Raw genomic sequence first — 49,288 nt, 5'->3', positions numbered from 1 at the left:
GTTCGGGAACAGCGACAGTCCGTGAAGGCCTCCTTGAGGGACTCTGGGTCCCTCAAGGAGGCCTTCACGGACTTGCGGAGTGTCAGGACTCGCCGAGGTAGGCGGAGTGCAGCGTGCCGGGGGAGTCCAGCAGTTCCTGCGCGGAACCCGCATAGGTGACGCGCCCCGAAGAGACCACCAGGGCATCGCTCGCCACCCCGAGGGCGAGGTGCGTGAACTGCTCCACCAGCAGGATCGCGGCCCCGTCCTCGGCGAACCGGGTGACCATCGGCAGCAGGCGGGTGAACACCACCGGAGCCAGGCCCAGCGACATCTCGTCGATGAGCAGGAACGACGGCCGCGCGGCGAAGGCGCGGGCCAGCACCACCATCTGCTGCTCGCCCCCGCTGAGCAGCGCCGCCGGCGAGTCACGGCGCTTCTCCAGTTCCGGGAACAGCTCGAACAGTTCGTCGGCCCGCGCCCGGGTACGCGCGGTCAGCATCAGGTTCTCCAGCACCGTCAGCCCGCCGAACACCGCGCGTCCCTGTTCGATATGCGCCAAACCCCGTCGAGCGCGGGAGACCCTTGACTGTTTGGTGATCTCGTCCGGTCCGATGTGGACGGTGCCCGAGGCGGCGGGCACCACGCCGGAGACGGCCTCCAGCAAGCTGGTCTTCCCGGCGCCGTTGGGGCCGACGAGTGCGGTGATCCGGCCCGGTTCCAGGGTCAGGTCGACGTCCCGGATCACCGGCCCGGCACCGCGGGTGACCGTCAGCCCCGCTATCCGCAACGCGTTCACAGCATCTCCGTTTCACCCATGTACGCCTTGAGCACGGCCGGATCCGCGAGCACTTCCGCCTGCGGACCGGAGGCCAGCACACGGCCGAAGTCGAGGACGGTGATCGTGTCGCAGACCGAACGCACCAGGTCGAGGTCGTGCTCGATGAGCAGCACCGACACCCCGAACCGTGCCGGAACCTGCCGCAGCCGTTCCCCGAACGCGACGTGCTCTTCGTGCGGCAGTCCGGCGGCCGGCTCGTCGAGCAGCAGAACCCGCGGCCGGGCCAGCAGATGCCCGACGACCTCGACCAGCCTGCGCGCGCCGACGTCCACTTGCGACAGTGGGGTGCGGGCGGCGGGGCAGCCGAAGAAGTCCAGCGCCTCACCGATCTCGTCGGCGGTGAGCCGCCGCCGGGCGAGGAACTCCAGGTACGCCCCGACCGTCAGGCCCGGCGGGACACGGTCCTGCTGGAACGTCCGGCGCAGCCCGGCGCGGGCCCGGGTCGAGGGTGACCCGGTCAACGGCTCGCCACCCAACTCAGCCGAACCCTCGGCGTTCGGCAGGAACCCGCTGATCGCGTCGACCAGCGTCGACTTGCCCGCGCCGTTGGGGCCGATGACGCCGAGCACCCCGTGTTCCGGGACCTCGATGTCCACCGAGGACAGTGCGGCCACGTGCCCGAAGTTCACGCTCAGCCCGCGCACGGTGAGCACCGGCGGACCGGGCGTCTGGGACTCGACGTCCGCGGTCCCGGCGGCGAGGTCGAGTTTCGCGGGCTCCTTCTTGGACCGCCGGTACCACACCTGCCGCACCGTGGTGCCCAGGTTGCCGCCACTGGCCAGCGCCTGGACGCCGAGCACGCCGAACACCACGAACCCCCAGTCCTGCGGGATCCCCCAGCGCTTGAGCAGTTCCGGGACCCCGACCCACAGCACCGCGCCGAACACGGCCATGTCGATCAGATGCGCGCCCGACATGATCGCCAGCACGTACAGCGCCAGCGACTGGATCGCGGTGAAACTGGCCGGGAACGCCAGCCCGACCTGCCCGGTGAGCAGGCCGCCGCTGATCCCGCCGAGGGTGGCGCTCACCGCGAACGCGGTCAGCTTCGACGTCCGCACGCTCGTGCCCGCGGCCGCCGTCCCACGCTCGGAGAACGCCACCGCCTGCCACGCGCTGCCCCAGCGTCCGCGGCGCAGGAAATACACCGCGAGACAGCACAGCACCAGCACCACGACAGCGAGCTGGAAGTAGGACCGGTCGTCGGAGAAGGCGTCCGGACGTTCGACCGAGATCCCACCGGAGACACCGGGGAACTGGAGCTGGACCAACGCGAGGTCGGCCGCGGCGGCGAGCCCCAGCGTGACGACGGCGAGGTTGATCCCGCGCAGCCGCAACGCCGGGAGCCCGACGAGCACCCCGACCACCCCGGCGGCGAGACCGCCGAGGACCAGCCAGGTGAGGAACCCGCCGGGCGCCTGCGCCTCGTTCAGCGCCGACACCACCCAGGCGCCGACCGCGCCGAAGGTCAGCTGGCACAGCGAGATCATCCCCGCGCTGCCGGTGACCACGCCCAGTCCGAGCAGCGAGATCCCGGCGACGACGGCGCTCATGCCCAAGTAGACGAAATACCCGTCGAGCCCGACGCTCAGGCCGTAGCCGACCGCGATCGCCACGACGGCGACCGCGAACGGGATCCCGGTGCGTATCCCGCGTTCAGCGAGCCGCATCCCACACCTCCTTGCGCTGCGACCACAGCAGCAGCGCGACGATCACGACGAACGGCAGGAAGTACCGCACCACCGAAAGGCCGTCGACCTGAGCGGCCGCGCCCTGGATCAGGCCGAGGCCCAGGCCGCCCGCGACCGCGAGGTCCAGCCGGCGGAACCCGCCGAGCAGGGCCGCCGCGGCCGCGGGGACGACCAGCATCGCCAGCGACGTCGCGTCGTTGGACTGCGACGGTGCGACGATCGAGATGACCAGCGTGCTGACCACCCCGGTGACCGCCCAGACGGCCACGCTGAGCCGCTTCGCCGGGATGCCCAGCAGTTCGGCCGTCGTCGGGCGTTCGGACAGCGCCCTGAGCTGGACTCCCGCCGGGGTCCGGCTCAGCACCAGCCTGCTGGCCACCGCCACCAGTACCGCCAGCGCGACGGTGACCACGGTGACCTGGCTGATCACCACGCCGCCGACCGTGACGGCCGGGCCGTCGAGGATCGGGTGGAACGGCTGCGGTTTGTTGCCGAACAGGATGAACGACAACGAGATCAGCAGGAGCAGCACCGCGACGGTGACCGCCGAGCGGGTTCCGGTGTCCGCCTCGGCGAGCCAGGTGGACACGATCCAGCCGAGCAGCGCGCTGAGCAGCCCGCCGAGCAGGATCCCGGCGACGGTGGCCAGCCACATCGGCAGGCCCAGCTGGACGGCCAGGAACACCGCCACGTAGCAGCCGAACATCCCGGTGGCCGATTGGGCGAAGTTCACCACCCGCACCAACCGCGACATCAGCGTCAGGCAGACCGCCAACACCGCGTACAGTCCGCCGGCGGCCAGGCCTGCCAGCGCTCCCTGCAGCATCGAATCCTCCTGTTACTTCTTGGGAATCCGCAGCCAGTCGTCGGCGACCAGCTCCCACTTGTTGGTGCCGGAGCCGAGCTTGATCGGCCAGCCCGCGGTGTTGTCGTGATGGGTCTGCCCCGGTCCGAAGACGTACGGCGTGCCCACCATCGGATCGGTGATCGGCTTCATCTCGCGCAGCGCCTTGGTGACCGACTCCCGGGTGATGTCACCCTTGATCCCCTTGGCGACTTCGAGGAAGTACTTCGCCGCCAGGTAGCCGCCCTGGCTGAACGAGGTCAGCGGGATGTTGTTCTTGGTCATCAGTTCGCGCCAGTCCTTGTTCTGCGGGCTGGTCGAGTCGGTGAACGGGTAGAACTCGGCGGGCACGTACACCCCGGCGCCGGCGTTGGTGATGGCCTTGGCGTAGTTCTCGCTGTAGACGCTGGTCAGCAGCAACCAGGTGACGTCGTTCCAGCCCTGCGCCGCGGCGGCCTTGAGCTGCCCGATGGAATCCGGCTCGACCGGGTTCACCGTGATCGCCTTGCACCCGGCGTTGCGGGCCTTGACGATGTAGGAGGTGTAGTCGGAACCGCCGTAGGGCACTGTCGCGTCGAGGTACTTGAGTTTCTTGCCGGTGATGGCCGACCACTCGTCGATGGCCGCCTGATACGACGGCAGCGTGTTGCCCGCGATCTCCAGCAGCGCGCAGATGTCGTTGAGCTTCAGCGTTTCCGAGCCGTAGAGCAGGGTCAGCGTCATGTCGTGGTACGGACCGACGTTGGCCGGGGCGATGTTGGGGCTGGAGAAGCACGCCGGGTCCACACCGATGCCCTGGATGGACAGGATCTTCTGCTGCTCGTAGTACTTGTTGTTGATCTCGCACTCGATGAGGCTGGACGAGCCGACCAGCGCCACCGCCTCGTCGCGGCCGACGACCTCGCGAGCGGCCGCCGCCGCGGCTGCCGGGTCACCCTTGTCGTCGAGGGCCTTGTACTGGATCTGTCTTCCGTTCACGCCACCACTCGCGTTGGCCGCGTCGAAGACGGCCTTGGCCGCCTGCGAGGCCTCGGGGAAGGTGGCGGCGCCGCTCAGCGCGTTGACCGAACCGACCACGATCGGCCCGCCGGAGCCGCTGTCGGCCCCGGCACAGCCCGCCGTGGCCAGCAGGACGGCGGCGGAGAGCGCGACCAGGCGCCGCGCGGGTTTCACCGGTTCTCCATGGCTTCGGCGACGGGCACGGAGTCGACGATCTGCTCGAACGAGACGACCTTGCCGCCCTCGAACTTCCACACGTGCGCGACGCGGGCGGTGAACGAGCGCCGGGTCTCGCGGTGCTTGGCCTGGTAGGTCCCGAGCCCGATCACCGCGTCACCGGCGTCGAGGAGATCTCCGAGAGTGAAGGTGTAGCCGTCCCAGTCCTTCGCGATCGCGCCGAAGACGTTGTCCCGCACCTCTTCCGGGCCGGTGTAGGTGCCGGCGTAAGGGAAACCGGCCGCCTCCGTCCAGGTGGTCTCGGGACCGAGCGGGGCCAGCATGCCCGCCAGATCGCCCCGGTCGCTCGCGGCGTAGTGCGCGGCGATGATGTCTAAATTGGACACTGAGACTCCTTGATGTCTTTGGTGAACCGCGGCTTTCAGACCGGTTGCGCGTCGGGATAGGCGACCGAGCCGAGCGGGTAGATGTGCCCGCCCGCACGGGAATGTTCCGACCGGCCGTCGCCGGTCAGGCCGAGGAAGACCCCGGTGGTCTTCAGCGCGTAGCCGAGGTCGTGCAGCCACACACTGGCCACGGCGATGCGGAATTCGCGGAAGCAGAAGAGGTAGAGCCCGTCCTGGAACTTCCACACCGTCGACAGGTCCATGTCGCCGTGGCCGCGCTGCACGCCTTCGAGGCACTGCCAGGCGTAGCGCTGCGAGGACACGTACACGTGCTCGTAAAGGTGTTCCGGGCTGTAGCGGTAGACGTTGCGCTTGCCGATCAGATCGCGCGACGGTCCCGGTTCCTCACCGGTCGGTGTGCCCGCGTCGGTCGTGCCGGCCCAGAACGTCTGGGAGACACGGGGAACGCCCTCGACGTCTTCGGCGCCGATCACCGAGCGGACGGCGAGCGCGCGATGCGTCGTCGTCGAGAAGACGACGGTGAGCGCTTCACCTTCCACACTGGTGTGTGGGAGATTGACGAAGAAAACGTCTTCCCGGACGGCGACCGCGTCGTAAGGATCCTTGATGCCGTTGCAGGTGACGGTTTCCGCGTCTTCGAACCGCAGCGCGAGCGTCGTCCCGTCGTCGAGGGTGACGGTGAGCTCGCGTCCCGACAGGTCCGCGTTCGGCAGGCGGTAGGTGGCTATTCCGGCGGCGAACTCGTCATAGGTACGCCATTGTTCCTCGGGTGCGTCGGACATGCGGTCATCGTTCAGGCGACCGCCCGGGAAGGGCCAGCTGTCACGCGCTGGGCGGCAACAACCGATCGCTCACGGTCAAGCCGCGGCGCAGTTCGCTCGGCGAGCAACCGAATTCCGTCTTGAACACGCGGCTGAAATGCGGCGCGTCGACGAATCCCCACTTCGCCGCGATGGCGGCGACCGGCCGTGAAGCGTGCACGGGGTCCAGTAATTCACGGCGGCAGTGTTCGAGGCGGCGGGTGCGGATCCAGCCCGAGACGGTCGTTCCCTGTTCGTGGAAGAGGCCGTGCAGATGCCGGGTGGAGATGTAGTGCTCGGCGGCGATCTGGGCCGGGCCCAGGTCGGTGGAGGAGAGGTTCGTGTCGATGAAGGCGAGGACCCGGCGCATCAGCTCGTGGTGCGGCCCGGCCGTCGCGCGGGCGAGGTCGAGTTCGCTGGCGAACAGTGTGGCGAGCAGATCGACCGCCGTATGCGCGAGCCGGACGCCCGCCGGCCCGCCGAGCTGGTCGAGGTTGCTGCCGAGTTGCGCGAGGAAGGGCACCACCACGTTGCCCATGCCCCGCTTGCCCGACATCGGGACCGCGGTCAGCTGGCCGACCAGGTCACGGGGGAGATCGATGAGCCGCTGCGGGAACATCACCACGAGCGTGCGGAAATCCTCTTCGAACGCCAGGGAATACGGGCGGTGCGTGTCGTACAACGCCACGTCACCGGGGCGCAGCGTCGCCTCGCGGTTGTCCTGGATCAGCAGCCCGGTCCCGGACAGGATCAGGCTCAGCTTGTAGTAGTGCCTGTCCGCCCTGGCGATGAGCTCGGGCGTCCGCTCGACGATGTGCGCGGACGCGGTCACCTCGGTCAAGCGGACGTCGTCGGCGCCGCACGAGCGGATGCGGCCGCGGAAGTGGTCGCGGTGTTCGCTCGTCACGTGCAGCGGCACGAAGGATTGCGACACCACCGTGCGGAAATCCGTGAAATCTCGCGCGACCGTGGTGGTGGTCGGGTCGGCGGTGGCGGTGGTCACGAGGTCACCTCGCAGCATCGGGGGTGAATTTCATATACGATAAGCGATACGATGCTGCCGGGCAATGATCGCGGCCAGGTCGTGTCCTGTCAGTCGGCGAGGCGGAAGAGGAGGGTCCGAGGGTCCACGTCGACGGGTACCACCGTGCCCGTTTCATAGCGGCCGACGTCCTCGGTGAGCACCCGCGCGCTGAACGGAGTCACTCCCGGACCGGTGACGACGAGATCGACGTCGTCGGTGGGTGTGCTCACCTCGTCGACCCAGATCCGCGTGCTGGAAACGACTTCCGCCTTCGCCCGGACGCCCGTCCGGTCGAGCGCGCGGTGTGTTTCCCTGGCCCTGGCGTTCTGCCGGAGGTGCGAGCCGACGACCCCCAGCCCGCCGATCGTGAACACCGCGCCCATGGTGATGACGACCAGTCGGTCGTCGTCACCGGGCTCGAAAGAGGTGCTGATCCAGAGCAGGGCCGGGCCGATCAGGACCAGAACGGTCATGAAGAAGCCCATCAGGCATCCGATCACGGTGAACACGGGCAGCTCCGGAGCTTCCTTGCCGTGGCGCTCCGGAGTGGTCATCGAGGCGAGGTTACCGACCGGTTTCCGTAGCCGGTCCGGTAAAAATGCCCGCTTGCCCGCGGTTGTGGCGGGCCAGCGCCACGAAAGACCGCTTGGGCTCGAACCGGTACTGCGACGCCTCGTCGTGGTGCCGTTCGCGCAGGGTCTTCACCAGGCTGTACGACGCCATGTCGTAGTCGTACTCCGGCCGGGACGGATGGTGGGGCAGGCCCGGTGCGATGAACGTGTACACATGCGCGCCCTGGATCCCCGCCGGGCCGAACACGCGCAGCAGGCGCGCGAGGTGGTCGGCCTGTTCGCGCTCATTCCGCACATGGCCGGGCTTGACCCGCAGGGGCTCCACGCCGTAGTCGACACACCGCCGTCCACCAGGCCGCGTCGGGCCGGGTGGTCGTGAGTGGCGATTCGTGTTCTAGCTGAACCTGTCTTATGTACCTACTGTGGATCTCATGGGATTCAGTCATCAGGTTAGTGCAGGTCAGGGCGGGCGTCAGCCGGTGTTGGACTCGTATGCGCGCCTGTCGCGGAATCAGGCGGGGAAGCTGGAGAAGTGCGAGACCCAGCACGCCGACAACCGGGATGTGATCGACCGGTTGGGCGGCGTGCTGGGTGAGGAGATCTCGGACCCGAAGCTGTCCGCGTGGAACCCGAAGGTGCATCGTCCGGGCTGGGACCGGATCATGAAACGGGTCGCGGCGCGGGCGTCGGATGGGGTGGTGTTGTGGAACACCGACCGTGGTTGGCGGCAGTCGCAGGATCTTGAAGACCTGTTCAAGCTGATCGAAAGCACGGGCTATACCTCGTACACGGTGGCGTCCTCACACGGCCGCTACGACCTCACCGACTACAACGACCGGTATCAGTTGCGGCAGGAGGTCGCGCACAATCAGCGCAACTCCGATGAGGCGTCTCAGCGGATCTCGCGGCGGTTCGAGGTGCTGCGCAAGCGCGGTGTGCCGCATCACCAGGGGCGCCGGTTCGGGTTCGGTGGGCTGGATCGGACGATGCCGCGTGAGGAGTGGTTGGACGCGGAGGGGAAGGACACCCGCAAGCCGGTTCCGGCAGAGTTGGTGGAGCGGGAACGCCGGGCGTTGCGTGACGCCACGGACGCGGTGTTGGCGGGGGTGTTCCAATCCACGATCGCGGACGAGTGGAACGCGGCGGGGTTGCGCACGATCACGGGTAAGACGTGGCTGCCGCGCCAGGTCGGGGAGGTACTGCTCAGGCCGATCAACGCCGGTCTGGTCGAGCATGACGGCGTGGTGGTGGGCACGATGCCGGGTGAGCCGATCGTGAAGCCGGAGAAGTTCGCCAAGCTGCGCGCGTTGTGTGCGGGGCGGACGCAAGGGCAGAACCCGAGCGGGGTGTATGTGGGGTCGGGGATCTTGAGGTGCCCGTTGTGCGGGCGGGGTGTGAGCGGGCGTCCGCATTCGGGAACCTATCCGAATGGTGAGCGGCGACGTCAGTACGGCTGCTCGAAGAGTTCGGGCGGGTGCGGCAAGGTCGGCGCCGATATGCGGCGGGTGGATCGTGAGTTGCGCGGGCTGGTGATCTCGCGTCTGTCGGACGCCAAGCACGCGGCGGCGATCCGCGCCGCGCGAGCGCGTGTCTCGGAACGCCTGGCGGAGATCCACACCGAACTCGGCGAGTGCGAGCGCCTGCTGAAGTCGATCGCGGCGAAACTCGGCGCGGGGAAGATGACCGAGGACGCCTACGACGCGGCCAATGAACCGCTGATGGCCACACACGCACGGTTGGAAGCCGAGCGGGACGACTTGACCGGCGGGAACCCGGACGGTCCTACCGAAGCGATGAGCAGTGAGGACGCGGCGGCGCAGTGGGACGCGGCCGAGTTCGACGAACGCCGCGCGATGCTCACCGACGCACTCAGCGGCGACACCCTCTATTTGGATCCTGCCGCCAAGAACGGGAAACGCCAGTTCGACCCCAAGCGGGTGCGGATCGACCCGCGCAAGCCCCAGCGCCGTACGCGTGGCAAGCACGCGGCCTGATAGAGCAACGACCCGAGGCCACACCCCGGAAACGGGGGCAGGTGTGTCCTCGGGTCGTCGGTGTGTCAGGCCGCGCGGCGGCTTTCGTCGTTCCTCTCAGCGTTGGCGGCGCGGCGGCGTTTGTCGATGCGGTTCAAGATCACCGCGAGTGAGGTGATCCGTTCTTCGGTGAGCGGCGGGAGGTCGGCGACTTTCGTGGCCCACCGGTCGACCGCTTCGGCGTCGAGTCGGGCTTGTTCTTCGGCGTAGGTTTCCTTCCTGCGGGTGTCGGCCGGGACGGCTTTGAGGTGGCGGTGCGGGCGTGGTTGCCGGGTGGGCATGGTGGCGGTGTCCTCTCGGCGCGTGGTGCGGGTATCGGTGGTGTGGGTTCGGCTGGTGTCTCCTTTCCTGCGACGGGCGACGGTGCGGGAGGTACGGGTATCGACGTGGCGGCGTCGAGGTCGAACACGGCGCGTTGCCCGGCGGCGCGGCCGAGTTCCAGCGCGGCGGGGAGTGTGGCGACGACGGCGGACACGTCGAGGTACACCCGCCGTGTTCCGGGGTCGCACCATCCGCCGAACACCCGCCCCGGCAGCGCGAGGACGTGCCGGGTGCGGGTGAGGTAGGCGGCGAGATCATCGGCGGTGACGCGGCCGTCGCAGATGTGTTCGCACTCCGGGTGCACGGCGACGGCGTAGCCGGTGCGGGCGGCGTCACCGGTCGCGGGATCGACGGTGAACCCGCCGTCCGGGACGGTCAGCGCGTCGGCCATCGCGGCCAGCCGCGCCACCGACAACCCGCCCGTGCTTTCGTGGTTGTGGGTGCGCTGATTCATGCCGCCTCCCGGCGCGGGGAGTGGCGGCGTTTGGGCGTCGCGAGTTGGGTCAGGGTGCGGCGTTGGTGGCTGCCTGCGGGCAGCCATACCGGGTCCGTCACGACCGCTGTATCGCCGGTTGCGGTGGTGGCCACGGTGACGGGTGGACCGGTCGGCCAGCGGCGCGCCCACGCGTCGTGAAGGTTGCGTTCGCGGCCGGGTCCGGGGAGTCCGAACAGGACGGGTTGCCGGATTCCGGAGCGGGCGAGTTCGGCGTATTTGGTGATCTTGTCGGTGAGGGTGTCGAGGGTTTCGGTTCCGGTGTCGTGTTCGTAGAAGAACCCGATGGTTCCGTGCGGGTCGCTGTATTCGCCGTAGCCGTCCGGGCGGACGATGCCGCCGCACGCGTCGGCGGTGACGGCTTCGGGCGTCCACGTGCGTAGCTGGCAGCCGGGGCGCGTGCGCGCGTGTCCGGTGAGGACAGTGAAGAACTCGTTCACACCGAGCAGGTGCGCGGTGTGCGGCGAGTGCGCCAGCCGGAGAACCTTCTCCGTGACCGCCGACGGTTTCGGTAGTGGCGTGTCGGTCGCGGCGGCGTGCACTGCCGCGCCGACGTGGCCGAGGGTGTAGCGCCACGACTGGGAGCCGGGCCAGACCTCACGCCGGAACCGTGCGAGCACGCCACGGTGATACAGCGCGGCCAGCCGGTGACGGGCGTGGTGCGTTGACCCGAACAGCAGCCGCGTGATCTGGAGCGCGGTCAGCACCCGGTGCTGATCGAGGTAGCCGAGCAGGGACAGGTCCCGGTCGGTGAGCCCACGTGAACGGGCGAGGGCGTCACCGGTGCTGACCGGTTCTATTTCCACTTTGAGGGGGTGGGTGTTGCTGTTCCTAGGAAGTCGGGATGCGGGCATGGTTCCTCCACTGTGGCCATACGCAGGGGTTTCAGGGCGTCTCAGGCGGCAACTCGGTGGGCCACTCATAAGTTGCCCCTTGAGTTGCCCACCGAGTTGTCCATAGAGCTGCCCACTGAGTTGCCATCGCCGAACGCGTTGCCCTCACTGGTGTTCCAGTGCTGCCGCAAGGCTTGCGCCGCGCCACTGGCGGCGGGCGCGGTGTCGAGCCTGCGGGCCGAAGCACTGCCGTCCCGCTCCCGGTGTGAGAGCCCGGTCCGTGCCCGCGCCGCCCGCCGCACCATCGCGCCACGGCCGGGCGGGGCGGGCGGCATCGGGAGCGTGTCCAAGGTGCACGCCGGGGTATCCCGTCCGCCTGCCACGGCGCGGGCCACGATCTGGAACGCGGGGCGCCGCCGCAGGCCGTGTTCGTCGATATCCGGGGCGACGTGCCGCACCAGGCGGCGGGCGTCATCCGGCGACACGGTGAAGTACACCTTGGTGCGGGCGTTGGCGTCGATCCCTTCCCGCACATCCGGCAGTAACTGTGCCTGGTGCTGGTGTGCCAGCACCAGCGACACCCGGTACCCGCGTGCCTCAGCCAAGGCGTCTTCCACGCCGATCGGGAGGTGGAGGAAGTTGTGACACTCGTCCACCACGACCGTCGCGTCCGGCCGCTGTTCGGACGGCCGGACGGCACGGCGGGTGATCTCCTGCCACAGTCCGGCGATCAGCAGCGACCCCACCAACCGCGATGCGTCCTCACCGATGTTCCCTTTCGGCAGACGGGCTATCAGGATGCCGCCGTCGAGCACATCGGACAGGGTGAAACTTGACCGTGCAGCGCCGAGCAGGGTGCGGGCGAACCGTCGCGTCAGCACCCCGCGAAGACGTGACACGACGGGCGCGCACAACTGGGCACGTTGTGCCGGGGTGGCCTCATCGAACGCGGCCCAGAACCCTTCCAGCCCGTCCGGTTCGCCGACCTCCGCCAGCACCGCGCGCCGGAACGGCGCGTGATGCAGCAGCGGCGGAATGTCGGCCAGCGTCGAACCCTCACGCCGGATCAGCGTCAAGCACGCGGCGCGCATCAGGTCATCCATGCGCGGTCCCCACGACGCGGCGTAGAGACGCCGGAACACCGACACCACCCCATCCGCGACCAGTTCCCGTTGACCGGGGTCGGTGGCGTCGAGGACGTTGAACGCGGCGGGAGCGTCGCGTTCATCCGGGTCGAGGATCACCAGCCGATCCCCGCAGTCGGCGGGCAACCGGTCGATCACGTTCGCGGCAAGGTCGCCTTGCGGATCGAGCAGCACCACCCCGCGCCCGGCTTCGGCTTCACCGAGGACGTGATGGGCGAGCCAGGTGGACTTGCCCACCCCGGTCACGCCTTGCACGTGAAGGTGATGCCGAGCATCCGCCACGCTCACGCCGACCAGTTCAGACACCCCCGTCGTGGCCGCACCGAGCAGCTTCGGTAAGTGGCGGCGCGGGTCGTCCCATCGCGACACGATCAGCCCGCGCCGCGCGTTCCCACTGTCGTTCTCACGGTCAGTGTCAGGCCGCATTGCGACCACCGCCGAACCCATCGAACCCGCCCCGTCCGGGACGGCGGTAGCGGTCACCGTCGAGCCGGGGCAAGGCCCGGTCGGCCTTCCGCAACGGCGCCTCCGGGTGGGGCAAGCCATGGCTCCCGGGCTGGTGCGGCAGGTGCCACACCGACGCCAGCTCACGCACGCTCGCGACGAAACCGCGCCCGTGCGCATACCGCGCGACCTTGCTCGCCGGACGCCACACCCGCAGTCGCGCGGTGTCGTGTTCGTCGGTCGCCAACGCGGCCAGCACGGCGGCCAGCTCACCCGACGCACGCCGCGCCGTGCGCGGCGTGCCAGTGCCCGCGACGACCAACCTGACCGTCGCACGAAGGTGCGGCCCTGCTTTTTGTTTTGCCTCCCGCGCCCGCCGACGCGCAACGGTCACCGGGTCGTCCTCGCGCCGCGCGGACGACCGCGTGTCGCGTCGAGAATCGTGCGACGAAGCCGACGACAACATGAGTTCCACAGCGCCGACCAAGCCGCGCGCGACCGCGAGCAGAGCGGCGCCGATCAGGCTGGTCAGAGCCCGCCGGCGACCCGTCCCGCGGCCACGCCGGCGACTTCCGCGGGAAGGGGAAATCACGACTTGAACCGACGCGAAACGACCCGCCACCGCGTGGTCGGAAATCCCCTCCAGCACAGCGCGCAACGGTTCGTCCTCGACCGCCACCACACCGCGCTCCGGGCGATGCAGGTGATCGACCAGTGGCGCCCATGGTCCCTCACTCGGCACCAGTTCCGTCGCACCGACCGCGCCCGCAGGCGACCGGGGCGCCACGGTCGGGACTAGCCTGCAACCGGGCCACGCGTGCTCCACCGCACGTGCCACCGACCGCGCCGGGCCACCACCCGGAACCCACATCCCCGCGCGAACCCGGCCATCCGGGTCATAGGCCCACAACACCATCGCGACCCGCGCTCGTGCCGACACCCCGGTCAGTGTCGAAGCCATCAGCCGCCACAACGGCACCGCGCCATCGGCGGGCAGACGATGCGGCGGGGTGATCTCGAAAAACCGCGCTCCCGCCATCTCCCGCTCACGGCGCAACCGCACCACCTGGGCCAGCACCGCACCCGCCGCCAACGCCAGCACGGCGGCCACCACGAGCAGCGGCCACCACACCGTGATCCAGGCCCACAGGGTGTAGGACACCCACGCCATGAACGCGTTGAACTCGCCGGAGGGATCACACACCAACCGCTCCAGCGGCGACCCCGTACACGGGTCCGCTGACGCGATTGCGTCCCACTGCTGAACTGTCTTGAACATGCTGCATCAACTCCTCTTAGGGCACCGTGTTGCAGCCATGCAGAATGGCGGCGCAGCACGATGCAACCCCGCTCGTATCGACGCCGAACCAGCGCACGACAGTGCGCGGGTACAGCAAGCCGACAACAGCGGGATAGCTGTTTCGCTTCGCACAAAAGGGAATTTGCCGACCACGGCGCAATGACCGGAACGCACGCGTACAAGACGCGTGCCCATCGGTCAACACCACACCGTTCGGCGGGACATGTTCAGCAGCGCGGGGATCATCCGGCCACAGGCACTAGTTCGAGGGTACGAGCAATACAAGGGGTCCGACAGACATCATCGGTACATGAACCCTGGCCCAAGAACCTGACATCCAACCATGCGAATGTCGCGTGCACTGGACACGATCGGAACGCTGCGCGCCACTGGGATCTCTACTCCGGAGCTATTCCAGCCGATCAACCAAAAGTGACGCCCGGTCGCGCTAGCCCGGTCACCCTGATACGCTCCCTCCAGTCCTCTCGCGGGCAACTCGCCGACGCAACCTAGGACCCTCCAGTATTCCCATGATCAAATCTGATGCGCAATAGAGCATTCGAGTGATCATGACGATGATTCTTGTCACTGTGCGTTACGGTCGCGGTTGGGCGTGCATCCCGCTCACGGTCGGGGAGTCGGGTCATCTGCGCAGTGGCATGGCGGCGAGAATCCCATAGCATGTGCTTATGACCGGCTTGAACCTGCGGCTACCGTCGCCCCTTATTGAGGTCCACGACGGCCGTTTGGATGCCAAAGGCGTTCGCCTTTACCTCAAGCGCGATGACCTTATTCACGCGGAGTTTCCAGGCAATAAATGGCGCAAGTTGAAATACAATCTGGAAGCAGCAATAGCGGATGGCCACTCTAAACTATTAACCTTTGGCGGTGCCTACTCGAATCATGTTCGTGCCGTGGCGGCGGCGGGCAAACACTTCGGATTTAGTACAGTTGGCGTCATCAGAGGCGAGGAGCATAAGCCGCTCAATCCTTCGCTAGAGTACGCCGCCGATTGCGGAATGACGCTGACGTACATGAACCGTGAGACATACAGGCTCAAAGATGCACCGGAGGTAATTGGGAGTTTGAGTGCCGAGTTTGGACGGTTCTATCTTATACCAGAGGGTGGGAGTAACACTCTCGCTCTACCTGGCTGCGCGGAGTTGGTTGAAGAAATCACGGTCGATTTTGACGTAATTTGCTGTGCCTGCGGCACGGGCGGCACCCTGGCGGGCATCTCTACTGCGCTGCGCAGAGATCAGCAAGCTAAAGGATTTGCAGTACTTAAGGGTGCGGGATTCCTGGCAAGCAACATTCGCGAGCTTCAAGGGCAAGCGTTCGGATACAGTAACGACAACTGGTCAATCGAGCTGGGATACCACTTTGGCGGATACGCCAAGGCAGATCATGCGCTAAGAAGTTTCATTGCAGACTTCGAGTCACGTTCCGGCTTTGAATTAGACTGGATTTACGAGGCGAAAATGATGTACGGATTGATGGACCTAATCGACCGTGGTCACTTCAAGGCTGGAACGTCGATAGTGGCCGTCATATCCTAGTTGCCATGACGCTATTTTTTGTTGTAATACTCCCGCTGTGCATTCTTTCCAATGGAAGAGCTTTCTAGGATAAGTGACCATTGGCCGCTGTTGATGACAAACTCCCGGCCAAATCCAAGCCACATGCCGTGCATACGTCGCGTACTCGGGTCGACCAGTAATTGCAAAGTGCCGTGATATGTTGCTCCTTTGTAGTAACCATGCGGTGAGGTAGTTTCTCGCCAGGTTCCGGTTGCCACGGAGCCGTCAACCACAAGCTCAATTCGCAGACTGGAACCAGTGGAATGCGGAAGACTCTGTGCTATCAGCTTGTTTCCCTGCTGACGGACTACAACAAAGTGTTCGCCTACGAAATCCTTGCCGCGACCACTGCTAGGGTATGTATACCGGCTACGCCAAATACCCGTCATTCCCTCTCTTTGTGAGGATAATTCCAGTGCGGAATCGGCCGGTTTTACGTCGTCCGCCAAGGCGGGTGATGCCGCAGCAAGGGAAAGACCGGCGCTAAGCTTCAGCAGTAATTCCCGACGATTGGACGATCCACTGAGCGTGCCAGACCATTCGGCAGCAAGGCGCGCTAATTCGTTCACGTCAGTCAGTTCCAAAGTCGATATCAGCTCTCCAAGGTCTCGCGCTTCACCGTCGTCGGACGATGAAACAACCCCTTTTGAAATGCGAGATAGTTCGTTCTTTTTGTTTCTGTAAGCCGGGTCAGTTGAGCGAAAGTTGGCGCAATCATCGAGCAGATCGGACACGCTGCATTCGTACAGTTCCGCGAGGCGTCCTAGAACGTCGAGCGATGGAGCATGTCCAGTTGGACTAGGCCATAGCTCCCAGTATGAAAAATTCTTGAAAGTCTTTGGATCCGCTGGCCAGCGTGCGTTCCATTGGTCGGCCGCATCACGTTGACTCCAATCGTGAACCATGCGCATCGCGGCACGACGATTGACGCCATAACGGCTACTAAATAGAGCTGCGATTTCGACCCAGGTTTTGTGGTCGGCACGTTGAGCGGCGACCACTTCTCGCTGCTCTTGTCGCAGACTTCGCAGAGCCGATGGCATGGTGACTGTCTCCTCTCGCCCTGTGGACATGGACCGTAGTACCACGCCCGCCCTTGCAAGACGTACCGGTTGAACAGGGACATAGTGTCCCACAAGATCACGGTACTACGGGGTGTCTTGTCGCGCTGACCTGCTGTTTCGTAGACGCAAGTACGGCTCGAACGGTAACTCTTCAGGAGGGCGGACAGGATGACTCAGGCGAGTTCTGCGACCGACGGCCCGCTGTGCTTCATGTTCGACAATCGTGGCCATCGGCTGGGCGGCGAGATAGACGTAGAGAATCGCAAGCACGCCACGATGATCGCGGACATGACCCCTGAAGATTGGGCGGACGCTGCCCGGATGCTTCACGAGTGGGAAGCAGGGCGGCACCGTGAGCAAAGTTGAAGCGCGCTGGAGTCAGGCGGCAAGCGATGAGCCCCCCAGTGACCGTTTTGAAGTCGCAGTGGACGGCCTGACGTGGTCGCAGTGCCTCCCGCGTTACCAGCGGGCGCTACCAGGCCTGATGCTTTCGGACGGCCTGACGGGTGTCATTTTCACGGCGGGAGTGCGGCGACATGAAGCGCAAGCAGCCAGGGAATTCGCTATCAACCTAGCTCTCAACGCACTTGAATTCGCACGCGAATGCAACAAACGGTTGACTCTTTACAGCAATGATTGGCCGGAAGATGACAAAGATTTCTAACCATGCCCTGAATTTGCATTCTCGGTCCCTGCGCAAGAGACGTTCAAAGTGCATTCGCTGGATAGCAGGTCAGTGTTCGGCAGGCTGCCACTGCTTCCGCGTTTCGGCGGCGATCGAGGGCGACAAGCCCAAGAGCGCCGAGGTCAAGTCATAATTCTGGCCATTAAATCATCATCTCTAACCTCTTACCGGTATCCACAACTGAGCAGAACAGGAACAGAATATGAGGGTGTGCAATGTGGTCGCCGGTGTGGACGATGCGAGCGACGACGCGTACGCCATGCATGAAGTGATCCGGGTTCAGTCGCAACTTGCCCGGATTCGGAAGTCTCGGGGCTGGTCGCAGCTCGACGTGGGAAACAAGCTGAACGTGCATCCGTCAACAGTCTGGCGCTGGGAGAATAACCCGACCTACGCATGCAACATCTCCGAACTGCAAATGTATGCGCGAGTTCTCGGCTACACATTCCGTGTCCTCATCATAGCCAATGACGACGATAAGCCAGGTGAATCACCTCAGCTCCCGCAACCCGACAACTAGGCGGGGCCGAGACATCGACCCACGCCGCAACTCACGGCAGTAGCCGACACGCGGCACAAGGCAAGTGGCCACAAGGTCCCCCGCAAGGTCTGCGTGCACGGGGCGAGCAAGGCTCGCGCCTTCGCTCGCCCCGCAGCGCGAGAAGCCGCAGGTCACGAGTAGGTAACTTAAACAGGGTTAGCTCTAACCCGAATCGCCACTCACGACCGGCCCGGCCGAACTGTCGCAGCTGCCGCGAAGGTCGCGTTTCCTCGACTGAGCCGAAGGAGGGGGCCTTCACGGACAGGACTGGGGAGCAACTGCAGCCGGAGGCTAAGTAGATACCCAAGACACCTTTCGCCCTGATGTGACCCGCCACGGTTGAGAACGCCACTCACGAGTCAGGTCAGCGCGGCGGGAAGCGTTTCGAAACCGCGCAGGATCCGGGTCTGCCGCCGCCGCGCGCCGTCCAGGAGCCGCAGATCGGGGAACCGCTCGAAGATCGACCGCAGCCCGATCTCGCCTTCCATCCTCGCCAGCGAAGCGCCGAGGCAGTAATGCCGTCCGGCGCCGAACGACACGTGGTCCCGCGCGTTCGCCCGCTCGACGTCGAAAGCCGAAGGGGCGTCGAAGATCTCCGGGTCCCGGTTGGCGCCGGCGAGCACCGTGCTGACGATCGAACCCCGGAGGATCGGCACGCCGCCGATCTCGGTGTCGCGGCCGCAAAGCCTGCCGGTGAGCAGGACGGGCGGGTCGTAGCGGAGGATCTCGTCGGTCGCGTTGCTCCACAACTCCGGATTCCCGCGCAGTTTCGCGAGTTCGCCCGGATGCCGGGTGAGCAGGGCGATGCCGTTGCCGAGCAGGTTGACGGTCGTTTCGAACCCGGCCGCGAGCACCAGTCCCGCGGTGGCCTTGAGCTCCCGCTCGGTCAGGCCGACACCGTCCTCGCGGGCGGCGATCAGCTTGCTGAGCAGGTTGTCACCGGGATTCGCCCGCAGCTTCTCCAGATGCAGGGTGAGCCAGGCGTCGAACTCGGCCAGCGTGGCTTCCACGGTCCGGAAGGTCCGCCACGGCAGTCCGAGGTCGAGACTCGGGGCCGCCGCGCCGCCCAGCGCGAGCACCTTGTCGCGTTCCTCCGGTGGGACGCCGAGGATCTGGCTGATCACGGTGACCGGAAGGAGCCCGCAGTACTGCTCGATGAGGTCGACGGGGTTCGCCGGGTCGAGGCCGTCGAGCAGTTCGTCGGCGATCGCCTGGGTGCGCCGCCGCAGTTGCTCGACCGCGCGGGCGGTGAAGACGCGGGTGACCAGCTTCCGGTAGCGGGTGTGGTCCGGTGGCTCGCTGGCCAGCAGCGACGGCGGTTGGATCGGATGGATCAGGCCGGACTCGGACCAGCTGACGAGCCGGTTGAGCACCGGGTTGTCCGGGACGAAGCGCACGGTCTTGAACGCGTCGCTCGTGAGGATGTCCTTGCACGCCGAGTGCCGCGTGGTCACGTGCCCGACCCGGGTGGTGGCGACGGCGCCGTGCGCGCGGATCTCGTCGAACAACCCGGTCAGGTCTCCGCCACCGCTGGCCTCGACGGACAGCCTGCCTTGGAGGTCGCCTCGCCGCGCCGCGGCCCGCAGGGCGACCCGGGGGATCGCGTGGCCGATGCTCCAGCGGGCGACCGGTTTGGCGATCTCCTCCGCCCGGCGCAGGAAGGTCCGGGCGGGAGCGGGCTTGAGTGCGAACATCAGGACTCCGTCCGTGCGGCTTCCTTCGAAGGTATCGGAACTACCCGTCAGTAGCCAACGGTCGCGACATCTGCGGATCCGCGCTCCCGTCGGTAATGTCTGCATTTCGGGTGGGCCGGGGAGTGCTTGTGGGCGGCTACGGGTTCGACATCGCGCTGGTCGCGGTGCTGGTGGTGCTCAACGCGGTGTTCGCGGGCAGCGAGATGGCGCTGATCTCGTTGCGCGAAGGGCAGTTGCGGGCGTTGGAACGCGACGGGCGGGCGTCCGCCCGGACGCTGGTGCGACTGGCGCGCGACCCGAATCGCTTCCTGGCGACGATCCAGATCGGGATCACGCTCGCCGGGTTCCTGGCCTCGGCGACGGCGGCGGTGTCCCTCGCGGAACCGTTGGTGCCGCTGCTGGGTTTCCTCGGCAACGCCGCCGGAGCGGTCTCCGTCGCGCTGGTGACCATGGTCCTCACGTTCCTGACCCTGGTGCTCGGGGAGCTGGCGCCGAAGCGGCTGGCCATGCAGAACGCGCTGCGGTGGGCGTTGCTGGTGGCGCGTCCGCTGAACCTGCTGTCGGCGGTCTCCCGGCCCGTGGTGTGGGCGCTGAGCGCGTCGACGAACTTCGTCGTGCGGGCGCTGGGCGGACGGGCGGAGGCCGATCCGGACCAGATGTCGCCCGAGGAACTGCGGGAACTGGTCTCGGCGCAACGCGGCCTGAACTCCGAACAGCGCATGATCATCAACGGCGCCTTGGAGATCCATGAACGACGGCTGCGGGAAGTGCTCGTCCCGCGCCGGGCGGTGCTGACGCTCGCGGCCGAGCAGGACCTCGCATCCGCGCGAGCGCACCTGGCCGAGTCCGGCTATTCCCGGGCGCCGGTCGCGCGCGGCGGCCATCTGGACGACGTCGTCGGCGTCGTGCGCCTGCGCGATCTGCTCGGCGAACACGAGGACCTGGCCGAGGTCGTCCGGCCGGCGGTGGTGTTCCCCGATTCGCTGCGGGTCTCCGACGCGCTGCGGAGTTTCAAGGCCGAGCGGGAGCAGATGGCGCTGGTGGTCGACGAGCACGGCGCGGTCGCGGGCATGGTCACGCTGGAGGACCTGCTGGAGGAGATCGTCGGCGAGATCTACGACGAGACCGACCGCGACGTGCTGGCCGTGCGCGACGGCAAGGACGGCTCCCTGGTGCTGCCCGGCACCTTCCCGGTGCACGACCTCGTCGACGTCGGCGTCGAACTGCGGGACGCGCCGCCGGGGGAGTACGCGACCATCGCGGGACTGATCCTCGTGGTCCTCGGCCGGATCCCGGAAAAGCCGGGCGATCGGGTGACGGTCTCCGGGTGGACGGCCGAGGTGCTCGGCGTCGAGCATCACGCGATCACGCGCGTGGCGCTGCACCGCGGGCCGAAACCGGAGCGGTGAAGTTGCGCCGGGCGCGCCGGGTTGGCAGCGTGCCCGGTGTCCCACCACGAAGGAAGGTGCCCCGATGCCGCAGGACCAGCCGGATTTGAAACCTCGTTCGCGCGACGTGACCGACGGCCTGGAGCGCGCGGCGGCCCGCGGGATGCTCCGCGCGGTCGGGATGGGCGACGACGACTTCGCCAAACCGCAGATCGGGGTGGCGTCCTCGTGGAACGAGATCACCCCGTGCAACCTGTCGCTCGACCGGCTGGCCAAGGCGGTCAAGAACGGGGTGCACGCGGGCGGTGGCTACCCGCTCGAGTTCGGCACGATCTCGGTGTCCGACGGCATTTCCATGGGCCACGAGGGCATGCACTTCTCGCTGGTCTCGCGTGAGGTGATCGCCGACTCGGTCGAGACGGTGATGATGGCCGAGCGGCTGGACGGCTCCGTGCTGCTGGCGGGCTGTGACAAGTCGCTGCCGGGGATGCTCATGGCCGCGGCCCGGCTCGACCTCGCCTCCGTTTTCCTTTACGCGGGCTCGATCATGCCCGGTCAGGTCGACGGGCAGGACGTCACGATCATCGACGCCTTCGAGGCCGTCGGCGCTTGCCTCGCGGGCAAGATCACCCGTGCCGAGGTGGACAAGATCGAGCGCGCGATCTGTCCCGGCGAGGGTGCCTGCGGCGGGATGTACACCGCCAACACGATGGCGTCGGTGGCCGAGGCACTCGGCATGTCGCTGCCCGGCTCGGCCGCCCCGCCCGCCGTCGACAGGCGCCGCGACGGCTTCGCCCACCGATCGGGGGAAGCGGTCGTCGGCATGCTCCGCCAGGGCATCACCGCGCGGCAGATCATGACCATGGAGGCGTTCGAGAACGCGATCGCCGTCGTGATGGCGCTGGGCGGTTCGACCAACGCCGTCCTCCACCTGCTCGCGATCGCCCGCGAAGCGGAGGTCGACCTGCGGATCGACGACTTCAACCGCATCGGTGACAAGGTCCCGCACCTCGGCGACCTCAAGCCGTTCGGGAAGTACGTGATGAACGACGTCGACAAGGTCGGCGGCATCCCCGTGGTGATGAAGGCGCTGCTCGACGCCGGGCTCATGCACGGCGACGTGCTCACCGTGACCGGCAAGACCATGGCCGAGAACCTCGAAGGCATCGCGCCGGCCGGGGTCGACGGCGAGATCATCCGGCCGCTCGACCGCCCGATCCACAAGACCGGCGGGCTGACCATCCTCAAGGGATCGCTGGCGCCCGAAGGCGCGGTCGTGAAGTCGGCGGGCTTCGACGAATCGACGTTCACCGGCACCGCCCGGGTGTTCGACGGTGAACGCGCCGCCCTCGACGCGCTCGCCGAGGGCCGGATCGTGGCCGGGGACGTCGTCGTCATCCGTTACGAAGGTCCGAAGGGCGGGCCGGGGATGCGCGAGATGCTCGCCATCACCGGCGCGATCAAGGGCGCCGGACTGGGGAAGGACGTCCTGCTCATCACCGACGGCCGATTCAGCGGCGGCACGACCGGCCTCTGCGTCGGTCACATCGCGCCGGAAGCCGTAGACGCCGGGCCGATCGCGTTCGTGCGCGACGGCGACCCGATCACGCTCGACGTCGCGAACCGGACGCTCGAAGTCGAGATCGACGACATCGAGGCGCGCCGGGAAGGCTGGGCTCCCAAGCCTCCGGCGTACACGCGCGGTGTCCTCGGCAAGTACGCGAAGGTCGTCCGGAGCGCCGCGCACGGGGCCGTTTGCGAGTAAGACCTGGTCTCAAAACCCGGCGTGTCGCCAGGTGAACCAACGGCCCGCCCTGGCTCCGCACCGCCCGCCTGTGGGCCCGGCTCGACGGGCCGGAGGCCTGTCAGAGAGACTGGGGGCCAGTGCCCGCCCTCTCGACCTGGAGCGTTTGATGCCGCAAGGGACCGTCCGTTGGTTCGATGCCGAACGGGGTTTCGGCTTCCTCGCGCCCGAGGACGGCTCGCCGGACGTGTTCGTGCACGCCTCCGAGATCGTCGGGGAAGGCGGCGCGAAACTGCTCCGCGAGGGTCAGGTCGTCGTGTTCGAGGCCGGCGAGAACGACCGCGGGCCCCAGGCGCTGCGCGTTCGCGTCACCGCCGATGCGGCCACCGGCAGCGCCGTGGGCCTGCTCGGCACCGTCAACTGGTACGAGCCGGGCAAGGGGTACGGCTTCGCGTCGCCGGACGGCGGCGGCGCCGACATCTTCGTGCACAGCTCCGCCATCGTGACCGGCGGCGTGGTCACCGAGGGGCAGCGGGTGGCCTTCCTGATCGTCGAAGGCGAGCGCGGCCCGCAGGCCGGGCACGTGATCCCGCTGGGAGCAGGGGCCGGCTCACCCGCCGCGGCTGGTATCGCGGACGGCGCCGACGGCACGGTGGCCTGGTACGACGAGGACAAGGGCTTCGGCTTCATCAACCCCGACTCCGGCGCCGGGGACGTCTTCGTTCACGCCCGGGCCCTGGCCGAGGGGCTGACGTGGCTCGCGGAGGGCGACCGCGTCGCCTACGAGGTGGCTAGTGGGGACAAGGGCCCGCAGGCCCGCGACGTGCACCTGGTCCGGGGCACCGAGCCCCAGACGGCGCCGCAGCGGCCGGCACCTGCCCCGGCCGCAGGGCCGGCGGCGCGGGACGTGCCCGTACGAGGCGGCGAGGGCGTCGTCGCGCGCTACGACGACGACCGCGGCTTCGGCTTCATCACCCCGGACGCGGGCGGTGACGATCTCTTCGCCCACGTGTCCGTGATCGTGGGGTCGGAGCCGCTGCAGAAGGGTGACCGGGTCCGGTACACGGTGCGTCAGAGCGACCGGGGTCCGCAGGCCGACCGCATCGAACGCCTCTGAAGAGGCGGCCCCACCGATGGCTGATCACTCCCCGACGAGAGCCGGGCGAGTGCCGGACCGGCAGGTCACGCGGTGACACACCCTTGAGTTTTGAAACCAGGTCCAAGCCGACCAAGGAGGGTTCCGTGTTGAATCAAGTCGTGAATAAATAACCACATGCGACGGTTCAGCACGGTCCTCTTCGGCACGCTCGCCGCCCTGCTGCTGGTGACGGGAACGGCCTCGGCGGCTCCGCCGCAGGCTTTGGACTGGTCGGCGCCCGGGCCCGACCGGACCTACGAACCCGCCTTCGACTACGACGGGGACGGTTGTTATCCCACCCCGGCCATCGGCCGCGACGGCACACTCGCGCCCGGGCTCGCGCTGGGTGGCGACGTCAACGGCCAGTGCCGCGACCTGTCCGATCTGGACAACACCAACGCCTACTCGCGGGTGAAGTGCAACAACGGTTGGTGCGCCTACCTGTACGCGCTCTACTTCGAGAAGGACCAGGCCGCGCTGGGTCCCGGGAGCGCCGGTCACCGGCACGACTGGGAGCACGTCGTCGTCTGGGTCCAGGGCGACTGGGGGAGGTACGTTTCGACGTCGGCGCACGGCAAGTACACGACCCGCCAGCGCGACCAGGTCCCGTGGGACGAGACCGGCAAGCACCCCAAGGTGATCTACCACAAGGACGGGATCAGCACGCACTGCTTCCGGCACGCGAACTTCGGCGAGGAGCCGGAGAATCACAAGAAGCAGTGGCAGTACCCGCCGCTGGTCGGCTGGGACGGCTACCCGCCGGGGCTGCGGGACAAGCTGACCGGGCACGACTTCGGCAGCGCGCAGCTGGGGATCCGGGATTCGTCGTTCAACGGCGAACTCGCGAAGGCGAAACCGGCCGGGATCCCGTTCGATCCGAACGCGTGAGGTGCCCCGGTGAGGTCGCCGTGGGCCGAAGGGGCCCTTCAGCCACCCACCACGAACGGGTGATGCGTAGGCGGGATGGGCGCGAGTACGTAATTCACCCGATGTGCCCGCTATCGCGGAGTAGCAGACTCGGCGCCCCGACGATTCCCGCTGCTCCGGAGGTCGACGATGACCGTGTCCCACGCTCCAGCCCGCCCCGCCCAGGCATCTTCGGCGCCGGGCCGCTCCGCCGCCCTGGTGATCGCCCGCGTGGTCGTCGACGGCATCCGGCACGCGCTGCCCGAGCACGCGCCGTTGTTCGACGCGCGGGCCATCGAGTTCGTCGCGCTGGTGCTGGAGCACGACGGGATGGACTCCGCACCGGGGATCGCCGCGGGCGCGGACGCCTTCCGGCAGGTCGGCGTGTCCGAGTACGCCGCGGGCAAGGAACTGGCCCGGCTCTCCCGCGCCTACCACTCGGCAGGCCGGTTCGCGCTGCCCGCGCTGGCGACGCTGTCCCGGCAGCACGGGGGCGGATCGGCCTTGATGGACACCGGGGTGGAAGCCCTGCTCCGCTGCGCCGACGTCCTGATCCGGTTGTCCACCGCCGCCTACCGCGCCGCGCACACGCCGTCGATGGCAGAGGTGCGCCGGGACCTGCTGAGGGAGATCTTGAGCGGCCGTCCGCCCGCGAAATGGGTGCGGCTGGCGGCCGAAGCGAGCTGGGTGCCGCCCGCGCGGGTGGTCGCCGTCGCCGCCGAGCCCGGCGCGGTCCGCGCCTCGTTCGGTCCGGAGGTGCTGGCAGACCTCACCGGCGAGTATCCGCATCTGCTCGTGCCCGACGACGTCGAGATCAGCGGCGTCCTGGCGGGCGCGCGGGCGGCGGTCGGGCCCGCGGTGGCGCCGGCCGAGGCCGCGGAGTCGCTGCGGTGGGCCCGCCGGACACTGGAGCTGGTCCGGCGCGAAGTGATCGAGGACGGCCCCCTCGTGCGCTGGTCGGACCACCTGACCACGCACTGGCTGTTCGCCGACGAGGTCCTCACCACCGCGCTCGTCACCCGCAGCCTGGCCCCGATCGCCGATCTGCCGTCGAACGAGCGCACCAAACTCGCCGAGACCCTCGACGCGATGCTCTCCGCCCGCGGCGGGGCACCGGAGATCGCGAACAACCTGGGCGTCCATCCGCAGACGGTCCGCAACCGCCTGCGCCGCCTCCGGGTCCTGTTCGGTTCCCGCCTCGACGACCCGCAGTCGCGACTGGACCTGCGGATCGCCCTGCGCGCGGAACTGCTCACCCCCGAGCAGCGGACCACCCCGATCAGGGCGGCGTGAGCCTCAGGCGGAGTCCGCGGACCGGGTGACCCAGGTGGCGACCTGGACCCGGTTCGCATAGCCGAGTTTGGTCAGGATGTGGTCGATGTGGGTGTCCACCGTGCGGCGGGCGATGCCGAGCCGGTCGGCGATCTCCTGGTTCGTCAGCCCCTCGGCGACCACGTGCGCGATCTCGGTCTCGCGTTTGGTGAGCACCTGCGCGGCCTGTTTCGGCGGTTCGGGGGAGCGTTCTTCGAGGGCGTACGCGATCGCGTCGCCGATGGGCATCGCGGCGCCGTCGGCGAACTCCTTGATCGCGACCTCCCAGCCCAGGGCGGCGGTCACGGTGTCGGTGTCGGTCTGGAGCGGTTCGGTGAACGCCTCGTACCGCGTCGGCCAGGCGCCCACCGTGCGCCAGACGTTCATCGCGGCGCCCTGCAGGATCGCGGCCCGGTTGGGACGTCCGGTGCGGGCCGCGCAGCCGGCCAGGACGGTGAGGGTGAACCCGACGACGACGCGGTCGTCGACCCGCTCGTGCAGCCGCAGGACCTGCTCGCAGCACCGGCTCGCCACGGAGAGATCTCCTTGCAGGTATTCGGCCGCGGCGCGCGACCACAGTGCCCAGCCCCGCCAGAAGACCTCGCCCCGCCGCTCGCAGCGTTCGACGGCTTCGGCGAGCACCGCCCGGCCGCGGTCGATGTCGCCGTCCAGCCAGACGGCCAGCCCGTGGTTGTAGCTCGCCCAGAGGTCCGCGCCCTCGTCGCCGTGAGCGCGGAAGAGATCGATGGCCGTGCCGAACAGGCGCGACGCCTCGGGCATGTCGTCGCCGATCAGCGCGGCGTAGGCGCGGACGTGGAGCACGTACGCGGCGGCGAGCTCGTCGCCGCTCGTCTCGGCTTCGGCGGCGGCTTTGTCCAGCATGCACCGATAGGCGGGCAGGTCTCCCTGCACCAGCGCCAGGAAACCGGACAGCCACAGCCCGTGCGCCCGCTCGGGGACACCCGGTGCCGCGGCCTCGTCGAGCCGCCGCACCCACATCCGGCCTTCGGTGTTCAGCCCGCGGACGATCCAGAACTCCTTGACGTCGCGCAGCATCCGCAGCCCGATGGCCGCGTCCTCGGGGGTGCCGGCGCAATGGTCGAGGGCGACGCGCAGGTTCGCGTGCTCCCGCCGCAACCGGCCGATCCAGCCGAGCTGATCGGTCTCCAGCCATTCGGTGGCGTACCGGCCGGCGAGTTCGGCGAACCAGTCCCGGTGCCGTTTCCGCAGGTCCTCGGTCCCGCCCGTCTCGCGGAGCCGGTCGACGCCGTACTCGCGCACCGACTCCAGCATCCGGTACCGCACGCCGCCCGGATACTCCTCGCGCAGCAGGATGGACTTGTCGAGCAACCCGTCGACGACTTCGAGGACCCGTTCGGGGGGCAGTTCGCCGCCGGAACAGACCTGCTCGGCGGCGTCGAGATCGAAGCTGCCGGAGAACACCGACGCGCGCGCCCACAGCAGCCGCTCGGGCCCGGTGCAGAGGTCGTGGCTCCAGTCGATCAGGGCCCGCATGGTCTCGTGCCGCTCCGGCCGCCCGCGCCGGTCCTTCGTGAGCACGGAGAACTGCTTGTCGAGCCGGTCGGCCAGCTGACGCAGGGACAACGCCCGCGCGCGGACGGCGGCCAGCTCGATGGCCAGCGGCAGCCCGTCGAGCCTGCGGCACAGCCGGATCAGCGGTTCGGTGTCCTCTTCGGTGAGCCGGAACGACGGCGCGACGGCGGCTGCCCGGTCCACGAACAGCCGCACCGATTCGTCGTTCACCGCGCGTTCGAAGGAGTCGCCCTGCTCCGGAATCGCCAGCGGCGGCACCGGCAGGACCCGTTCGCCCGCCACCCCGAGGGACTGTCTGCTCGTGGCCAGCACGGTCACCTGGGGACAGGCCCTGACCACGGTGTCGGCGAACCAGGCGCAGCTGTCGACCAGATGCTCACAGTTGTCCAGCACCAGCAGCAACCGGCTCGCCTGGAGCGCTTCGACGACGACCTCGATGGCCGGTTTCGCCGAGCGGTCCCCGAAACCGAGGACGTTCGCCACGGTCGGCACCAGCAGCGCGGGTTCCCGCAGCTCCGCCAGCGACACGAACACGACCTCGTCGGCGGTGGCTTCCCGGTGCGCGGCGGCGACCCGCCACGCGAGCCTGGTCTTGCCCACACCGCCCGGTCCGGTCAGCGTGACCAGCGAAGACGCTTCCAGCAGGCGCCGCGCCTCGCCGGTCTCGACGTCGCGGCCCACGTAGCTGGTCACTTCGGTGGGATCCGGCGACCACCCCGAAAGCGAGCCAGCTCTGTCCGCCATGCACTCTCCCCGCGATCGCCAGGAACCGCGACTCCGTCCGATGTAGACGGAAATCGCCCGGCTGCGGATCCTAGCGGACCGCGGTACCCCTAGCGGGACACTTGCTTCCCGCGGTCGTGCGACCAGCCCGCCAGTACGACTCCCGCCGCCGCGAGCAGCAGGAACACGATCAGCCTGCCGCCCCACTCACCGGGTACCCAGTCGAAAGCCCCCCACAACTGGGTCGCGGAATGGTCGAAGAGGCTGCGGATGGCCGCCTGCCCGAAGACGGCGACGGCCACCATCCCGACGATCTGAAGCCCCTGATAGCCGCCCTTGCCCATGCTCCCCACCTCCTGTTTTCCCGTGGTAGGTCCAGCCTCTCCCGGGCGCGGGGCCAGGCGCATCGGCAGCGCGTCGCGCGTGGTGTTCGACCAAAGTCGACCTCGATCGCGACCGAGGTCGAGGCCGGGATCGTTCCGTGTCCGGCTGCGCCGCCCCGGGCGGGTCGACCATGATGGGCCCGTGATCACCGACCCCGGCGTCCAGCCGCTTCTCCGTCCGTGGGGACAGGCCTGGCGCCTGCTCGCCGCGGCCGCGATGGGCGTGGTGCTCTGGATCGTCACGGCGTCTCAGCTGCCGGTGGGCGCGTCGGGCCCGAGGATCGAGTGGATGATCACCGGTGATCCGGCGCTGGCGCTCCTCTGCTTGATCGCCCTGCTGTGGCGGCGCCGCTTCCCGGTCACGATCGCGCTCGCGGTCATCCTCGCCTCGACGGCTTCGGTCCTGTCCGGTGGCGCGTCGCTGCTGGCGCTCTGTTCGCTGGCCGCCCGGCGGAGGCCTGCCGAAACGACGGTCGCCGCGGTGTTGTCCGTGGTCGTGGCGGTGCTGGGCAACGACCTCTACCCGCATCGCGAGGAGCCGGGCCCGCTGTGGCTGGTGATCAGCCTCCCGACCCTGATGGTGGGCATCACCGTGGCCATCGGCGCGGCGATCGGCGCGCGCCGTGAGGAGGTGCGCTCCCTGCGGCAGCAGGTCGAAAGCGCGGAACGGGAGCAGGCCGCCCGCGCGGCCGAGGCGCGGATCGTGGAGCGGCACCGGATCGCCCGCGAGATGCACGACGTGCTCGCGCACCGGGTCTCGCTGGTCGCCATGCAGGCCGGGGTGCTGGGGCACCGCCCGGACCTGCCCGCCGACCAGGTCGCGGAGCTGGCCCGCGGGATCGCCGACGGCTCCCATCAGGCGCTGGAGGAACTACGCGATGTCCTCGGGGTGCTTCGGGCTAGCCCGGACGAGGTGGAGCCGCCGCAACCCTCGCTCGCCGATCTGCCCGCGCTCGTCGCGGACGCGCGGGCGCTGGGGCTGGACGTCGCCCTGACGACCACTACGGAGAGCGAGCCGCCCGACGCGATCGTGAGGACCGTCTACCGGATCGTGCAGGAAGGCCTGACCAACGCGGGGAAACACGCTCCGGGGGCCACGGTGGCGGTCACCGTCGAAGGGAAGGCGGGGGACGGCTTGCGGGCGACGATCCGGGATTCCGGGGCGGCCCGGAAGTTCGCGGGCCCGCCCGCTTCGGGCTTCGGGCTGCTCGGACTGGCGGAACGAGTGGAACTGGCGGGCGGCGAACTGGACCACCATCGGGAGCCCGGCGGCGGATTCGTCCTCGCCGCGCGGTTGCCGTGGCCGGTCCGCGAAGGGAGCGAGTGAATGGACGGCGAGCGGGTACGGGTCGTGCTCGTGGACGACGAGCATCTGGTGCGGATGGCGTTGCGGCTCATCGTCGACGGCGAACCGGACCTCGTCGTGGTCGGCGAGGCGGCCGACGGCGACGCCGCGGTCACCGTGGTGGGGGAGCAGCGGCCCGACGTCGTCCTGATGGACGTCCGGATGCCCGGCCGCGACGGGCTGAGCGCGACCGAGGAGATCCTCCGGCTGCCGGATCCGCCGCGGGTCCTGGTGCTCACCACGTTCGACACGGACGAGATGGTGCTGGGCGCGCTGCGCGTCGGCGCGCTCGGCTTCCTCCTCAAGGACACCCCGCCGCCGCGGATCCTGGCGGCGATCCGGACGGTCGCGACCGGCGAACCCGCGCTGTCACCCGCCGCCACGGCACGGCTGATCGCCGCCGCGACCGGTCCGCACTCCTCCGACGCGCGCCGGGCGTCCCGTGACACGGCCGTCGAACTGCTGGCCACCCTGACCGACCGCGAACGCGAGACCGCGGGCGCCATTGCCGAGGGCCTGTCGAACACCGACGTCGCGCGGAGGCTCGACATCACCGTCGCGACGGTCAAGGCCCACACCAGCAGCATGCTCTCGAAACTGGGTGTCGAGAACCGGGTCCAGATCGCCCTGCTGGTCCGCGACGCGGAAAGCTGAAACTTTTCTCCGGAGCGATGTCGAATCCGCCGGTTCCCGCTCGACGCGGTGTCGAAAGCAGTTCGGAGCCACCAAGGAGAAACCAGATGCGCACCCTGATCGCCACCGCGTTCGTCTCGCTCGACGGCGTCGTCGAAGGCCCCGGCGGGGAGCCGGGCTACCGCAACTCCGGCTGGACCTTCAACGGCATCGAGTTCGACGAAGCCGCCTACGGGCTCAAGAGCCGCGAGCAGGGCGAAGCCACCGCGATGATGATGGGCCGGGTCAGCTACCAGGCGTTCTCGCCGGTGTGGCCGGACATGACCGTCGAATTCGCCGGGTACAACGCGATGCCGAAGTACGTCGTCTCGACCACGCTGCGGGACGAGGACCTCGTCGGCAACTGGGGCGAGACCACGATCCTGCGGTCGCTCGACGACGTCGCGAAGCTCAAGGACACCGAGGGCGGGCCGATCATCATTCACGGCAGCGCGGAACTGAACCGGAACCTCGCCGACGCCGGCCTGATCGACCGCTACCACCTGCTCGTGTTCCCGGTCCTGCTCGGCGCGGGCAAGAAGCTGTTCAGCGACACCGACAAGGACAAGCAGAACCTCGAGCTCGTGGAGAGCGAGGCCTATGGCAACGGGGTCCAGAAGCTGGTCTACGACATCATCCGATGATCGGACCCCGGACGGGACCCGGCCGCGCGTCCTGCGATCATGAACCGCATGAACAAGCCCGTCTTCGTCCAGCCGAACCTCGACGGACCGGCGGTGGAGCTGTCCGGGGTCGAGGTGCACGTCGGGCGCGTGCCGCTCGTCTCGGACGTGGACTGGCGGGTGGACTACGGCCAGCGCTGGGTCGTCCTCGGGCGTAACGGCGCCGGGAAGTCGACGATCCTTTCGGTCGCCTCGACCCAGCGGTTCCCCAGCGCGGGCACGGCCGTCGTGCTCGGCCACCGCATGGGCGCGGTCGACCTGCGCGACGTCCGGACCCACATCGGTTTCGTCGGGGCCAACCAGCGGCTGCCCGACGCGGAGAACCACGACGCGCACACCGTGGTGCTCACCGGGTACAGCGGGAGCGTCCTCCCGCTGTGGGACCGCTACGACGACGCGATCCGGGACAGGGCGTCGAAACTGCTCGAACTCGTCGGCTGCACCGAACTGCGCGACCGGCCGGTGCGCGTGTGCTCGCAGGGTGAACGCGCCCGGGTCCGGCTCGCCAGGGCGCTCATGGCCGACCCGCTGCTGCTCCTGCTGGACGAGCCGTTCGCCGGTCTCGACCTGCCCGGCCGCGAGGACCTCCTGATGGCGCTGGAGAACCTGACGCTGGCGCAGCCGGAACTGGCCACGGTCACCGTGACGCATCATCTGGAGGAGATCCCGGCGACCGCCACGCACGCCCTGATGGTGCGCCGCGGCGGGATCACCGGTGCCGGGCCGATCGACGAGGTCCTCACCGACGAGGGGCTTTCCGCCTGTTACGAGCGGGATGTCGAGGTCCACCGCATCAACGGCCGCTGGGCCGCTCACGCCGTGAGACGTTCCTAGGCCGTGTCCGGTGAGTCTGTTCGCGGTCTTCGCGCCCAGGCGGTCCCTGACGGCACGGGCGGACCCGGCCGAGTGCAACCCGGTACGAGGCCGATCCGCCCGCACCGTCAGGAACCACCTGGATCACGAAGCCCATCGAACAGACTTACCGGACACGGCCTGAAGACGTCCGTCACTCCACGGGGTTGCTTTCGGGGGATCAACATCATCTTCGCGCATCTTCCGGGCATGGGTGGGCATCTTTCCCGGTGAGGTCGATCAACGTGAATCGATCACCGAGCGGGAGGAGATGTCATGAACGTCCAGGTGAAGCGAGCGGCCGCGACGATCGCCGTCGGGGGACTGGTGACAGGCGGGCTGCTGGCCGCCGGGGGCGTGGCCGGTGCGATGCCGAGCGACAAACTCTGCGGCGCCTCCGACGTCGAGGTGACCGTGACCCCGGATCCGTCGCACTCGGCGGGCCACGAGGCGTACGTCCTCACCTACACCGCGACCTCGCCGGCCACGAACTGCAAGCTCCAGGGCGCGCCGACGGCGATGTCGTTCGTCGCGGACGGGCAGCTGATCGACGACGTCGCCGCCGTACCGGACGCCACCGCGGCGAACGCGGCGCCGGTGAACCTGCGCGAGGGGCATCCGGCCGTGTCGCGCATCGTGCAGGCCTCCGCCGAGGCCCCGAACCCGCGCACGCCGACGACGATCACCTTCGACCTGCCGACCGGGCCCGGCGGCGTTCCCGTCGTCGCGAACTGGCCCGCCGGTGAGCCGCTGAAGGGTGCCACCGTCCAGGTCACCGCCGTCACCGCCTGAATCCCGTCGAGCGAAGGAAGAAAGCCATGTCCGGCAAACGGATCAAGAGTGTTTCCCTGGGTGTCGCGGTGCTGACCGGAACGCTCGCGCTGACGGCGGCCGTCCCGGCTCAAGCAGCCACGGCGCGCTGCGGGACGGCGGACCTCGCGGTCTCCCTGGGAGAGCCGAAGCAGCTCGAAGAGGCGACGGGCCAGTACGACGTTCCGCTGACCTTCAAGAACATCTCGCCGGAATCCTGTGGTCTGCACGGGGTGCCCGGCGTCGACCTGGTCGGACCGGACGATCCGAACGGCCCCGTCTACCACCTGCCGCGCGCGGACAACGGCGTGCGCGTCAACGAGGTCCCGCCGGGTTCGACGGCGACGGCGACCGTCACCGTGCTGTCCCGGACCGAGGGTTCGGTCGGCAGCGGCGGCTCCACCTCTTGGACGCCGTCGAAGCTGGTGACCATCCCGCCGGGGCAGACCGAGGCGTTGAGCGTGGACTGGCCGTCCGATCTGCCGGTGCTCCGGCAGGACGCCGCCACGCGTCCGGGCAGCTGGGTCAACGGGATCCTCGCCGACCCGCTGGCGGGCTGACCGCGGGTCAGGCCGGAGGACAGGGCCAAGCGAGCCGGACGACGGTGCCGGTGGGCGTGCTCGTCACCGAGGCTTCCGGCGCGAAAGCGCGGATGATCGGCAGGCCACGCCCACCGTCCGGACGGCGGCCGTCGCGCCAGCGTCCTTCGTCGGCGACGGTGATCTTGATGTGACCGTCGCCGTGGGTGGCGGTGATGGTCATCCCGTTGTCTTCGGTGCCGTCCGGGTATGCGTGCTTGACGACGTTCGTCATCGCTTCGTAGGCGGTGAGCTTGAGATCCTCGGCCAATTCCCGGGGGAGACCGTGTTCGAGTGCCCAGCTCGCCAGGAAGTCCCGCAACCGGGCGGCCTGGGCGGGGACGGCGGGGACCTCGAGGACCAGCTCGTCGGTGCTGGTGGGGCTGCTGCGCACCGGCTCGTCGATCGGCATCACGGGGCTCTCCTCGTCGTCCGCCGCGGTCCACGACCGCCGGATCCACCGTCCAGGCTAAGGCACCGCCGGGATCGGTCCGCGTGTGCCGCGCGGTCCGGTGCCGTCATCCGATATCTTCGAGAGTCTTCGGTGTGCCGATATGAGGGGTGGATGACGGTGACGAGCGGAGACGGCGACAACCGGGAAGTTCCGTTCTCGGTGACCGTCGCCAGGCCCGATGGCGCCGCGGTGGTCATCGCGGTGGCGGGCGAGATAGACCTGACGACGTCCGAGGATCTCAAGGAAAGCTTCGAAGAAGCACTGGAACCCGTGCCCGGCAAGGTCGTCGTCGACCTCGAAGGCGTGGAGTTCTGCGATTCCACCGGGTTGGCGACCCTGGTCAGGATCAACGACCGCTGCGCCACTCAGGGAGTCGACCTGAGTTTCCTGCCGTCGCCGACGATCCGGCGATTGGCGCTGAAGACGGGCTTGTCCACGCTCCTGCCGCTCGCCGGATCCTGAGCGCCGGCTCAGGGATTCGGCGCCGGCAAGGCTTTCGGCACTTCGAGGATCGCGTTGTCGAGGCGCCGGTACACGGGGATGTGGGTCTCGACTCCGAACAGGTGCAGCAGCCGCAGGACCGGCCGGGTGTCGGCGACGACGCCGGTCGTGCGGCGTTCGACGTGGGCGCGGGCGGCGGCGGATTCGATGACCCGCAATCCGGCGACGCCGAGGAAATCGACCTCGGTGAGGTCGAGCACCGTGGCGGCGGGCAACTCGCCCCACAGGGCGTGCTCAAGCCGTCCGGCGGTGGCGAGGTCGATCTCGCCGGCCGCGGAGACGACGAGCAGATCTTCACTCCATCGGGTCTTCTGGACCCGCAGCAGGTTCTCCGTCGTCGGGCGCTGGCGCGGGACGGTCGGGTGGATGACGGTACGGAGCGCGGGGCCGTCGCGGCTGCCTCGTGTGAACGGAATGCGGTCGGTCATGATGCTGGTCTCCCGGATAGCCGGGGACGAGACGGACAACGGGTAAGCCTGCACAACGGCTGCGCAAGTCAACTCGCCGCCGCGTCGCCCTGGTAAGTCGCCCTGTGGAAGCGGCGGGGCCGCGGACATGCGGGTCGTTCGCGCGGGCTGGTGGACTCAACCTCACGTACTGCTCACCGTACGCTGCTCGCCGCGCCTGGCAATACCGCGTGGATGATTCACCCCCGCGCATGGTCACTCGCGCAGGGCCTCCTCCCAGGCGGAACCCCAGTTTTCCAGTGGACGCAGCGCGTCGAGGAGCTGCCGGCCCAGCGGTGACAGGCGGTAACCGTCCCCGCCGGTCTCGACGATGCGGCCTTCGGTGAGTTCGCCGAGCCGGGTGGCGAGCACGCTCGACGACATGCGCTCGCAGCGCCGCTGGAGTTCCCGGAACCCGACCTCGCCCTGGCGCAGTTCCCAGATCACCCGCAGTGTCCACCGGCGCCCGAGCAGGTCGAGCGCGGCCATGAGCGGACGGCCGGTTTCGGAGCCGCGGACCGGCCGTCCGGGACGCGGGATCGGATCCTCGGGCATCTCATCCCCTTGTGCTTCGACTTTAGAAGCAGCATAGTGATTCGAAAGTCGAAGCACCCGAGGTGGTCATGGCACGCATCGCACCGCTCACCCCGCCGTATGAGGCGGACGTCGAACAAGCCCTTCGCAAATGGATGCCGCCCGGCGTGGCGCGAGAGCCCTTGGCGCTCTTCCGTTTGCTGCAACGCAACCCGGAGCTGGCATCACGGATGCGCGTCCTCGGCGCGGGGCTGCTCGCGCACGGGGAACTACCCGCGCAGGACCGGGAAATCGTCATCGCGCGGGTGACCGCTCGCTGCGGATGTCGTTACGAATGGGGTGTCCACGCCACGGTTTTCGCCTCGGCCGTCGGGCTGACCCCGGAACAGGTCGAGGCGACCGTGTCCGGCGACTCCACGCATCCGGCGTGGTCGGGGCGGCATCGCGCCCTGATCACCGCCGTCGACGAACTCCATGACACGGCAACGGTTTCCGGCGACGCGTGGGCCGCGCTCGCCGAACATTACCCGGTGCCGCACCTGCTGGAGTTCCTCGTGCTCGCGGGTTGGTACCGGACGATCGCCTACGTCGCCAACGGCGCCGGCCTCGACGAGGAGCCTTGGGGTGCCCCGTATCCCGCTCGTTAGGGCTGGTGCGAGTCCACTTTCCCGGTGTCGTCCTGTTCTCGTTTCGCGGCCTTCCAAGCGGCGAGGACGCACAGGAGTGCCGCCACGAAGCCGACCGCGGTGAGTGTCCCGGCCCAGACGGCGCCGGTGCTGGCGAGAAGGTAGAGCTGGATCACGGCGGTGCACGTGTAGACGACCGCCAGTCCCAGCCACAGCCGTTGCGTCATCATCTCCCGTCTCCGTTCGCCTGGTACGGGAGGTCAATCGCCGCAGGGCGGGATCGGGTTACATGTTGTTCGAAGGCGATGGTTTCCTGGCGGTGCAACGGTGTCGCCGCTCAGGAACCGGCCACCCGGAAGAAGTCGACCAGGCCGTCGCCGGACCGGGAACTCCGCCTGCGCTCCCACCACGTCCGGAACGGCGTCGACGCCATCGCGTGCCGCGTGTACGACGTCATCATCGCGCGGTACACGTTCTCCGCCTGGTCCCACGTCAGCCGTTCCTTGCGCCACGCCAGCACCAGCCGCATCCGCATGGGGTCGCCCTTCAGCGGCCGGACGACCATACCCGGTAGCTCGGGCGCGGTGGGTTCCACGAGCTGGACGGCCTGCCCGGCGGCGATCAGGTTCCGGCCGCCGCCGTTGGGGCATTCGAAGCGGATCCGCGGGGTGAACCCGGCCCGATGCGTCGCCGCGCGCAGTGACGTCAGCGAGCCGTCCTCGGGGCCCGGTGGTCCGATCCACGCTTCGTCCGCGAGATCGGCGAGGTCGACTTCGAAGGCGTCGGCGAGCCGGTGCCGGGCGGGGAGGCCGATGAAGACGGGCACCCACGAGAACAGCACCCGGTGCCCCAAATGCTTCGCCAGCGGCACTTCCTGGTCGTCGGACATGGCGATGACCGCGATGTCGAGGGTCGCGCGGGCCAGCGCCTGCGCCAGCACCGCGCTCGACGGTTCCAGGTGGACGGTCACGTCCAGCCCCGGCAGCGCGTCGTCCAGGTGCTCGACGAAGGTCGGCAGACAGTCCATTTGGGACGATCCCAGCCGGACCGGCCCGTCGCCCAGCGCGCCGAGGAGATCGCTTTCGAACCGGTCGAACTCCACGAGCAGGGTCAGCGCGCGGCGTAACGTCTGCTCGCCGAACGGAGTCGGCGTCACGCCCGTGTGGCTGCGGACGAACAGCGGCGCGCCGATCTGCCGTTCGAGCCGCTGGAGCAGCGACGTCAGCGACGGCTGCGACATGCCCAGCGCGGCGGCCGCCTGCGAGAGGCTGCCCGCCTCGGCGATGGCGCAGATCGCCCGCAGGTGCCGGATCTCCAGGGCCATAGGCGGAGTCTATCGCCGCCGGTCATTACGGCCCGGCCGGTCGCGGTGCGAGGGTGCGGCCAGAACCGTGTCTACCTGAAGGGGGAGCCGATGACCGGCGACCGAACCCGGCCGGATCTGCGCGCGCTGCTGGCCGCCAAGGGGTTCCGGAACTGGATCAGCGACGGCTGGGAGCCCGCCGACACCACCGTCGACGTGCCCGCGGGGACCGCCGAGGCCGCCGCGGCGCATCGTGGCAGGCTGTCGGCTGAACTGCCCGGTCAGCGGATCGCGCTCGCGGCGGGCCGGGCCGTGGTGCGCTCCAACGACACCTACCACGGCTTCCGTGCCGACAGCGATTTCGTCTGGCTCACCGGCTGCCAGCGCGAAGGCGCGATCCTCGTGCTGACCCCGGCGGGGGACAGTCACCACGCCACGCTGTATGTCCCGCGCCCGGCCGAGCCGGACGAGCCCGACTTCGTGGGCGACGCCGACACCAGCCCGCTGTGGGTCGGCACCGCCGCCGGGCCGGCCGCGTACGGCGAGACGCTCGGCATCGAATGCCGCCCGCTGGAGGACCTCCCGCACGGCCTGCGCGGACGGAATCCGAGCTTCCTGGTCGGCGCCGGTGTCGATCCCGCGCTCGACGCGTACGGCTTCGGCCACAGCGACCGGCTGCGGACGGTCCTCGCGGACCTGCGCCGGATCAAGGACGACTGGGAGATCGGCCAGCTGCGCGATGCCGTCGACGCCACCGCGCTCGGGTTCGCCGACGTGCTGGCCGCGTTGCCCGAGGCGGTCCGCGGCGGCGGCGAACGCTGGCTGCAGGGCACCTTCGACCGGCGTGCCCGCACCGAGGGCGTCGGCCCCGGTTACGCCTCCATCGTGGCGGCCGGGCCGCACGCGCCGATCCTGCACTGGACGCGCTGCGACGGACAGGTGACCGAGGACAGCCTCCTGCTGCTCGACGCGGGAGTCGAGCTGAATTCCCTGTACACGGCGGACATCACCCGCACGTTCCCGGTCGGCGGGGAGTTCACGACGGCCCAGCGCGACGTCTACGACCTGGTGTACAAGGCGCATCTCGCGGCGCTGGCGGAGGTGCGGCCGGGGCAGGACTTCGCCGCCTTCCAGGCCACGGCGCTGGGCGTGCTCGCGTCGGGGTTGCACGATTGGGGTCTTCTCCCGGTGTCGGTGGACGAAGCGCTGTCGCCGGACGGGCAGCAGCACCGGCGGTACATCGTCTGCGGGACCGGCCACTTCCTCGGGCTGGACGTCCACGACTGCGCCTCCGCGAGTCCCGGGGCCTACCGCGAGGGCACGCTCGCCGAGGGCATGGCGCTGGCGGTGGAGCCCGGTCTGTACTTCCACGCCGGCGACCGCACGGTGCCGCCGGAGCTGCGCGGCCTCGGCGTCCGCATCGAGGACAACGTCGTGGTCACCGGATCGGGGCACGACCTGCTTTCCGGCGGTTTCCCTTCGACCGCCGACGAGATCACCGCCTGGGTCCGGGCGGCCACGCGGTGAAGCACCGGAGGGCCGGTGCGAGTCCGGCCCTCCGGTGTCCCGTCAGTACGAGATGGTGTGCCCGGCGAGGATCCGCTCGGCGGCACCGGTCGTGGACAGCCCGGCGGCGGGCCGGTCCTCGGTGAAGTACTCGCGGAAGTCCTGGCTGAAGTCGCGGGTCATCAGCGCGATCGTGCGGTTCCAGTTCCCGCCGTCCGGCCCGCCCGCCGCCCACAGGTCCAGCAGGGACGAGCCGACCCGGCCCTGCACGGTGTCGCCGGCGTCCCAGCCGGGTGTCGAAGCGTCGTTCCGGAAGCTGTACGAGTTGCCGTTGTCGTAGACGTAGCGGTAGTCGCCGAGGGTGTAGGCGGCGACGGCGTCGGCGAACCCTTCGGTCCACGCGCAGGATTCCGAACTGTGCTTCTCGATGTAGTGCGGGTCGCAGTTGTCGACGACGGGGAAACCCCGCCCGTAGAGCTGCCATTGCAGCCAGTGCCCGGCTTCGTGGAGCACGAGATGCTTCGAGTCCGGCATCGTCGCGCCGAGGAAGACGTAGTTCGTGTTCGGGTAGTCCCAGTAGCCGCCGTCGGCGACCTTCGGATCCCAGACGAACGTGATCTGGTCGCAGCGGCCGTCGGACTGGCGGCTCGTCCAGCAGGAGGAAGCGGTGTTCGCGCGCTTCCAGTAGAGGACGTTGAGCGTGTCCACGACCTTCCACGCCCGCTGCAGCGTGGACGGCACCTTCACCGTGCCGAGGTCCTGGGTGCCGGACACGTTCGTGCGGCGGGCCGAGTCGAACGTGTAGTCGGTGGTGTTGTCCGCCGCCTTGACCACCCGCCACATCGAGGTGCTGCTCGACCGGAACCGGACGTAGGCCTCGGCCAGCGAAGCGGTGTGGCAGGCGGTGAACCGGCCGTCGGACGCGCCGGTGATCCCCGCGGCGAGCCTGCTCGCCGTGCCGGAACCGGTGCGCCCCCACAGCTCCCAGTTCGCGTTCCGCGCCACCTGCGTGCGCACGGGTTTGCCCGTCCCGGCTTCCGCGTCGAGATGGTCGAAGGCGAGTGTGCCGGTGAGACAGGCGTTCGCGGCCGCCGTGGCCGGTGTGGCGGCCGCGAACGCGGTCAGCCCGAGGGTGGTGACGAGCACCGCGCCGAACGCTCGAAGCCGTCGGCCCGCGGATCTGCGGATCAGCTGCACGGGAATCTCCTCGCTGGAGGGAAACGACGGTGCGCCCGTGACCCTGTGTCGACGGTGACACACCGGTTGGTGAACGAGTTTCATCGCGGCCGGAGCCGCCCACCATCGCGTCGGCCCATCGGCCGCGGCTATGCCCTCCCCGCCGGGCGGGCGTGTCATGATGTCCGCGAACTCGATCGGCAAAGCGAACGAATCGCCCGTCCGGTCGTACGGTTTGACGAACGACACGGTGTGACGAACGACAGGGGAGAAGCGGTGGAGGACGAGACGCCCTCGATCCGGGACATGCTGGCGGTCAACCTGCGCGCGGCCAGGGCGGCGCGGGGGATCTCGCTGTCCGAGCTGTCGCGGCGGTCCGGCATCGGCAAGGCGACGCTGTCCCAACTGGAGTCCGGCGGCGGCAATCCGACCATCGAGACCGTGTTCAGCCTGTCCAGGGTGCTGGAGGTGGCGATCTCCGACCTGCTCGACCACCGGGCGGGCGGCGCGCTCACCGTGGTGCGCGGCGCCGACGTCGAGGTGCTCAGCGGCGAGGGGGTCGATCTCCGGCCGCTGCGGCGGATCGAGACCGGTGAAGGCGTCTTCGAGGTGTACGACCAGGTGGTGCGCGGCGACGCGCCACAGCGTTCTCAGGGACACGTCGGGGTCGAGCACACCGTCGTGCAGTCCGGCTCGCTGCGGGTCGAGGTGGCGGGCAGGACCGTCGACGTCGGCCCGGGGGATTACGTCGCCTTCGACGCCCGCGAGCCGCATTGCTACACCGCTCCGGATGGGCCGGTGCACTCGGTCCTGCTGCTGCAGTACCGCGCCGACGAACGGCTCGACGGCAGGCCGCATCCGGTCCTGAAGGGCTGACGGCGCCCGGGGTGCCCGGGGTATTGACACCCCTCCAGGGTGGAACCTACTCTCCGATCGTTCGCTTTACCGAACGCTGGAGGGTCGATGAACCGAACGCGTGTGGTCGTGCTCGGCGCCGGCATCGTCGGCGCCGCGTGTGCCCGCGAGCTGAGCCGGGCGGGCTTCGACGTCGTGGTCGTCGATCGCGGACGGCCCGCCGGGGGCACCACCTCGCACGGTGAGGGCAACATCCTCGTCTCCGACAAGGGGCCCGGCGCCGAACTCGAACTCGCGAAGCTGTCGACCGGGCTGTGGCCCCGGATCGTCGCCGAGATCGCCGACGAGGACGCGCGTGCCGCCGTCGCGATCGAGTACGACCCCAAGGGCGGCATCGTCGTGGCCACCACGGACGACGGCGCCCGAGCCCTCACCGCGTTCGCCGCGTCGCAACGCGGTGTTCGCGCGGAACCGTTGTCCGCCACAGAACTCGCCGACGCGGAACCCGCGCTGACCCGCGAGGTGACCGCCGCGTTCCACTATCCGGAGGACGCCCAGGTCCAGCCCGCGGGCGCGGCGCTGGCCCTGCTGGGATCCGCGTTGCGCCACGGTGCCCGGCTGCGGTCCGGCACCGAGGTCGCCGGCGCGACCGTCCACAAGGGACGAATCACCGGTGTCCGCGTGCCCGGCGAGGTCATCGAGGCCGACGTCGTCGTCAACGCGGCGGGCCCCTGGGCCGGTCAGGTGTCGGCGCTGCTCGGCGCCCCGATCGCGATCCGCCCCCGCCGGGGCGAGGTGCTGGTGACCGCGCCGATGCCCGGCGTCATCCGGCACAAGGTCTACGACGCCGATTACGTCGGCGCGGTCGGCGCCGATTCGGGCGAGCTCCAGACCTCCGCGGTCGTCGAGTCGACCTGGGGCGGCACCGTGCTGATCGGCTCGTCCCGCCGCCGGGTGGAGTTCGACGACGCGATCCGCCCGGACGTGCTGAGCGCCATCGCGGTCAAGGCGCTGCGGTTGTTCCCGGCGCTCGCCGACGTCGCAGTGATGCGGGCGTATGGCGGTTTCCGTCCTTACGTCGACGACCATCTCCCGGTGCTCGGCGAAGACCCGCGGCTGGCGAACCTCTGGCACGCCACCGGGCACGAAGGCGCCGGCATCGGGCTGAGCGTCGGCACCGCGCGGTTGCTGCGCGAGCTGCTCACCGGGACGGCACCCGCCATGCCGGTCGACGAGTTCGCGGCCGCCCGCCCGGCGGTGCTCGCGGAGGTGGCCGCATGAGCGACCGGCCGATCCGGATCACCGTCGACGGCGAGACCCTGACCGGGATCGCGGGCCAGAGCGTGGCGGGCGTGCTGCTCGCCGCCGGACGTATCTCTTGGCGCACCACGCGTTCCGGCGCGCCACGCGGGGTGTTCTGCGGGATCGGCGCGTGCTTCGACTGCGTGCTCACGGTCAACGACGTGCCGGACGTCCGCGCGTGCCGCCGTCGGGCGGCCGACGGCGACGAGATCCGCACCCAGACCCGGGAGGAGAACACGTGAGCAGGCAGGTGGTGATCGTCGGCGCGGGGCCCGCCGGGCTCGCGGCCGTCGAACACGCGTTGCGGGCCAGTGCCCGGGTCACGGTGCTGGACCAGGCGGAGTCGCCCGGCGGCCAGTACCACCGCATGCCGCTGGACGGCTACGCGGCACGGCAGGGCGGATCGGAGTTCGACCGGCGGCGCCGCCTGCTCGCCCATCCCCGGTGCCAGTGGTGGCCCGGGTCGACAGTCTGGGCGTTCGACCGGGTGGAGCGCCGGGTGCACGTGCTGCGAGGACAGTCCGACGGCGGTGGAAGGCGACGCCTTTCCCTGGTGCCCGACGCGCTGATCCTGGCGACCGGCGCGCACGACCGCACCCTGCCGTTCCCCGGCTGGGAACTGCCCGGCGTGTACACCGCGGGCGCGGCGCAAGCGCTGGCGAAGGGGGAGCGGGTCGCGGTCGGCGAGCGGGTCCTCGTCGCCGGGGCCGGTCCGTTCCTGCTGCCGGTCGCGGAATCGGTGCTGGGGGTCGGGGCCCAGGTGGTCGCTGTCCTCGAGGCGAACCCGTTCGCGACCGTCCGAAAAGGATGGTCGTCCCGTCCGTGGCGGCCGGCGGCCCACGCCGGCAAGGCGAGCGAGCTGGCGCGTTACGCCGTGACGCTGGCCCGTCATCGCGTCCCGTATCACCTGGGCCGGACCGTGATCGAAGCACGCGGAGCCGGCCGCGTCCGCGAGGTCGTGACCGCGAAGCTCCGCGCGGACTGGTCGGTCGTCCCCGGCACCGAGCGGGTGTACGAGGTCGACGCGGTCTGCGTCGGGCACGGGTTCGTCCCGCAGCCGGAACTCGCCGTCGCCGCGGGCTGCGTCCTGGACGGCGGTTTCGTGCGGGTCGACGGCGCGCAACGGACCACGGTGGACGGTGTCTTCGCGGCGGGCGAGATCACCGGGATCGGTGGCGCGATGACCGCCGCGGCCGAAGGGGCGGTGGCGGGCTGTGTCGCCGCCGGGGGAGAGCCCGCTCCGGCGTTGATCCGTGCGCGCGACCGCGCCCTCACCTTCGCCGAACGCCTCGCGACGGCCCACCCGATCGGCCCGGCCTGGCGAACCTGGCTGCGCGAAGACACGATCGTCTGCCGGTGCGAGGAAACCACCTACGGCGAACTGACACGTGCGGCCGAAGACCCGGCTTGTCCCGGCTCGCACGCCCTGAAACTCGGCACTCGGGCCGGCCTCGGCCCGTGCCAGGGCCGGATGTGCGGCCCGGCCGTGTCCGAACTTCGCGGTGGCGCCGAACGGCACCACCGCCCCGTCGCCCAGCCGATCCGGCTCGGCGAACTCGCCGCCCGACCCGAAGGAGACCCTGAATGAGCACACCCGACCTCGGTGGCGTCGTCGTCGCGACCGCCCTCCCGTACCGGGCGGACGACTCGGCGCCCGCCGGGCTGGCCGTGGACCACGACGCCTACGCCGCGCACTGCCGGTGGCTGATCGACAACGGCTGCCGGGGCGTCGGCCCGAACGGCTCCCTCGGCGAGTACTCCTCGCTGACCGACGAGGAACGCCGCCGCGTCGCCCGCACCGCGATCGAGACGGTCGGCGAGGACGGGATCGTCGTCGTCGGTGTGCACGGCCCCGGATCGCACCAGGCCAGGCACTGGGCGGAAGTCGCGGCCGAGGACGGCGCCGACGGTCTGCTGTGCCTGCCGCCCACGATGTACCGCGCGAACCGCGGCGAAGTGCTCGCGCATTTCGAGGCGGTGGCGTCGGTCGGCCTGCCGGTGATGGTCTACAACAACCCCATCGACACCAAGGTCGACCTCACCCCGGCCCTGCTGGCCGAGATCGCGCAGATCGACAACGTGGTCGCGGTCAAGGAGTTCTCCGGCGACGTCCGGCGGGTGCTGGAGATCCGCGAGCAGGCGCCGGGCCTCGACGTGATCAGCGGCGCCGACGACGTCGTGCTGGAAAGCCTGCTGATGGGCGCGACCGGCTGGTTCGCCGGGTTCCCCAACGTGTTCCCTGCCGAGTCGGTGCGCCTGTTCGACCTGGCGAGGGCCGGCAAGCTCGACGAGGCCAGGGCGCTGTACGAACCGCTGGTGGCCGCGTTCCGCTGGGACTCGCGCACCGAGTTCGTCCAGGCGATCAAGCTCGGGATGGACCTCGTCGGCCGCTACGGCGGGCCGTGCCGTCCGCCCCGGGGGCCGCTGACCGGCGAGCACCACGAGCGGGTCACCGCCGACATGCGCCGCGCGCTCGCCTCGCTGGGGGTGGAGTAGTGCGGTCGATCCGGTCGATCACCGCCGTCGACTCGCACACCGAAGGCATGCCGACCCGGGTGGTGACCGGCGGGGTCGGCGTCATCCCGGGCGACACCATGGCCGAACGCCGCCGCTACTTCATGGAGAACCTGGACCACCTGCGGCGGTTCCTGATGAACGAGCCGCGCGGCCACTCCGCGATGAGCGGCGCGATCCTGCAGCCGCCGACGCGGCCGGACGCCGACTGGGGCGTGGTCTACATCGAGGTGTCCGGCTGCCTGCCGATGTGCGGGCACGGCACGATCGGCGTGGCGACCGTGCTGGTGGAGACCGGCATGGTCGAGGTGACCGAACCGAAGACCGTGGTGCGCCTCGACACCCCGGCCGGGCTCGTGCACGCCGAGGTCGACGTCCGGGACGGGCGCGCGGAACGCGTCAAGCTCCGCAACGTCGCGTCGTTCCTCGCCGAACGCGACGCCGTCGTCGAGGTGCCCGGGCTCGGCGAGGTGCGCTACGACCTGGCCTACGGCGGCAACTTCTACGCCATCCTCGAACTGTCCCGAGTGGACATCCCGTTCGACCGGGCGGAGAAGGACCGGATCCTCGCCGCCGGACTGGACATCATGGCGGCGATCAATGACCAGCGCCCGCCGAAACATCCGGCCGACCCGCTGATCGGCGGCTGCAAGCACGTCCAGTTCCTCGCCCCGGGGTCGGACGCCCGCGCGTCGCGGAACGCGATGGCGATCCACCCGGGCTGGTTCGACCGGTCGCCGTGCGGCACCGGCACCTCGGCCCGGATGGCCCAGCTGCACGCCCGCGGCGAGCTGCCGCTGCACACGCCGTTCGAGAACAGCTCGTTCATCGGCACCACGTTCACCGGCGAACTGGTCGCCGAGACCACCGTCGGCGGTGTCCCCGCCGTGGTCCCCGAGTTCTCCGGACGCGCGTGGATCACCGGCAACGCCACCTATCTGCTGGACCCGGACGATCCGTTCCCCGTGGGGTTCGTCCTCTGACGGGCTGAAGGGGATTTCCCCGCGTGTCACGCGGGGAAATCCCCTTCAGCCCTCCGTCCCCACTCGCTGACCCGGTCCGCCCCGCGCGGACCGGAAGGGATTTGTCATGCCCGAATCAACGACGATCCGGCCTCAAGCCAAGCTCTTCTCCCGGTCCGGGCTCTTCCGCCGGAAATCCTTCGAAGGCCCCGAAGACGCCGGACCCGGCGGTCTGCCCCGGACGATGGGGCTGTGGCAGCTGGTCTCGCTCAGCCTCGGCGGCCTGGTCGGCGCCGGTGTCTTCTCGCTGGCGGGCGTGGTCGCGAACCAGCAGGCCGGACCCGGCGTGATGATCTCGTTCCTGATCGCGATCGTCGCCAGTTCGGCGGCGGCCCTGTGCTACGCGGAGTTCGCCGGGCTCATCCCGCGCGCCGGATCCGCGTACACGTACTCGTACGCGGCGCTCGGGGAGATCGCGGGCTGGCTGATCGGCTGGGATCTGCTGCTGGAGTACACCGCGATCGTCGCCGTGGTCGCGATCGCGGTGTCCGGCTACCTGTCCTACGTCGTCGAGCAGGTCGGCCTCGACCTGCCGTCCTGGATGCTCGGGGCGCCGGGAACCGGGCCGGGACATCGCGTGGACCTGTTCGCCGCGTTGCTGTGCCTGCTGCTGGCTTTCGTCCTTTCGCGGGGCAGCAAGCAGTCCGCGCGGTTCGAGACGGCGCTGGTGGTGATCAAATTGGCCATCGTGGCCCTGGTCGTGGTCGCCGGCGCGTTCCACATCTCGGCGGGGAACTTCACCCCGTTCCTGCCGTACGGTCTCGGCGGTGCGGTCGCGGGCGCGGCGACGACGTTCTTCGCGGTGTACGGCTACGACGCGATGACGGCAGCCGCGGAGGAGAGCGTCGAGGCGAAACGGTTGCTGCCCAAAGCGATCATCGTCTCGCTCGCCATCGCGGCGGTGATCTACCTGCTGGTGTCCATCGTGCTGGTGGGCATGCAGCGCTACGACCAGATCGACACGCACAGCCCGTTCTCCAGCGCGCTGGCCGCGGTCGGCCTCGCCGGGCTGGGCACGGTCGTCGCTGTCGGCGGCATCCTCGGGATCACGACGTCGGCGTTCGCGAACATGCTGGCGGTGTCCCGGATCTGGTTCGCGATGAGCCGCGACGGCCTGCTGCCGCGCTATTTCGCCCGCACCCACCCGCGCCGCCGGGTGCCGACGCGGGTGATCTGGCCGGTCGGGATCGGCTCGGCGTTCATCGCCGGTTTCCTGCCGATCAAGGAGGCCGCCGACCTGACGAACATCGGGATCCTCGCCGCGTTCGTCGTCGTGTCGATCGCCGTGATCGTGCTGCGGCGCACCCGGCCGGATCTGCCGCGGTCGTTCCGCACCCCGTGGGTCCCGGTCGTGCCGCTGGTGGGGGTGGCGTTCGCGGTGTGGCTGATCGCGAACCTGGACGCGTTGACCTGGCTGAGGTTCGCGGCCTGGATGGTGCTCGGCTTGGTGGTGTACGCCCTGTTCGGATTCCGGAACTCGGCGGAGAACCCGGATCGGGAGGAAGCATGAAGGAGATGGCGAAGGCCGCGGAGATCGCGGGCGAATGGGCCTCGACGTCCCCGGAGACGCGGGCGGGAGTGATCACGGGCGTGGCCGACGCGCTCGACGCGGCAGGGCCGTTCCTGATCGAGATCGCCGACGCGGAAACCCGGCTGGGGACCGAACGGCTGACGGGCGAGCTGGCGCGGACGACGTTCCAGCTGCGGCGGCTCGCGGCCGAAAGCGGTTTGAGCTACGACGTCCGGATCGACCGCGCCGATCCGTCGTGGCCGCCCGGTCCCCGGCCGGATCTGCGCCGGTATCGCACCGCCGTCGGCCCGGTCCTGGTGTTCGCCGCGAGCAACTTCCCGTTCGCGTTCAGCGTCGCGGGCGGGGACACCGCTTCGGCGTGGGCGGCCGGATGCCCTGTGGTGGTCAAGGCGCACCCCGGGCATCCGGAGCTTTCCCGCCGGACGGCGTCGGTCATCGAAGAGGCCCTGGGGTCGTGGAGCGCGATTCTCGGCCTTGTGGAAGGGGAAGCCGCCGGTGTGGAGGCGTTGCGTCATCCGGCGATCGCCGCCGCGGCGTTCACCGGATCGGTGGCGGGCGGGCTCGCGCTGGCGCGGATCGCGGCCGACCGGCCGGTCCCGATCCCGTTCCACGGCGAGCTGGGCAGCGTCAACCCGGTGATCGTCCTGCCCGGCGCCGCCGAGGCGAACGCCGGGGAGCTGGCCGCGGGCTACGCCGGTTCGCTGACGTTGGGCAACGGCCAGTTCTGCACGAACCCCGGTCTGGTGTTCGCGCCGTCCTCGGGCCCCTTCGCGGACCTTGTCGCGGAACGGCTGCGCGAGATCCCGGCCGCGCCGTTCCTGAACGACCGTATCGAGTCCGGGTTCGAAGCCGGTGCGGACCGGCTGGCCTCGGTTCCCGGCGTGCGCGAGGTCGTCCGAGGTGCCGGGGCGCGATTGTTCGAGATCGATCTGGAGGATTTCGTGCCTGAAGTCGCGGAGGAGTGTTTCGGCCCGCTGGGCGTCGTCGTGCGGTATTCACGGCTCCCGGACGTCCTGCCGGTGCTTTCCGCGTTGCCCGGTCAGCTCACGACGACGGTGCACGCTCTTCCCGAGGAGGCGGCCGACGTCGAGGCTCTGCGCCCGGTGCTGGCCGACCGCAGCGGGCGGATCCTGTGGGGCGGCTGGCCGACCGGGGTCGCGGTGACCGCCGCGATGCAGCACGGCGGCCCGTTCCCGGCGACGACCTCACCGGCGACGACGTCGGTCGGGACGGCGGCGGTGGAACGGTTCCTGCGGCCGGTGTCCTATCAGGACTGGCCGTCGCACCTGCTGCCGGAACCGCTGCGGGACGACAACCCGTGGGGCGTCCCGCAGCGCTTCTCCTGACCGAAACGCGTCAGGCGGAGACCACGGTCCCGTCCTGGACGATGTGCCGGAACTTCCCGGGCTCGGCCAGGACGCCGAGGTCCTCCAGCGGATCCCGGTCCACGACGAGCAGGTCCGCGTGCGCGCCGGGGGCCAGGGTGCCGATCTCGCCGGTCAGGTTCAGCAGGTCCGCCGCCGTCGACGTCGCGGAGCGGATCACCTCCAGCGGGGACTGGACCTCGCCGCGCAGCCGGAACTCGTGGTTCTGGTGCCGGTGCATCCCGCCGAGGAGATCGGTGCCGTACACCAGCTTCACCCCGCCCTTGGCGGCCCGTTCGAGCGCGGCCATGCCCGCCCCGAGGACCTCGTCGACCTTGCGCCAGCTGGACTCCGGCAGCCCGTGCTCGCGCCCTTCCTCCTTCAGCGCCCAGTACGTGACCAGGGTGGGCACGAGGTACGCGTCGTGCCGGAGGAACAGCTCGACACTGAGGTCGTCGATCAGGTTGCCGTGTTCGATCGACCGCACGCCCAGTTCCAGCGCCCGGTTCACCGCGCGGGCGGTGTAGGCGTGCGCGGCGACGTACCGGTTGGCCGACTCCGCCTCCTCGACGATCGCGCGCAGTTCTTCGGCCGAGTACT

At 69.4% G+C, this 49,288-nt stretch carries 50 protein-coding genes and 3 pseudogenes (1 of these 53 running past the window's edge); 29 read left to right on the top strand and 24 right to left on the bottom strand.

What is annotated here, in order from left to right; translation table 11 throughout:
* Positions 1–82 precede the first annotated feature (82 nt).
* The 9 genes from AB0N89_RS22085 to AB0N89_RS22045 form a co-directional block, all read right to left on the bottom strand.
* On the bottom strand, positions 83–778 hold the full coding sequence (locus AB0N89_RS22085) for an ATP-binding cassette domain-containing protein (RefSeq protein ID WP_364207230.1): 696 nt from the start codon (positions 776–778) through the stop codon (positions 83–85).
* On the bottom strand, positions 775–2,490 hold the full coding sequence (locus AB0N89_RS22080) for an ATP-binding cassette domain-containing protein (RefSeq protein ID WP_364207228.1): 1,716 nt from the start codon (positions 2,488–2,490) through the stop codon (positions 775–777). Before AB0N89_RS22080 ends, AB0N89_RS22085 begins: the two co-directional genes overlap by 4 nt.
* Positions 2,477–3,337, bottom strand: coding sequence for a branched-chain amino acid ABC transporter permease (locus AB0N89_RS22075; RefSeq protein WP_364207226.1), 861 nt, complete (start codon positions 3,335–3,337; stop codon positions 2,477–2,479). Before AB0N89_RS22075 ends, AB0N89_RS22080 begins: the two co-directional genes overlap by 14 nt.
* 12 nt (positions 3,338–3,349) lie before the next feature.
* The gene (locus AB0N89_RS22070; protein ID WP_364207224.1) at positions 3,350–4,528 is read right to left on the bottom strand and encodes an ABC transporter substrate-binding protein; all 1,179 of its coding nucleotides are present in this window, start codon (positions 4,526–4,528) and stop codon (positions 3,350–3,352) included.
* Positions 4,525–4,917, bottom strand: coding sequence for a nuclear transport factor 2 family protein (locus AB0N89_RS22065; RefSeq protein WP_364207222.1), 393 nt, complete (start codon positions 4,915–4,917; stop codon positions 4,525–4,527). Before AB0N89_RS22065 ends, AB0N89_RS22070 begins: the two co-directional genes overlap by 4 nt.
* 35 nt (positions 4,918–4,952) lie before the next feature.
* Entirely contained in the window at positions 4,953–5,720 is a 768-nt protein-coding gene (locus AB0N89_RS22060) for a MoaF C-terminal domain-containing protein (RefSeq protein WP_364207220.1), read from the bottom strand.
* A 40-nt stretch (positions 5,721–5,760) separates the two neighbouring features.
* A complete protein-coding gene (locus AB0N89_RS22055) occupies positions 5,761–6,741 on the bottom strand; it encodes a helix-turn-helix domain-containing protein (RefSeq protein WP_364207218.1) in 981 nt (326 codons plus the stop codon).
* A gap of 89 nt (positions 6,742–6,830) precedes the next feature.
* Positions 6,831–7,316: a hypothetical protein gene (locus tag AB0N89_RS22050; protein ID WP_364207216.1), complete on the bottom strand. Its 486-nt coding sequence runs from the start codon at positions 7,314–7,316 to the stop codon at positions 6,831–6,833.
* A 10-nt stretch (positions 7,317–7,326) separates the two neighbouring features.
* Entirely contained in the window at positions 7,327–7,659 is a 333-nt protein-coding gene (locus AB0N89_RS22045; RefSeq protein WP_364207214.1) for a hypothetical protein, read from the bottom strand.
* Between the two features lie 154 nt (positions 7,660–7,813).
* Here AB0N89_RS22045 and AB0N89_RS22040 point away from each other — a divergent pair, with 154 nt between their 5' ends.
* Positions 7,814–9,328, top strand: a complete 1,515-nt coding sequence (locus tag AB0N89_RS22040) for a recombinase family protein (RefSeq protein WP_364207212.1) — start codon at positions 7,814–7,816, stop codon at positions 9,326–9,328.
* Positions 9,329–9,467: 139 nt separating this feature from the next.
* Here AB0N89_RS22040 and AB0N89_RS22035 read toward each other — a convergent pair whose 3' ends face one another.
* The 4 genes from AB0N89_RS22035 to AB0N89_RS22020 form a co-directional block, all read right to left on the bottom strand.
* Positions 9,468–10,142, bottom strand: coding sequence for a hypothetical protein (locus tag AB0N89_RS22035; protein WP_364207210.1), 675 nt, complete (start codon positions 10,140–10,142; stop codon positions 9,468–9,470).
* Positions 10,139–10,987 (bottom strand): replication-relaxation family protein, encoded by an 849-nt coding sequence (locus tag AB0N89_RS22030; protein ID WP_364207208.1) that lies wholly within the window; start codon positions 10,985–10,987, stop codon positions 10,139–10,141. The genes AB0N89_RS22035 and AB0N89_RS22030 overlap by 4 nt, the downstream gene beginning before the upstream one ends.
* A gap of 113 nt (positions 10,988–11,100) precedes the next feature.
* Positions 11,101–12,405 carry a hypothetical protein gene (locus AB0N89_RS22025; protein ID WP_364207206.1) on the bottom strand — a complete coding sequence of 435 codons (1,305 nt, stop codon included), beginning with the start codon at positions 12,403–12,405 and terminating at the stop codon, positions 11,101–11,103.
* Between the two features lie 169 nt (positions 12,406–12,574).
* On the bottom strand, positions 12,575–13,882 hold the full coding sequence (locus AB0N89_RS22020) for a hypothetical protein (RefSeq protein ID WP_364207204.1): 1,308 nt from the start codon (positions 13,880–13,882) through the stop codon (positions 12,575–12,577).
* 710 nt (positions 13,883–14,592) lie between these two features.
* On the opposite strand from AB0N89_RS22020, the gene AB0N89_RS22015 reads away from it, so the two are divergent.
* Entirely contained in the window at positions 14,593–15,462 is an 870-nt protein-coding gene (locus tag AB0N89_RS22015) for a pyridoxal-phosphate dependent enzyme (protein ID WP_364207202.1), read from the top strand.
* Between the two features lie 11 nt (positions 15,463–15,473).
* Here AB0N89_RS22015 and AB0N89_RS22010 read toward each other — a convergent pair whose 3' ends face one another.
* Positions 15,474–16,526, bottom strand: a complete 1,053-nt coding sequence (locus AB0N89_RS22010) for a hypothetical protein (protein ID WP_364207200.1) — start codon at positions 16,524–16,526, stop codon at positions 15,474–15,476.
* A 373-nt stretch (positions 16,527–16,899) separates the two neighbouring features.
* Between AB0N89_RS22010 and AB0N89_RS22005 the strand changes: the two genes are divergently transcribed.
* Positions 16,900–17,211 carry a hypothetical protein gene (locus AB0N89_RS22005; protein ID WP_364207198.1) on the top strand — a complete coding sequence of 104 codons (312 nt, stop codon included), beginning with the start codon at positions 16,900–16,902 and terminating at the stop codon, positions 17,209–17,211.
* A 229-nt stretch (positions 17,212–17,440) separates the two neighbouring features.
* Complete coding sequence (locus tag AB0N89_RS22000) at positions 17,441–17,752, top strand: helix-turn-helix transcriptional regulator (protein WP_364207196.1); 312 nt, start codon at positions 17,441–17,443, stop codon at positions 17,750–17,752.
* A 380-nt stretch (positions 17,753–18,132) separates the two neighbouring features.
* On the opposite strand, the gene AB0N89_RS21995 is transcribed toward AB0N89_RS22000, so the two are convergent.
* Positions 18,133–19,467, bottom strand: a complete 1,335-nt coding sequence (locus AB0N89_RS21995) for a cytochrome P450 (RefSeq protein WP_364207194.1) — start codon at positions 19,465–19,467, stop codon at positions 18,133–18,135.
* A 128-nt stretch (positions 19,468–19,595) separates the two neighbouring features.
* On the opposite strand from AB0N89_RS21995, the gene AB0N89_RS21990 reads away from it, so the two are divergent.
* The 8 genes and pseudogenes from AB0N89_RS21990 (at position 19,596) to AB0N89_RS21955 (ending at position 25,936) form a co-directional block, all read left to right on the top strand.
* On the top strand, positions 19,596–20,876 hold the full coding sequence (locus AB0N89_RS21990; RefSeq protein WP_364207192.1) for a hemolysin family protein: 1,281 nt from the start codon (positions 19,596–19,598) through the stop codon (positions 20,874–20,876).
* Positions 20,877–20,940: 64 nt separating this feature from the next.
* Complete coding sequence (gene ilvD, locus AB0N89_RS21985) at positions 20,941–22,620, top strand: dihydroxy-acid dehydratase (RefSeq protein ID WP_191251180.1); 1,680 nt, start codon at positions 20,941–20,943, stop codon at positions 22,618–22,620.
* A 148-nt stretch (positions 22,621–22,768) separates the two neighbouring features.
* Positions 22,769–22,966, top strand: a pseudogene (locus AB0N89_RS21980) (cold shock domain-containing protein); the annotation flags it as partial.
* Positions 22,967–22,996: 30 nt separating this feature from the next.
* A pseudogene (locus AB0N89_RS21975) lies at positions 22,997–23,176 on the top strand (cold shock domain-containing protein); the annotation flags it as partial.
* A 51-nt stretch (positions 23,177–23,227) separates the two neighbouring features.
* A pseudogene (locus AB0N89_RS21970) lies at positions 23,228–23,416 on the top strand (cold shock domain-containing protein); the annotation flags it as partial.
* Positions 23,417–23,422: 6 nt separating this feature from the next.
* Positions 23,423–23,716, top strand: a complete 294-nt coding sequence (locus AB0N89_RS21965) for a cold shock domain-containing protein (protein ID WP_364207234.1) — start codon at positions 23,423–23,425, stop codon at positions 23,714–23,716.
* A 156-nt stretch (positions 23,717–23,872) separates the two neighbouring features.
* The gene (locus AB0N89_RS21960) at positions 23,873–24,625 is read left to right on the top strand and encodes an NPP1 family protein (RefSeq protein ID WP_364207189.1); all 753 of its coding nucleotides are present in this window, start codon (positions 23,873–23,875) and stop codon (positions 24,623–24,625) included.
* Positions 24,626–24,793: 168 nt separating this feature from the next.
* Complete coding sequence (locus AB0N89_RS21955) at positions 24,794–25,936, top strand: helix-turn-helix domain-containing protein (RefSeq protein WP_364207187.1); 1,143 nt, start codon at positions 24,794–24,796, stop codon at positions 25,934–25,936.
* Positions 25,937–25,939: 3 nt separating this feature from the next.
* Here AB0N89_RS21955 and AB0N89_RS21950 read toward each other — a convergent pair whose 3' ends face one another.
* Entirely contained in the window at positions 25,940–28,252 is a 2,313-nt protein-coding gene (locus tag AB0N89_RS21950; protein ID WP_364207185.1) for a LuxR C-terminal-related transcriptional regulator, read from the bottom strand.
* An 89-nt stretch (positions 28,253–28,341) separates the two neighbouring features.
* Positions 28,342–28,575, bottom strand: a complete 234-nt coding sequence (locus AB0N89_RS21945; RefSeq protein ID WP_364207183.1) for a hypothetical protein — start codon at positions 28,573–28,575, stop codon at positions 28,342–28,344.
* 181 nt (positions 28,576–28,756) lie between these two features.
* Here AB0N89_RS21945 and AB0N89_RS21940 point away from each other — a divergent pair, with 181 nt between their 5' ends.
* The 6 genes from AB0N89_RS21940 (at position 28,757) to AB0N89_RS21915 (ending at position 33,536) form a co-directional block, all read left to right on the top strand.
* Complete coding sequence (locus tag AB0N89_RS21940; protein WP_364207181.1) at positions 28,757–29,941, top strand: histidine kinase; 1,185 nt, start codon at positions 28,757–28,759, stop codon at positions 29,939–29,941.
* Positions 29,942–30,613 (top strand): response regulator transcription factor, encoded by a 672-nt coding sequence (locus AB0N89_RS21935; RefSeq protein ID WP_364207179.1) that lies wholly within the window; start codon positions 29,942–29,944, stop codon positions 30,611–30,613. It abuts the gene before it with no gap.
* Positions 30,614–30,699: 86 nt separating this feature from the next.
* Complete coding sequence (locus tag AB0N89_RS21930) at positions 30,700–31,275, top strand: dihydrofolate reductase family protein (RefSeq protein ID WP_364207177.1); 576 nt, start codon at positions 30,700–30,702, stop codon at positions 31,273–31,275.
* Between the two features lie 48 nt (positions 31,276–31,323).
* Entirely contained in the window at positions 31,324–32,148 is an 825-nt protein-coding gene (locus tag AB0N89_RS21925) for an ATP-binding cassette domain-containing protein (RefSeq protein WP_364207175.1), read from the top strand.
* A 294-nt stretch (positions 32,149–32,442) separates the two neighbouring features.
* Entirely contained in the window at positions 32,443–32,958 is a 516-nt protein-coding gene (locus tag AB0N89_RS21920) for a DUF4232 domain-containing protein (protein WP_364207173.1), read from the top strand.
* Positions 32,959–32,984: 26 nt separating this feature from the next.
* Positions 32,985–33,536 carry a DUF4232 domain-containing protein gene (locus AB0N89_RS21915; RefSeq protein ID WP_364207171.1) on the top strand — a complete coding sequence of 184 codons (552 nt, stop codon included), beginning with the start codon at positions 32,985–32,987 and terminating at the stop codon, positions 33,534–33,536.
* Between the two features lie 7 nt (positions 33,537–33,543).
* Here AB0N89_RS21915 and AB0N89_RS21910 read toward each other — a convergent pair whose 3' ends face one another.
* Positions 33,544–33,966 carry an ATP-binding protein gene (locus tag AB0N89_RS21910; RefSeq protein WP_364207169.1) on the bottom strand — a complete coding sequence of 141 codons (423 nt, stop codon included), beginning with the start codon at positions 33,964–33,966 and terminating at the stop codon, positions 33,544–33,546.
* 153 nt (positions 33,967–34,119) lie between these two features.
* Between AB0N89_RS21910 and AB0N89_RS21905 the strand changes: the two genes are divergently transcribed.
* Complete coding sequence (locus AB0N89_RS21905; RefSeq protein WP_364207167.1) at positions 34,120–34,470, top strand: STAS domain-containing protein; 351 nt, start codon at positions 34,120–34,122, stop codon at positions 34,468–34,470.
* An 8-nt stretch (positions 34,471–34,478) separates the two neighbouring features.
* Here the strand turns inward: AB0N89_RS21905 and AB0N89_RS21900 are convergent, their stop codons facing one another.
* Both AB0N89_RS21900 and AB0N89_RS21895 read right to left on the bottom strand, forming a co-directional pair.
* Complete coding sequence (locus tag AB0N89_RS21900) at positions 34,479–34,937, bottom strand: STAS domain-containing protein (RefSeq protein WP_364207165.1); 459 nt, start codon at positions 34,935–34,937, stop codon at positions 34,479–34,481.
* A gap of 234 nt (positions 34,938–35,171) precedes the next feature.
* Positions 35,172–35,510, bottom strand: coding sequence for a helix-turn-helix domain-containing protein (locus AB0N89_RS21895; RefSeq protein ID WP_364207163.1), 339 nt, complete (start codon positions 35,508–35,510; stop codon positions 35,172–35,174).
* A 68-nt stretch (positions 35,511–35,578) separates the two neighbouring features.
* Between AB0N89_RS21895 and AB0N89_RS21890 the strand changes: the two genes are divergently transcribed.
* The gene (locus AB0N89_RS21890; protein ID WP_364207161.1) at positions 35,579–36,136 is read left to right on the top strand and encodes a carboxymuconolactone decarboxylase family protein; all 558 of its coding nucleotides are present in this window, start codon (positions 35,579–35,581) and stop codon (positions 36,134–36,136) included.
* On the opposite strand, the gene AB0N89_RS21885 is transcribed toward AB0N89_RS21890, so the two are convergent.
* Together AB0N89_RS21885 and AB0N89_RS21880 are read right to left on the bottom strand one after the other, a co-directional pair.
* On the bottom strand, positions 36,133–36,345 hold the full coding sequence (locus AB0N89_RS21885) for a hypothetical protein (RefSeq protein WP_364207159.1): 213 nt from the start codon (positions 36,343–36,345) through the stop codon (positions 36,133–36,135). The genes AB0N89_RS21890 and AB0N89_RS21885 overlap by 4 nt on opposite strands.
* A gap of 107 nt (positions 36,346–36,452) precedes the next feature.
* Positions 36,453–37,439 carry a LysR family transcriptional regulator gene (locus AB0N89_RS21880; protein WP_364207157.1) on the bottom strand — a complete coding sequence of 329 codons (987 nt, stop codon included), beginning with the start codon at positions 37,437–37,439 and terminating at the stop codon, positions 36,453–36,455.
* 90 nt (positions 37,440–37,529) lie between these two features.
* On the opposite strand from AB0N89_RS21880, the gene AB0N89_RS21875 reads away from it, so the two are divergent.
* The gene (locus tag AB0N89_RS21875) at positions 37,530–38,945 is read left to right on the top strand and encodes an aminopeptidase P family protein (protein ID WP_364207155.1); all 1,416 of its coding nucleotides are present in this window, start codon (positions 37,530–37,532) and stop codon (positions 38,943–38,945) included.
* A gap of 42 nt (positions 38,946–38,987) precedes the next feature.
* Here the strand turns inward: AB0N89_RS21875 and AB0N89_RS21870 are convergent, their stop codons facing one another.
* Complete coding sequence (locus AB0N89_RS21870) at positions 38,988–40,121, bottom strand: metalloprotease (protein ID WP_364207153.1); 1,134 nt, start codon at positions 40,119–40,121, stop codon at positions 38,988–38,990.
* A 255-nt stretch (positions 40,122–40,376) separates the two neighbouring features.
* Between AB0N89_RS21870 and AB0N89_RS21865 the strand changes: the two genes are divergently transcribed.
* The 8 genes from AB0N89_RS21865 to AB0N89_RS21830 all read left to right on the top strand — a co-directional run bounded on the left by AB0N89_RS21865 (position 40,377) and on the right by AB0N89_RS21830 (position 48,670).
* On the top strand, positions 40,377–40,976 hold the full coding sequence (locus AB0N89_RS21865) for an XRE family transcriptional regulator (protein ID WP_364207232.1): 600 nt from the start codon (positions 40,377–40,379) through the stop codon (positions 40,974–40,976).
* Positions 40,977–41,063: 87 nt separating this feature from the next.
* Positions 41,064–42,236: an FAD-dependent oxidoreductase gene (locus AB0N89_RS21860; protein ID WP_364207151.1), complete on the top strand. Its 1,173-nt coding sequence runs from the start codon at positions 41,064–41,066 to the stop codon at positions 42,234–42,236.
* A complete protein-coding gene (locus AB0N89_RS21855) occupies positions 42,233–42,499 on the top strand; it encodes a (2Fe-2S)-binding protein (protein ID WP_364207149.1) in 267 nt (88 codons plus the stop codon). The genes AB0N89_RS21860 and AB0N89_RS21855 overlap by 4 nt, the downstream gene beginning before the upstream one ends.
* Positions 42,496–43,845 carry an FAD/NAD(P)-binding oxidoreductase gene (locus tag AB0N89_RS21850; RefSeq protein WP_364207147.1) on the top strand — a complete coding sequence of 450 codons (1,350 nt, stop codon included), beginning with the start codon at positions 42,496–42,498 and terminating at the stop codon, positions 43,843–43,845. Before AB0N89_RS21855 ends, AB0N89_RS21850 begins: the two co-directional genes overlap by 4 nt.
* Complete coding sequence (locus tag AB0N89_RS21845; protein WP_364207145.1) at positions 43,842–44,753, top strand: dihydrodipicolinate synthase family protein; 912 nt, start codon at positions 43,842–43,844, stop codon at positions 44,751–44,753. The genes AB0N89_RS21850 and AB0N89_RS21845 overlap by 4 nt, the downstream gene beginning before the upstream one ends.
* Positions 44,753–45,754: a proline racemase family protein gene (locus AB0N89_RS21840; RefSeq protein WP_364207143.1), complete on the top strand. Its 1,002-nt coding sequence runs from the start codon at positions 44,753–44,755 to the stop codon at positions 45,752–45,754. Before AB0N89_RS21845 ends, AB0N89_RS21840 begins: the two co-directional genes overlap by 1 nt.
* A 106-nt stretch (positions 45,755–45,860) precedes the next feature.
* Positions 45,861–47,303 carry an amino acid permease gene (locus AB0N89_RS21835; RefSeq protein WP_364207141.1) on the top strand — a complete coding sequence of 481 codons (1,443 nt, stop codon included), beginning with the start codon at positions 45,861–45,863 and terminating at the stop codon, positions 47,301–47,303.
* The gene (locus AB0N89_RS21830; protein ID WP_364207139.1) at positions 47,300–48,670 is read left to right on the top strand and encodes an aldehyde dehydrogenase (NADP(+)); all 1,371 of its coding nucleotides are present in this window, start codon (positions 47,300–47,302) and stop codon (positions 48,668–48,670) included. Before AB0N89_RS21835 ends, AB0N89_RS21830 begins: the two co-directional genes overlap by 4 nt.
* Positions 48,671–48,680: 10 nt before the next feature.
* Here AB0N89_RS21830 and AB0N89_RS21825 read toward each other — a convergent pair whose 3' ends face one another.
* A protein-coding gene (locus AB0N89_RS21825) for an amidohydrolase family protein (protein WP_364207137.1) crosses the window boundary here: on the bottom strand, positions 48,681–49,288 show its 3' portion. 607 nt of this gene lie beyond the right edge of the window; 608 of the gene's 1,215 nt are visible here — the last part of the coding sequence; the start codon falls outside the window, past its right edge; its stop codon occupies positions 48,681–48,683.

The sequence above is a fragment of the Amycolatopsis sp. NPDC089917 genome (assembly GCF_040684635.1).
In the GTDB taxonomy this organism is placed as follows: Bacteria; Actinomycetota; Actinomycetes; order Mycobacteriales; family Pseudonocardiaceae; genus Amycolatopsis.
The sequence above is the reverse complement of the archived record's forward strand: the minus strand, read 5'-3'. Positions and strand labels throughout refer to the sequence as shown.

Excerpts from the sequence above, each read along its gene's own strand:
- AB0N89_RS21855 (WP_364207149.1), top strand. The coding sequence starts at position 42,233 with ATGAGCGACCGGCCGATCCGGATCACCGTCGACGGCGAGACCCTGACC.
- AB0N89_RS21895 (WP_364207163.1), bottom strand. The coding sequence starts at position 35,510 with ATGCCCGAGGATCCGATCCCGCGTCCCGGACGGCCGGTCCGCGGCTCC.
- AB0N89_RS21900 (WP_364207165.1), bottom strand. The coding sequence starts at position 34,937 with ATGACCGACCGCATTCCGTTCACACGAGGCAGCCGCGACGGCCCCGCG.
- AB0N89_RS21860 (WP_364207151.1), top strand. The coding sequence starts at position 41,064 with ATGAACCGAACGCGTGTGGTCGTGCTCGGCGCCGGCATCGTCGGCGCC.
- AB0N89_RS21885 (WP_364207159.1), bottom strand. The coding sequence starts at position 36,345 with ATGATGACGCAACGGCTGTGGCTGGGACTGGCGGTCGTCTACACGTGC.
- AB0N89_RS21875 (WP_364207155.1), top strand. The coding sequence starts at position 37,530 with ATGACCGGCGACCGAACCCGGCCGGATCTGCGCGCGCTGCTGGCCGCC.
- AB0N89_RS21915 (WP_364207171.1), top strand. The coding sequence starts at position 32,985 with ATGTCCGGCAAACGGATCAAGAGTGTTTCCCTGGGTGTCGCGGTGCTG.
- AB0N89_RS22060 (WP_364207220.1), bottom strand. The coding sequence starts at position 5,720 with ATGTCCGACGCACCCGAGGAACAATGGCGTACCTATGACGAGTTCGCC.
- AB0N89_RS22010 (WP_364207200.1), bottom strand. The coding sequence starts at position 16,526 with ATGCCATCGGCTCTGCGAAGTCTGCGACAAGAGCAGCGAGAAGTGGTC.
- AB0N89_RS21950 (WP_364207185.1), bottom strand. The coding sequence starts at position 28,252 with ATGGCGGACAGAGCTGGCTCGCTTTCGGGGTGGTCGCCGGATCCCACC.
- AB0N89_RS21930 (WP_364207177.1), top strand. The coding sequence starts at position 30,700 with ATGCGCACCCTGATCGCCACCGCGTTCGTCTCGCTCGACGGCGTCGTC.
- AB0N89_RS21925 (WP_364207175.1), top strand. The coding sequence starts at position 31,324 with ATGAACAAGCCCGTCTTCGTCCAGCCGAACCTCGACGGACCGGCGGTG.
- AB0N89_RS21935 (WP_364207179.1), top strand. The coding sequence starts at position 29,942 with ATGGACGGCGAGCGGGTACGGGTCGTGCTCGTGGACGACGAGCATCTG.
- AB0N89_RS22020 (WP_364207204.1), bottom strand. The coding sequence starts at position 13,882 with ATGTTCAAGACAGTTCAGCAGTGGGACGCAATCGCGTCAGCGGACCCG.
- AB0N89_RS21945 (WP_364207183.1), bottom strand. The coding sequence starts at position 28,575 with ATGGGCAAGGGCGGCTATCAGGGGCTTCAGATCGTCGGGATGGTGGCC.
- AB0N89_RS22015 (WP_364207202.1), top strand. The coding sequence starts at position 14,593 with ATGACCGGCTTGAACCTGCGGCTACCGTCGCCCCTTATTGAGGTCCAC.
- AB0N89_RS21955 (WP_364207187.1), top strand. The coding sequence starts at position 24,794 with ATGACCGTGTCCCACGCTCCAGCCCGCCCCGCCCAGGCATCTTCGGCG.
- ilvD (WP_191251180.1), top strand. The coding sequence starts at position 20,941 with ATGCCGCAGGACCAGCCGGATTTGAAACCTCGTTCGCGCGACGTGACC.
- AB0N89_RS21830 (WP_364207139.1), top strand. The coding sequence starts at position 47,300 with ATGAAGGAGATGGCGAAGGCCGCGGAGATCGCGGGCGAATGGGCCTCG.
- AB0N89_RS21920 (WP_364207173.1), top strand. The coding sequence starts at position 32,443 with ATGAACGTCCAGGTGAAGCGAGCGGCCGCGACGATCGCCGTCGGGGGA.
- AB0N89_RS21835 (WP_364207141.1), top strand. The coding sequence starts at position 45,861 with ATGCCCGAATCAACGACGATCCGGCCTCAAGCCAAGCTCTTCTCCCGG.
- AB0N89_RS21910 (WP_364207169.1), bottom strand. The coding sequence starts at position 33,966 with ATGCCGATCGACGAGCCGGTGCGCAGCAGCCCCACCAGCACCGACGAG.
- AB0N89_RS22035 (WP_364207210.1), bottom strand. The coding sequence starts at position 10,142 with ATGAATCAGCGCACCCACAACCACGAAAGCACGGGCGGGTTGTCGGTG.
- AB0N89_RS22080 (WP_364207228.1), bottom strand. The coding sequence starts at position 2,490 with ATGCGGCTCGCTGAACGCGGGATACGCACCGGGATCCCGTTCGCGGTC.
- AB0N89_RS21905 (WP_364207167.1), top strand. The coding sequence starts at position 34,120 with ATGACGGTGACGAGCGGAGACGGCGACAACCGGGAAGTTCCGTTCTCG.
- AB0N89_RS21995 (WP_364207194.1), bottom strand. The coding sequence starts at position 19,467 with ATGTTCGCACTCAAGCCCGCTCCCGCCCGGACCTTCCTGCGCCGGGCG.
- AB0N89_RS22050 (WP_364207216.1), bottom strand. The coding sequence starts at position 7,316 with ATGACCACTCCGGAGCGCCACGGCAAGGAAGCTCCGGAGCTGCCCGTG.
- AB0N89_RS21880 (WP_364207157.1), bottom strand. The coding sequence starts at position 37,439 with ATGGCCCTGGAGATCCGGCACCTGCGGGCGATCTGCGCCATCGCCGAG.
- AB0N89_RS21845 (WP_364207145.1), top strand. The coding sequence starts at position 43,842 with ATGAGCACACCCGACCTCGGTGGCGTCGTCGTCGCGACCGCCCTCCCG.
- AB0N89_RS22075 (WP_364207226.1), bottom strand. The coding sequence starts at position 3,337 with ATGCTGCAGGGAGCGCTGGCAGGCCTGGCCGCCGGCGGACTGTACGCG.
- AB0N89_RS21890 (WP_364207161.1), top strand. The coding sequence starts at position 35,579 with ATGGCACGCATCGCACCGCTCACCCCGCCGTATGAGGCGGACGTCGAA.
- AB0N89_RS21960 (WP_364207189.1), top strand. The coding sequence starts at position 23,873 with ATGCGACGGTTCAGCACGGTCCTCTTCGGCACGCTCGCCGCCCTGCTG.